The 57,671-nt window shown below is 36.6% G+C and carries 48 protein-coding genes and 1 tRNA gene (2 of these 49 cut by a window edge); 20 read left to right on the forward strand and 29 right to left on the reverse strand.

Annotated features, from left to right (window positions below):
* The 7 genes from JKA74_RS03940 to JKA74_RS03965 all read right to left on the reverse strand — a co-directional run.
* Positions 1-1,303: the 5' portion of a CHAT domain-containing protein gene (locus JKA74_RS03940; RefSeq protein WP_201429850.1), read on the reverse strand. The gene continues 1,244 nt to the left of window position 1, outside the view; the window shows 1,303 of its 2,547 coding nt (coding positions 1-1,303); it begins with the start codon at positions 1,301-1,303; its stop codon lies beyond the left edge, outside the window.
* A gap of 2 nt (positions 1,304-1,305) precedes the next feature.
* Entirely contained in the window at positions 1,306-2,262 is a 957-nt protein-coding gene (locus JKA74_RS03945; RefSeq protein WP_201429851.1) for a hypothetical protein, read from the reverse strand.
* A 183-nt stretch (positions 2,263-2,445) separates the two neighbouring features.
* Positions 2,446-4,017, reverse strand: coding sequence for an NFACT RNA binding domain-containing protein (locus tag JKA74_RS03950; protein WP_201429852.1), 1,572 nt, complete (start codon positions 4,015-4,017; stop codon positions 2,446-2,448).
* Between the two features lie 2 nt (positions 4,018-4,019).
* The gene (locus JKA74_RS03955) at positions 4,020-4,781 is read right to left on the reverse strand and encodes an MBL fold metallo-hydrolase (protein WP_201429853.1); all 762 of its coding nucleotides are present in this window, start codon (positions 4,779-4,781) and stop codon (positions 4,020-4,022) included.
* Positions 4,778-5,053 (reverse strand): hypothetical protein, encoded by a 276-nt coding sequence (locus JKA74_RS20700; RefSeq protein ID WP_236587489.1) that lies wholly within the window; start codon positions 5,051-5,053, stop codon positions 4,778-4,780. The genes JKA74_RS03955 and JKA74_RS20700 overlap by 4 nt, the downstream gene beginning before the upstream one ends.
* A 2-nt stretch (positions 5,054-5,055) precedes the next feature.
* Positions 5,056-5,433, reverse strand: coding sequence for a response regulator (locus JKA74_RS03960; RefSeq protein ID WP_201429854.1), 378 nt, complete (start codon positions 5,431-5,433; stop codon positions 5,056-5,058).
* Positions 5,434-5,439: 6 nt separating this feature from the next.
* A complete protein-coding gene (locus JKA74_RS03965) occupies positions 5,440-8,715 on the reverse strand; it encodes a PAS domain S-box protein (RefSeq protein ID WP_201429855.1) in 3,276 nt (1,091 codons plus the stop codon).
* A gap of 87 nt (positions 8,716-8,802) precedes the next feature.
* Between JKA74_RS03965 and miaA the strand changes: the two genes are divergently transcribed.
* Positions 8,803-9,702 (forward strand): tRNA (adenosine(37)-N6)-dimethylallyltransferase MiaA, encoded by a 900-nt coding sequence (miaA, locus tag JKA74_RS03970; RefSeq protein WP_317193562.1) that lies wholly within the window; start codon positions 8,803-8,805, stop codon positions 9,700-9,702.
* 26 nt (positions 9,703-9,728) lie between these two features.
* On the opposite strand, the gene JKA74_RS03975 is transcribed toward miaA, so the two are convergent.
* The 3 genes from JKA74_RS03975 to paaN form a co-directional block, all read right to left on the reverse strand.
* Positions 9,729-11,213 carry a dihydrolipoyl dehydrogenase family protein gene (locus tag JKA74_RS03975; RefSeq protein WP_201429857.1) on the reverse strand — a complete coding sequence of 495 codons (1,485 nt, stop codon included), beginning with the start codon at positions 11,211-11,213 and terminating at the stop codon, positions 9,729-9,731.
* A 174-nt stretch (positions 11,214-11,387) separates the two neighbouring features.
* Complete coding sequence (locus JKA74_RS03980; RefSeq protein ID WP_201429858.1) at positions 11,388-12,230, reverse strand: pentapeptide repeat-containing protein; 843 nt, start codon at positions 12,228-12,230, stop codon at positions 11,388-11,390.
* Between the two features lie 237 nt (positions 12,231-12,467).
* Positions 12,468-14,135 carry a phenylacetic acid degradation protein PaaN gene (gene paaN, locus JKA74_RS03985; protein ID WP_201429859.1) on the reverse strand — a complete coding sequence of 556 codons (1,668 nt, stop codon included), beginning with the start codon at positions 14,133-14,135 and terminating at the stop codon, positions 12,468-12,470.
* Between the two features lie 123 nt (positions 14,136-14,258).
* On the opposite strand from paaN, the gene JKA74_RS03990 reads away from it, so the two are divergent.
* The 6 genes from JKA74_RS03990 to JKA74_RS04015 all read left to right on the forward strand — a co-directional run bounded on the left by JKA74_RS03990 (position 14,259) and on the right by JKA74_RS04015 (position 26,073).
* On the forward strand, positions 14,259-18,470 hold the full coding sequence (locus tag JKA74_RS03990; RefSeq protein WP_201429860.1) for a S8 family serine peptidase: 4,212 nt from the start codon (positions 14,259-14,261) through the stop codon (positions 18,468-18,470).
* A gap of 2 nt (positions 18,471-18,472) precedes the next feature.
* Positions 18,473-19,726, forward strand: a complete 1,254-nt coding sequence (locus JKA74_RS03995) for a competence/damage-inducible protein A (RefSeq protein ID WP_201429861.1) — start codon at positions 18,473-18,475, stop codon at positions 19,724-19,726.
* A gap of 140 nt (positions 19,727-19,866) precedes the next feature.
* On the forward strand, positions 19,867-21,204 hold the full coding sequence (locus tag JKA74_RS04000; protein WP_201429862.1) for a dihydrolipoamide acetyltransferase family protein: 1,338 nt from the start codon (positions 19,867-19,869) through the stop codon (positions 21,202-21,204).
* 259 nt (positions 21,205-21,463) lie between these two features.
* Positions 21,464-23,188: an FMN-binding glutamate synthase family protein gene (locus tag JKA74_RS04005; protein WP_201429863.1), complete on the forward strand. Its 1,725-nt coding sequence runs from the start codon at positions 21,464-21,466 to the stop codon at positions 23,186-23,188.
* Positions 23,189-23,530: 342 nt separating this feature from the next.
* Positions 23,531-24,571: an AI-2E family transporter gene (locus tag JKA74_RS04010; protein WP_201429864.1), complete on the forward strand. Its 1,041-nt coding sequence runs from the start codon at positions 23,531-23,533 to the stop codon at positions 24,569-24,571.
* A gap of 113 nt (positions 24,572-24,684) precedes the next feature.
* Positions 24,685-26,073, forward strand: a complete 1,389-nt coding sequence (locus JKA74_RS04015) for a sodium-dependent transporter (protein WP_201429865.1) — start codon at positions 24,685-24,687, stop codon at positions 26,071-26,073.
* Positions 26,074-26,227: 154 nt separating this feature from the next.
* On the opposite strand, the gene JKA74_RS04020 is transcribed toward JKA74_RS04015, so the two are convergent.
* The 6 genes from JKA74_RS04020 to JKA74_RS04045 all read right to left on the reverse strand — a co-directional run bounded on the left by JKA74_RS04020 (position 26,228) and on the right by JKA74_RS04045 (position 32,109).
* Positions 26,228-26,560 (reverse strand): thioredoxin family protein, encoded by a 333-nt coding sequence (locus JKA74_RS04020; protein WP_201429866.1) that lies wholly within the window; start codon positions 26,558-26,560, stop codon positions 26,228-26,230.
* Positions 26,561-26,923: 363 nt separating this feature from the next.
* The gene (locus JKA74_RS04025) at positions 26,924-27,292 is read right to left on the reverse strand and encodes a DMT family protein (RefSeq protein ID WP_201429867.1); all 369 of its coding nucleotides are present in this window, start codon (positions 27,290-27,292) and stop codon (positions 26,924-26,926) included.
* A 192-nt stretch (positions 27,293-27,484) separates the two neighbouring features.
* Positions 27,485-27,922 carry a GNAT family N-acetyltransferase gene (locus JKA74_RS04030; protein ID WP_201429868.1) on the reverse strand — a complete coding sequence of 146 codons (438 nt, stop codon included), beginning with the start codon at positions 27,920-27,922 and terminating at the stop codon, positions 27,485-27,487.
* Positions 27,923-27,999: 77 nt separating this feature from the next.
* Positions 28,000-29,886 (reverse strand): phosphoglycerate dehydrogenase, encoded by a 1,887-nt coding sequence (serA, locus tag JKA74_RS04035; RefSeq protein ID WP_201429869.1) that lies wholly within the window; start codon positions 29,884-29,886, stop codon positions 28,000-28,002.
* 74 nt (positions 29,887-29,960) lie between these two features.
* A complete protein-coding gene (locus JKA74_RS04040) occupies positions 29,961-30,866 on the reverse strand; it encodes a mechanosensitive ion channel family protein (protein ID WP_201429870.1) in 906 nt (301 codons plus the stop codon).
* Between the two features lie 16 nt (positions 30,867-30,882).
* Positions 30,883-32,109, reverse strand: coding sequence for an S-adenosylmethionine:tRNA ribosyltransferase-isomerase (locus JKA74_RS04045; RefSeq protein WP_201429871.1), 1,227 nt, complete (start codon positions 32,107-32,109; stop codon positions 30,883-30,885).
* Positions 32,110-32,177: 68 nt separating this feature from the next.
* Between JKA74_RS04045 and JKA74_RS04050 the strand changes: the two genes are divergently transcribed.
* Positions 32,178-33,284, forward strand: a complete 1,107-nt coding sequence (locus tag JKA74_RS04050; RefSeq protein WP_201429872.1) for an o-succinylbenzoate synthase — start codon at positions 32,178-32,180, stop codon at positions 33,282-33,284.
* Between the two features lie 64 nt (positions 33,285-33,348).
* Here the strand turns inward: JKA74_RS04050 and JKA74_RS04055 are convergent, their stop codons facing one another.
* Positions 33,349-33,810 (reverse strand): DinB family protein, encoded by a 462-nt coding sequence (locus tag JKA74_RS04055; RefSeq protein ID WP_201429873.1) that lies wholly within the window; start codon positions 33,808-33,810, stop codon positions 33,349-33,351.
* Between the two features lie 108 nt (positions 33,811-33,918).
* Here JKA74_RS04055 and JKA74_RS04060 point away from each other — a divergent pair, with 108 nt between their 5' ends.
* A complete protein-coding gene (locus tag JKA74_RS04060) occupies positions 33,919-35,946 on the forward strand; it encodes an NADPH-dependent 2,4-dienoyl-CoA reductase (protein WP_201429874.1) in 2,028 nt (675 codons plus the stop codon).
* A 91-nt stretch (positions 35,947-36,037) separates the two neighbouring features.
* Here JKA74_RS04060 and JKA74_RS04065 read toward each other — a convergent pair whose 3' ends face one another.
* From JKA74_RS04065 to JKA74_RS04100, 8 genes are all read right to left on the reverse strand, one after another.
* The gene (locus JKA74_RS04065; protein ID WP_201429875.1) at positions 36,038-36,493 is read right to left on the reverse strand and encodes a thioredoxin family protein; all 456 of its coding nucleotides are present in this window, start codon (positions 36,491-36,493) and stop codon (positions 36,038-36,040) included.
* Between the two features lie 63 nt (positions 36,494-36,556).
* Entirely contained in the window at positions 36,557-37,438 is an 882-nt protein-coding gene (locus JKA74_RS04070; protein WP_201429876.1) for a metal ABC transporter permease, read from the reverse strand.
* 63 nt (positions 37,439-37,501) lie between these two features.
* Positions 37,502-38,047, reverse strand: a complete 546-nt coding sequence (gene azu / locus JKA74_RS04075) for an azurin (RefSeq protein ID WP_201429877.1) — start codon at positions 38,045-38,047, stop codon at positions 37,502-37,504.
* Positions 38,048-38,129: 82 nt separating this feature from the next.
* On the reverse strand, positions 38,130-39,422 hold the full coding sequence (locus JKA74_RS04080; protein WP_201429878.1) for a metal ABC transporter permease: 1,293 nt from the start codon (positions 39,420-39,422) through the stop codon (positions 38,130-38,132).
* A 2-nt stretch (positions 39,423-39,424) separates the two neighbouring features.
* Positions 39,425-40,210 (reverse strand): metal ABC transporter ATP-binding protein, encoded by a 786-nt coding sequence (locus tag JKA74_RS04085; protein ID WP_201429879.1) that lies wholly within the window; start codon positions 40,208-40,210, stop codon positions 39,425-39,427.
* A 36-nt stretch (positions 40,211-40,246) separates the two neighbouring features.
* Positions 40,247-41,182, reverse strand: a complete 936-nt coding sequence (locus JKA74_RS04090; protein ID WP_236587491.1) for a metal ABC transporter solute-binding protein, Zn/Mn family — start codon at positions 41,180-41,182, stop codon at positions 40,247-40,249.
* Complete coding sequence (locus JKA74_RS04095) at positions 41,163-41,825, reverse strand: metal-dependent transcriptional regulator (protein ID WP_201429880.1); 663 nt, start codon at positions 41,823-41,825, stop codon at positions 41,163-41,165. The genes JKA74_RS04090 and JKA74_RS04095 overlap by 20 nt, the downstream gene beginning before the upstream one ends.
* Before the next feature lie 127 nt (positions 41,826-41,952).
* Positions 41,953-43,086 carry a glycosyltransferase family protein gene (locus JKA74_RS04100; protein WP_201429881.1) on the reverse strand — a complete coding sequence of 378 codons (1,134 nt, stop codon included), beginning with the start codon at positions 43,084-43,086 and terminating at the stop codon, positions 41,953-41,955.
* A 23-nt stretch (positions 43,087-43,109) separates the two neighbouring features.
* On the opposite strand from JKA74_RS04100, the gene JKA74_RS04105 reads away from it, so the two are divergent.
* From JKA74_RS04105 to JKA74_RS04115, 3 genes are all read left to right on the forward strand, one after another.
* On the forward strand, positions 43,110-43,925 hold the full coding sequence (locus JKA74_RS04105) for a 2,3,4,5-tetrahydropyridine-2,6-dicarboxylate N-succinyltransferase (RefSeq protein ID WP_201429882.1): 816 nt from the start codon (positions 43,110-43,112) through the stop codon (positions 43,923-43,925).
* Positions 43,926-43,970: 45 nt separating this feature from the next.
* Positions 43,971-44,816: a DUF3108 domain-containing protein gene (locus tag JKA74_RS04110; RefSeq protein WP_201429883.1), complete on the forward strand. Its 846-nt coding sequence runs from the start codon at positions 43,971-43,973 to the stop codon at positions 44,814-44,816.
* 208 nt (positions 44,817-45,024) lie between these two features.
* A complete protein-coding gene (locus tag JKA74_RS04115) occupies positions 45,025-45,627 on the forward strand; it encodes a tetratricopeptide repeat protein (protein ID WP_201429884.1) in 603 nt (200 codons plus the stop codon).
* A 273-nt stretch (positions 45,628-45,900) separates the two neighbouring features.
* Here JKA74_RS04115 and JKA74_RS04120 read toward each other — a convergent pair whose 3' ends face one another.
* Together JKA74_RS04120 and JKA74_RS04125 are read right to left on the reverse strand one after the other, a co-directional pair.
* The gene (locus tag JKA74_RS04120; RefSeq protein ID WP_201429885.1) at positions 45,901-46,587 is read right to left on the reverse strand and encodes an outer membrane protein assembly factor BamD; all 687 of its coding nucleotides are present in this window, start codon (positions 46,585-46,587) and stop codon (positions 45,901-45,903) included.
* 266 nt (positions 46,588-46,853) lie between these two features.
* Entirely contained in the window at positions 46,854-47,237 is a 384-nt protein-coding gene (locus tag JKA74_RS04125; protein WP_201429886.1) for an START-like domain-containing protein, read from the reverse strand.
* A gap of 172 nt (positions 47,238-47,409) precedes the next feature.
* On the opposite strand from JKA74_RS04125, the gene JKA74_RS04130 reads away from it, so the two are divergent.
* The 7 genes from JKA74_RS04130 (at position 47,410) to bshB1 (ending at position 55,127) form a co-directional block, all read left to right on the forward strand.
* Positions 47,410-47,483, forward strand: a tRNA-Met gene (locus tag JKA74_RS04130).
* Positions 47,484-47,720: 237 nt separating this feature from the next.
* Positions 47,721-49,433 carry an LptF/LptG family permease gene (locus JKA74_RS04135; protein ID WP_201429887.1) on the forward strand — a complete coding sequence of 571 codons (1,713 nt, stop codon included), beginning with the start codon at positions 47,721-47,723 and terminating at the stop codon, positions 49,431-49,433.
* Positions 49,434-49,588: 155 nt separating this feature from the next.
* Complete coding sequence (rpsO, locus tag JKA74_RS04140) at positions 49,589-49,864, forward strand: 30S ribosomal protein S15 (protein ID WP_201429888.1); 276 nt, start codon at positions 49,589-49,591, stop codon at positions 49,862-49,864.
* Between the two features lie 150 nt (positions 49,865-50,014).
* Positions 50,015-52,159 (forward strand): polyribonucleotide nucleotidyltransferase, encoded by a 2,145-nt coding sequence (locus JKA74_RS04145; protein ID WP_201429889.1) that lies wholly within the window; start codon positions 50,015-50,017, stop codon positions 52,157-52,159.
* A gap of 101 nt (positions 52,160-52,260) precedes the next feature.
* Positions 52,261-53,124 (forward strand): sigma-70 family RNA polymerase sigma factor, encoded by an 864-nt coding sequence (locus tag JKA74_RS04150; protein ID WP_188462198.1) that lies wholly within the window; start codon positions 52,261-52,263, stop codon positions 53,122-53,124.
* A 120-nt stretch (positions 53,125-53,244) separates the two neighbouring features.
* Entirely contained in the window at positions 53,245-54,219 is a 975-nt protein-coding gene (gene trxB, locus JKA74_RS04155) for a thioredoxin-disulfide reductase (RefSeq protein WP_201429890.1), read from the forward strand.
* Positions 54,220-54,407: 188 nt separating this feature from the next.
* Complete coding sequence (bshB1, locus tag JKA74_RS04160) at positions 54,408-55,127, forward strand: bacillithiol biosynthesis deacetylase BshB1 (RefSeq protein ID WP_201429891.1); 720 nt, start codon at positions 54,408-54,410, stop codon at positions 55,125-55,127.
* Between the two features lie 37 nt (positions 55,128-55,164).
* On the opposite strand, the gene JKA74_RS04165 is transcribed toward bshB1, so the two are convergent.
* A complete protein-coding gene (locus tag JKA74_RS04165) occupies positions 55,165-56,394 on the reverse strand; it encodes a glycosyltransferase (RefSeq protein ID WP_201429892.1) in 1,230 nt (409 codons plus the stop codon).
* A complete protein-coding gene (gene pdxH / locus JKA74_RS04170) occupies positions 56,391-57,032 on the reverse strand; it encodes a pyridoxamine 5'-phosphate oxidase (protein ID WP_201429893.1) in 642 nt (213 codons plus the stop codon). The genes JKA74_RS04165 and pdxH overlap by 4 nt, the downstream gene beginning before the upstream one ends.
* Before the next feature lie 238 nt (positions 57,033-57,270).
* Here pdxH and miaE point away from each other — a divergent pair, with 238 nt between their 5' ends.
* Positions 57,271-57,671, forward strand: partial view of a tRNA-(ms[2]io[6]A)-hydroxylase gene (gene miaE / locus JKA74_RS04175; RefSeq protein ID WP_201429894.1) — the 5' portion only. It continues 184 nt past the right edge of the window; 401 of the gene's 585 nt are visible here — the first part of the coding sequence; its start codon is at positions 57,271-57,273; its stop codon lies beyond the right edge, outside the window.

Consider the following 57,671-nt stretch of genomic DNA (forward strand, 5'->3'; position numbering starts at 1 on the left):
AATCAGCAGGTACCTTCGCAAAATTTTTGGCTTCTGATTCCACCAGTGCACTTAACAAACTGGATCCTTTCGCTTTTTCGGCATAGAAAAATGCTTGTTGCGCATACTCTTTGCCAAAAAGTGAAACTTCCTGTAATCGCAGGGAAATACCTTGTGCATTTTCGTATACTTCAGAAGCTAAATCGCTTAAGGCCAGCAAATCTTTTTTACTTGACATATTTGTTCTCAGCTCTTTTATTAAATCATCTGAAAGAGCTAAAGCTTCCATCGCTAATTCCAGGTGTTGTTTCTTTATCGAATAGCCGTAATAGTAGTTTTCATAAATTTTTGCCTTTCTAAGTAAAATGACCAACTGGTTATAAGGCTTTATTGCATCAGTAAGCTTCGGGTTGTTTTCTGGTTCAGGCGAATTAAATTCAAAACTATTAGCAATTAATGCTTTTTGATTATAAAGGAGGGCATTTTTGAATTCAGATTGAGCATTGTACAAGTCGCCAAGCAACATATAGGCATTTGCCAGTTCCGAATTTCTTTCACCATAGTTTTTTAAATAAATATCTATTGCCTCCAGGTAGTTCTCCTCAGCCAGTTTCAGGTCTCCTTTTTTATAATCGATATTGGCAAGGTTGACTAAAATAAAAGCTTCTGTCGGCAATAAGGAAGAGTGGTTCTTTTTCCATTCATCCAAAGCCTGATAAAGAAGTTTGCTTGCTTCTTTGTAGTTTTCCTTAGAGCTTTCCTGTAAACTAATATTGATGGTAGTTTGGATAATTTTATTCAGGTTTTCTTTAGGTTGTTGTTTATACAGTGCCAATGATTTGAGGTAATAGGCTTTTGACTCTTCATAACTCACACCACTATACACCAAACCCAGATTGTTATAATTATCTGCCAGTACACTGGATTGTGGGTTCTTCCTTGTATTTCTTAACCTCAAAGCTTCATGAAGGTATTCCAATGCATTGTCTTCTTTTCCTTCATTCCAAAGGACTATGGCTTTATTGCTCAACGCCCTGCAATATAACTCAGATTGGTTGCTTGCAGTAGACTCCATGTTCTTTATAGCACGATCGAGATATTGAGTGGACAAATCATTTCTTCCTTTCAATAAGAACAATTCTCCAAGCAATGCCGAATTTTCATTATTAGTCTCAAGCTGGTCTATTTCATGAATGATACTATCAAGACTTTCCGTTTTGGCACGATTCAAATAGTCCTGATACGATAATGGTAAAGCCTGCCCATCAACCAAACTACTGCTGAATAATAGGAGAGAACTTACAATAAATAGAATACGCAACATATTTAAAAATTATAATGATAAGTGACATTCAAAACATGTTTTCTGGTAAGCCCATCAGGGTTGTATTCTCTGTCAGCCAACTGCATACCATAAATCAATTTGATGCTGGAAAAAACATTGAAGCGATAACCTACTCCTCCCAAAGCTGAAAGTGCCAGGCCTGTAGTACCTTCCAATTTCTGGTACTCCCCATTTTCATCTTTTCCCTGATCTTTGGTGACCCGGTAAATGGGCAACAATCCCAGGTTGAAATTTAATCGTGATAGTCTGAAATTCCTTTCTACCCGCATCATTACATCTGCACCCCGTTTGAGGTCCAATGCTTCATCATGCTTCCATACATAGTCCATCCCCCCTTCATACCAGGCCCAGTTTTGTACACTGCCACGGAAAGAATTCTCATTTTGGTGAATAATAGGTTGTTGATAACCAACTGAAAACAACCAGTCTTTGTTGATGAAGGAAGCACCCATTATAAAGTCATAGGTACCTAAAGAGACTTGGTAGTACATGGGAAGCACCACATCATGCTCCTTATGTCTAAGGTTGGATCTGCCTGAAGGGATTTTTGCTCCAATTGTAGCTAATATATCATATTTTTGATGATCAACAATTTTTTTTGTAGCACTTAAAGATAAATCCCCAAGTCCTGAAGTACTCCCGAAATTACCATTTACCCACATGTAGGGGACTTTGAATTGCAATGCTATATCATTCCTGGTAATTAATCCGAAATCAAGGATTCCACTTTTTATATTTGCTGAAACATTTGACTGTCCTTCATAAAAAGTGACATCAATTGATCTAAGTTTTACAGGGAGTTTTTCATTGTAAGCCTGATCTGGTTTCATGGCACCCATTGTACAAAAACCCGCATCGCTACATCCCTGGGCATACGTTTCTTGCCCGTGTATTAATATAGCTATAAAGAAAGTGCTTAAATATTTGGCTGTTTTCATTTGCTTGAAAATCTAAATTTAGCACCAATTTATGGGTATACTTGGAATTATGCAATATTTTATAGTAATATGAAATTACAGATTTAGAAATGGCAAATGATAATAAAGGATAGTTGAAATATTATTAGAAAAAGAGATAGCATATTCAATGCTAATGAATGTGGAATGATGGGTAAATCACTATTATGGAATTTTGGACCACCAATCGTTGGGGCTAACCAAAATAGTATTTTCTTTGTCCACATGTACAAGTCCGGGGGGAAGGCCTTTAGGCTTGCGCACAAATTTCTTGGGAGTTACTATCACGGGTGTAAGGCTATCCGTTTTTCGTTTGGAGTAAAAAGCTGCGAGTTGTGCCGCTTTTTCAATTACTTCCTGGGGAAATGGCTTATTACTTTGATGTTTTAATATTACATGGGAACCACTTACATCCTTGGCATGAAGCCATAAGTCGTCTTTTTTTGCATATTTTAGGGTGAGTTCGTCATTCTCCCGTGCTCCTTTTCCAACCAGAATTGTAAAGCCGGCTGTTTCAAATTTTTTGTAAGGTACTCTTTCCTCTACCTGGGCATGTTCAGCTTTTGGATTGTTCCTGATAAGCGATTTTATACTTTTTATATCTTCTGCAGCATTTACTGCATCTATTTCCCTTTCAATTCTTTCAAGGATGCTTTCTTTGGCTGTAATTGCCTCTTGTATTTGTTGTAACTCTATTTTCTGGTTTTTTGATTTCCTATAGAGATTTTCTGCATTTTTCTGTGGGCTCAAATTAGACTTGAGGGGAATAGTGACCATCTCATTAGTGTAAAAATTGAGAAGCTCTACCTCTTTTGCACGATGGGGAATTTGGTGCATATTAGCCATAATGATGTCGGCCAATTCATTATAACCAGGCTTGTCCTTGATTTCCTGGAGTTTATTCTTCGATTTATTGATGTAATTAATATTTTGATTGCGCTTCTTTTCCAATACTTTCAGAAGTTGTTTTTTCTCCTTTCGGATGAAATTCTCTTTTGAATAGATATAATAAAATTGTGTGATTCCCTCAATGATGGAATCTTCTTCTTTCAACACTTCTCCAATAGGGAGTAAGGAGAAATAGATTTCGTCATCCCATAAAATGGTGTAATATGTGGTGGGATTTAGCAAATCGTGTAATAGCAATGAAATTATTTCCCATTGTTCATCCAGTGGTTTTTGGGATAAATGAAGGGAATCGAAATATTTACTGATCAGCTTTCCAAAAGTGGGGAAAAGCTTTTTATAGTTGCCTTCTACATCAAAAAAATGGTTTTTGTCTTGTTGGAGAGAGCGGTGCAATTCCTCTGGTTTTAAGCTGAGATCTTGAGGAAAATTGCTTCTGAATAACTTATAAGGCTGGTTTCCCTCAAATGCTATGATATTGGATCTGTTACCATGCATTTTGAATAAGAGTGACAATCCATTCTCAAAATGTAAGCTGAAGGATCTTTCATTCTCGTATTGTATGATCTCTTTTAAGGGTTGTTCAATAAATTCATGAAACAAATCCACGCTGTTTTTTTTGGTACGGGCAAAATCCCGGGGGAAGCAGAGACAAGAAAACTCAGGTGTCAAAGAAGCTTTGATATGAAAGCCTTTATCCGCGATATTATTTCGGAAAACTAAAATTAATTCATCCTTACTTTGACTAAAGCATGCATTAAGTTTTTTTCCAATCAATTCGCTTCTGAGCTCACGAACCAGAATACGAAAAGCGTAGTAATTATTATGCATGGCTAAAGTTCGATTTTAAGGCCATCATAAGCTAGCTGCATGCCTTCAGGTAGTTCTTCGTCTACAACACGTTGCAAGCCCATCCTATGTCCCATATGGATGAAGTAGGCATTGGGAATTTGCAGCTCTTTTACAGTGGCTATTGCTTGTTCCAGATTAAAGTGGGAGAGGTGTTCCTGTCTTTGAAGTGCACTTAATACTACCACCTTACTACCTTTTATTTTTTCTTTTTCTTTATCGGAGATATAATTTACATCTGTAATGTAGCTAAAGTCTCCAATACGGTAGCCAAATACCGGTAGTTTGTAATGCAATACATCAATAGGCTGAATTTTAATACCTTCTACTTCGAAAGGCTCATTCTTTATTTCGTGAAGGATTACTCTTGGGATGCCCGGGTATTTATTATCGGCAAAAATGTAGGCGAATTCTCTTTTTATTTGCTCCAGAACGGGTTTTCTGCCAAATATAGGCATATCCAAATTTTGGCTGAAATTAAATGGTCTTACATCATCCAGACCTGCAGTATGGTCTTTATGTTCGTGCGTATAAATTACTGCATCCAGATGATTTATTCTTTCCCTGAGCATTTGTTCCCGAAAATCAGGACCTGTGTCAATTACAAGGCTTTTGCCATCCATTTCGATATGGATGCTGGTGCGAAGTCTTTTGTCTCTAAAGTCCAATGAGGTACATACTTCACAGTCGCAACCAATTACCGGTACTCCCTGGGAAGTTCCTGTTCCTAGAAATGTGATTTTCAAAGCGCTAATACAGTTTGTTTCAGTTCTAAATAAAAAATTTTGTTTTTATCAGTAAAGGATTTAGAATTCAAATCAAGATTTTTGATTAAATCTACCAAGCAGTTGATTTTCCCTTCTGTATCAAAAAACTTATTGATGATCACAATTTTTTGTTCTTTTAACACACAGTAACCCGATTTAAAATTTCCTTTTTCATATCTCAGGATGTAGTCGGATTCTGAGAAAAGATCTTCTAGTTTATTTAAAAAAGATTTTGTGTATTTTATCTGCATTTTTAGCTTGACAGTCTTTTGACAGTTTCCACCAATTGGTCAAAATTCAAAGGTTTTGGTAAATATTCGGTAATTCCAGCCTCTTCAAATTCCTGAATACTATAGTTCTTGGCATTTCCTGTAATAGCTACAATGGGGATATTAGCTTTCTGCTTATCTTTTAACTGACGAATTGCCTTGGTACATTCCATACCATCCATAACAGGCATATTGATATCCATTAAGATGATGTCAAAATTCTCTTTCTCCAGTATCTCTAAAACCTGCTTGCCATTTTTGGCGGAGTGGATACTATAGTTTTGCATCATCAAAATTTTCTTTGTCAGGTTTTGGATGACTGAACTATCTTCAGCAATGAGTACTTTTTTGTTTTCTGCCATTTTGATTTATATGATTGACTGATATTCTTCAGTAAATTTATTAAAATAATTTAGTAAGTAATTCAAATTTACTTGCAGATCCTCTATTTTCTTGTTTTTAAGGTCACTTTCTATTCTTCTTGCCTGATTTTCAAGACTTCTAATTCCCAAGGTACCAGCATTTCCTTTTAAAGTATGCAAATTACTCAAAATTTTCGGTATGTCCGAAGTCTTTTCAGCATTGATACTATCTAAAATTAAACCTTTGGCCTCTATTTCAAATTCCTCAAAAAAGGAATAGATAGTATCTGAATCTGCATACTTTCTTAGTTGTTCTAAAATGTTTTTATCTATTAATTCATTTTCCTGAGAAAATGTTTCTTTATTATGAATATTTTCTGATTTATCTTCTTCTTTTACGGAAAAACTAGGGAGATGGCTGGAAATTTTGGCTAATAGTAGATCAGTTACTATAGGCTTGGCCAGATAGTCGTCCAAACCTTGCGCAATAAATTTCTCCTCATCCTCTTTCATTGAATAGGCAGTCATGGCTATGATAGGAGGAATTCTTTTGTCCAATTTTTTTATTTCCCGTGTAGCAGTAATTCCATCCATAGTGGGCATTTGAATATCCATCAAAATCAAATCGTAATCATTCTGTTTTACTTTATCAATTGCGGCCTGCCCACCTGTGGCCAGGTCTGTTTTGATGCCTGATTTCATTAAGATCTGACTGGCCACTTGTCGGTTAATGGTGTTATCATCAACAATTAGAATGTAGGGTGCATTTTTAGGATCAAAATGCATTTTCTTGGCGGTCCCCAATTTATTTTTGTTTTGTTGATAGATAGCTATTTGTTCTTTTGTGGCTTCTTCAGCAACCAGGGAAAACCAAAAGACACTTCCTTCATCAGGTTCAGAGCTAACACCAATTTTGCCTCCCATCAGTTGGCTTAGTTGTTTGGAAATGGCCAGTCCCAGTCCCGTGCCACTGAATGTTTTGGTACTGGAATTGTCCACCTGGGAAAAAAGATGGAAAAGTTTTTGCTGATCGTTTTGGGAAATGCCTATTCCTGTATCTTCCACTGCTATCCGGTAAACATCGTCCTGAAGTTCTTTGGAGGCGTGCAGTATTACGCTGCCATCCTTCTCAGTGAATTTAATTGCGTTTGAGGTCAGGTTGGATAGAATTTGTATTGTCCTTGTTTCATCAAGCAATAAAAAATGTGGAACTTCCTTGTCTATTTTGTAGCTCAAATGAATATTCTTACTTGATGCCTGCTGATGAAAAAGTGATAATACTTTTTCGAAAATGGATTGCATCTCAGTTACATTTTTCTGCAAGGTCATTTTACCGGCTTCAATTTTTGAAAGATCCAAAATATCATTCAAAATGGTAAGCAAGGTTTCTGATGAACGTTTGATTGTTTGCACAAAACCCTTTTGTTCAGGATTTAAAGGTGTTTGGGACAATAAATCTACCATGCCTATTACACCATTCATAGGAGTCCTGATTTCATGGCTCATATTGGCTAAAAATTGCTCCTTTACCTTTAATGAGTTTTCCGCCAGGTTTTTGGCATGTACTAATTCCCTGTTGGATTGCTTCAGCTTAGTAATGTCTCTTGCCACGCCTTCAATTGTTACCTCACGACTGTCTTTGTCGCGTACCAGCCTTACGTTACAAATACAATTGACCAGTCGGCCATCACTGGTTATAAGAGTGGCTTCAAAATTTTGCACCATCCTCTGTGCCGCCAATTGTTTTAAAAGGTCTTTTGTTTTTTTTGTATAAAGGTAGTAGTTGGTAATATTATTACCGGTTACATCTTCTTGTGAATAACCAATTCTATCTTTAACTGATGGACTGATCAGTATGATTTCACCATTAAAACGACAATTGAAATAAATATCCTGAAAAGACTCAAATATTCTTCTAAACCTTGTTTCGTTTTTCTGGATTTTTAAATCAGTGATTTTCTTTTCAGTAATGTCATGTGCAATCCCTGAAATTCCTTTTATACCACCATTTTCCGTGAAAATAGGATTAAGGTATATCTCCTTCCAAATCAGCTTTTGATTGGAGTTATCTTTATATTTTATTTCAAAGTTGAGAGATTTCCCTTCCAAAACTTCATCAAATTTTTCTTTCCAATAAGCATATTGCGCATTTGATAATTGATTGAATATTTTCTTTCCCGGTAAATCTGATTCCTCTCTGGGTTTTATACCGAAATTTTTTAATAGCTCATAGGCAAAATTATGGTTGAATGAAGTCAGTTCGTATTCTCTATTTAGGGACCAAATGATATGGTTACTACTATCAAAAATAGATTGTAATCGTGCCGCCTGATTCATGATTTTTTCGGCATTGATTTTTCTTTCTACTGAAAGCACCACCTGGGCTGAAACAAAGTTTAATAACTCCAGATCACGTGTGGTGAAGCTGTTTTCATCCTGGTAATTTTGAATTCCTATGACACCAGGTATCCCTTTATCTGTTCGGAAAGGCACTCCCAGAAAAGTTTTTGGAATTGGCCCGTATTGAATTACATGCCCTTCCAGTATCAAATCCATTATCTGGCCTTCTTTTAGAATTTGAGGCTTTTTGTTGTGATAAATATATTCACATAATCCTTTTTTGTGGTCAAGTGTCAAGGATTTGGGACTATCAGGCATGTGCTCATCAAAAATGTAGGGGAAGATCAGTTTGTTTTTGTTAAAGTCAAACTGGGCTATAAAAAAATTGCGGGCATCAATGGCCTCATTTAGTGCTTTGTGAATGGAGTTGAATAAATCATCCAAATCATTACTTTCCAGCGTTAAGTTTGTAATATTGTAATAAAGGCTTTGCGCTCTTTCAGCATTTACCTGATGTGTAATGTCATGAAAGGAGGCAATTAAGTTGTTTCTTTTGTTAAGATAAACAATTCCATTCACGTACAGGATTTCCCCAGCCTTTGTGCTAAGCCTTCCTTCCACAAACGATTGATGGCTATTTTCGAGTACTTCTTCAACGGCAGTGTTGAAAAGTGCAAGATCTTCATGATAGATGATATCTCTGAAGCTGACATGCTCTAGTTCACTGTTATCATAACCTAATGATTTTCTCCAATTTTTATTGGTTTTGACAAGCTTGCCTTCGGCCGTAAACTCCATGCTCAGATCAATACTTTCCTCAAAGGAATAAGAGGATATTTGTGACCTTGCATTTTTTCTCAGATACTTATTTTGATGTAACCTAAGCTTGAGCTTTTCAATTTCTTTTATTAACTGTTCTTTATCGTACTTTTGTAAGTCCAAGGTCCGGTGATTTAGGGAAAATTAGGCTCAATTTAATTCTTTCACAACAAATAATTCAGGAAAGTGTATAAAAGTTCAAAAAGGATTGTGGTTTTGGCAGGACCCACAGCGGTAGGGAAAACAGCCCTGTCCGTACGCTTAGCTAAATATTTTAAGTCCGTTATTTTATCTGCAGATTCCCGACAATTCTATAAGGAGACTAATGTAGGTACGGCCAAACCTACTTTGGAAGAAATGCAGAATATTCCGCATTACTTTATCAATTCTTTGAGTATTCACGAAGATTATAATGTAGGTAAGTTTGAGAAAGATTCTCTGAATTTATTGCAGGAGCTATTTGATAAATTGGACACAGTTATAGTAGCAGGAGGTTCAGGTTTATACATTAAGGCTTTATGTGAGGGAATTGATGATATGCCATCCATTCCGACTGAAATCCGCGAAAGCTTAAATCAAACCTTCAAAGAAAAGGGAATTGGTTTTTTGCAGGAACAACTACAATTGACAGATCCTGCCTATTTTAAGATAGTAGATCAAAATAACCCTCAGCGCCTGATCCGGGCACTGGAGCTCTATGAGGCAACAGGTAAAAAGATGAGCTTTTACAGAGCACAAAGTAGTGAAATCGTCCGTCCTTTTGATATTATTAAAATCGGGCTTGAAAGACCCAGAGAAGAACTTTATGAAAGGATCAATGCAAGAATGGACCAAATGATTGATGAAGGTTTGTTTGAGGAAGCTGAAAAATTGTTGCCATTCAAGCACCTCAATGCTTTGCAAACAGTAGGCTACTCTGAGATATTCGGCTATTTACAGGGTGAATACGATAGGGAAGAGGCAGTAAGACTCTTAAAGCGTAATAGCAGAAGATATGCTAAGAGACAACTCACGTGGTTCAAAAAAGACCAGGATTTTAAATGGTTTAATCCGGGAAGTGAAGCGGAGATTATAGAGACAATTGAAAGTATAGTGAATTGTCATAATTAATACTGAATACCCAAAAAATCCCTCCATTAAAATGCCCTCAGCTCTTCTTTTTCACAATTGTAACAATAGCAATTTACTTTATTTTTTAATAAGCCTGATTTTAAAATTGATTTTCCCAATAATGCCCGAACGCTTTCCTGTATTCCTTCGGTAATGCTTGGGTGAGGGTGAACGCATTCAGCCAATTCTTCAATGCCTTTGTCCATACTAATTAATAGGGCAACTGCCTGTATGGCGGAAGAAGCTTGTTCACCTACCACACGCATGCCCAATACTTTCATTTCATCATCATCCGTAACCAGGAGTTTAATAAATCCCTGGGTATCTCTTTTGGCAATGGCCCTGGGAATCGTAGTGTAGTCTACTGTTACCGCTTTATAGTTTAAGCCCTGCTCTTTGGCCATTTTCTCATTCAATCCCACACCTGCCACTTCAGGGTTAAGAAACATAATGGTACTAATGTTTTCATACACCAGTTGGCGGCAGGGCTTACCAAATATCTTCTCAATGGCATACCTACCTTCCAATTCGCCCACATTCACTAAATTAATATCTGCCGTGATATCACCTATAGCATAAATATTCTTGACAGAGGTATTGGTGTCTGTATCTTCTATCCCTCTTCTATTCATTTTTATAGGTACAGCATCAGACCAGATGTTTTCATAGTTGGGTACCCTGCCTACTGAAATCAATGCTTTTTCTACTTCAAAAGTTTCAGTATGCCCATCAGAGAATTCCAATTGATATACCACCTGACCATCTTTTATTTCCATATTAACAAGAGTGGAATTTCTATGAATATGTACCCCTTGTTCTTCCAGTGTTTTTTCTATTACAGCCACAACATCCTGGTCTTCAAATGGAAGAATAGTGTCACCTTTATCTATCAGGTAAACTTTAGTTTGACCAAATCCGGCAAAAATGGTGGCATATTCGCAGCCGATAACCCCGGCACCTACAATCACCATGCTTTTGGGAAAGTCATCCATGTTCTCAATGGTATCGCTGGTGAGAATATGTTTTTCGTCAATTGGTATATTGGGTAAAATACGTGGGCGGCTACCTGAAGCAATAATAATGTAATCTGCTTCAACATCTGTATTTATGTTTTCTGTTGAGATTCTTATTGTATGTTCATCAATTATTTCAGCCGTTCCTGTTTGATAGTCAAGGTAAGTGTTATACTGCGAACTGTGTTTTAGCTGATTTAAATGGTCTTGCAATAAATCTATTCTTTCTTTTACTGCCTGGTTTACCTCAAGTTGAATTTCTTTCCAAATGGTGGCTGGGGCAGTCATATTATAGCGGGCAAGGTTTTTTCTAAATGCCAGCATATCGCGAGACAATTCCCACCAGGTTTTGGATGATAATGCACCATTGGTAATGCCCGCACCCCCTAAAGTGTTTTTCTCTATTAGAAGTGTTTTCTTTTTGAAATCCACTGCTCTCATGGCAGCGGCATAACCGGAAGGACCTGCACCAATTATCACCACATCATATTTTTCCATTGGATTTTTTTTTTGTTAAAAAGAATAGCTTGTAATTTAATAAAATAAATAATAATGAGGATTATTTAAATAAAAAAAAGCTACCTCATTGAGGCAGCTCCATTATTGGTGGCAAATTAAGAAAGAAATTCAATCATTCTTACCTCCAATATTAAACACGCATGTTAATGTTTCTTATTTTTTATTATTGACAAGATAGGTACTGAAGCTTTTACCATTTATTTCAGTGTACTTAGTGTCAATATCTCCATTTACTCTAAAATTCTTAAGATTTACGTCTCCATTTAATTTAGTGTATTTGAAATTCAGAAAATCTTCAAAAGTGGTATTACTAAAGTTAACACCATTTCTTATTTCCGTATATTTGAAATTGGCTTCTCTGTTAAACCTGGAGTTTGAAAAATTTATAATTTCATCAAACTCAGAATATTTAAAGTTGGCTTCTTCATTGAAAGTAGTACCTGAAAAGGTACTCATATTGTCAAATTCAGCATATTTAAAATTGGCACTTTCTTGAAAGTTCATTTGGGAAAAATTAGCTTCTTTATTGAATTCAGCATATTTAAAATTAGCTTCCCTTTTTATATTGGAGCCGGAAAAATCAATAGAGCCATCAAATTCAGAATATTTAAAGGCTGCACCTTCTTTAAATGTACAGTTCTGAAATATGACATTTTCATCAAAATTGGAAACGAAAGTGTATTCTGACTCATCATCATGAAAATAAGCCAATACATCATTGTTAAATGTACAGTTGATAAAAGTGATCCTGCCGGAAATATCATTTTCAATTTTATTGTCATCATAGCTCAACCATGATTTCCCGGGTAAATCTCCTTTCTTCTCTTCAAAGGGAGTGAAATCCAATACACCTTGAATAGTGGCATTTTCGTAAGTTACATCTTTGCCGGATTTGGCTAGTTGAACAATTTCAGTAGCACTGATTGACTGTGCTGATGCGGAATACATGCCTATTGATATAAACAGTATACTCAGTAGTAGGCTAATTTTTTTCATAATTTCTTAGTTTTAGTGAATATTGATATTTTGCTATTCAATAGATGTGCCTAAATGTTTAATGGTTGCATTAAACCTTAGTAATAATTGATTAAATCCCGTTTTGAGCTAAATAGGCTACATTACTCTCTTACAGGAGCTATAACGAAATCTTCAATTGTGTTCATAAATGAACATTGATTGTTCGGTTATGAGTTAAATAGAAAATGATGGCTTTTATTCAAGGATTAGAAAAGTTTACTCTTCCACAGGCTCTCTAAATCCTACCCAGGTAAATCTTTTGATTACATATTCAGGATTGGTCAGAGAAGCATTCCCTGATGGATTGCCTCCCGTTACGTGGAAATCCGAGAAGCCGGCATTCTGATTTACATAGATTCCTCCAGTCAGGTTAAAGCTTACAGGAGTTGCAGCCAATGACATGGCATCCATAATGGCATGTTTAGTGGTTTCATCCGTAGTATAAGCCCCGCAAGAAATAGCTCCATGATTTTCAGCTAACTCAGAAGCCAAAGCAATTGATTCCTCAGTGTTGCTGGTTTTTATCAGTAATACTACCGGTCCGAAAAGTTCTTTCTTAAAATTATCTTTATCCTTAGTACTCATCTCCACTACAACAGGTGTGGCTGTACGTGCATCCTTAAACATAGGATTTTCTATAGACCTGCTCTGAAGCCATACTTTACCTCCCAATCGTTTGGCATCCTCTGTATGGGCCACTGTGTTAGGGTTCTGAATAGCTCCTAATACAAAAGGCCCTGCTTTAGGGTTGTCCACCAGACCATTGATATTATCCACCAGTTTCTGTGCAAATTCTTCAAAGCTGATAGTCCCATTTGGGGTTTTAATACCACCTTCAGGAATAAAAAAGTTCTGAGGACAAGTACACATCTGCCCGGAATACAAACAAATTGAGAAAGCCAGATTTTGCGCTACTTTATCAATATCAATGGCAGAATCTAGAATGATGGAGTTGACTCCTGTTTTCTCAGTAAAAACTTCTTTGCCTTTTAGTTCTTCCAGGTATGATCCAAACGCAGATCCTCCTGTATAGTCGATTATTTTTACGGCAGGATCTTCTGCTAATTCCTTGGTGATCATTTTGTCATAAGTATCCGGGGCCAATTGGCACACATTAGGGTCAATGCCATTTTCTTTTAGTACTTTCTGAATTTCAGCTACTACTATTGCCATAGGTAATATCGCTCCGGGATGAGGCTTGACGATACAAGGGTTTCCAGTCACAAGAGATGCATATAGTCCTGGTACAGAATTCCAGGTTGGGAAGGTGCTACATCCCACCACCAGACTTATTCCTTTGGGAACTGCTCTCCAGCTTTTGTTAAGTTGAATATTGAATTTACCCATGGGCTTGTCCCACAGTTTGTTTTCAGGAAATCTTTTCAACTCTTTATAACCCATTGCCAATGCTTCAAGGGCTCTGTCAGCAGCATGAGGCCCTGATGCCTGGAAAGCCATCATATAACCCTGTCCTGTGGTATGCATAGTAGCATAGGCATTTTCAAAAAAGCGAGTTTTAAAACCTTCCAGACTTTCAACTAAAATTGCAGCCCTGTCATCAATACTTACATTTCTCCACTGGCTCCAGGCTGTTTTACTTCTACTGATTAAAGTAGAGGCACTGAAAGATGGATAAAGTATTCCCAGTGGTTTTTGTAAATAGGGTGACTCTTCCTGGCCCACCCATGCTTCAGGATCTGACTGTAATAAATCTTCAAATTTTTTATTTAAGCCGGCCTGAAATTTCTCTCTTCCATCCTTATCGGCTTCTTCACCGTATATTTTAGGAGAGGGATGTTCCGGATATTGTGCGTAAAATGCCCGGTCATGAATGGCATCTATTGCTTTATTTAAAGTTTCTTTGTGTTTTTTAAATAAACTCATCGATATTAATTTTTAAATTTGTGTTATTGTCAATGCCTAAATATACAGTTAAGATTTGAAGCAGGAAAATGCTTTTTGATAGATTGATGATTTTTTCAATCACATTTGATTTAATAAACCTATATGAAAAACATTTTACTAATATTTTTTTTACTTCTTTCAATCTTCCAAATACAGGCGCAACAAGAACCTTATGTGCCTGGTTTAATAGTTGTAAAATTTAAAGCTCAATCCCAAAAGGGCAGTTCTTCTTTTTTATTAAACGAGGAGTTGCTTAAAGGTGATAAGAGAATCAAGAAAATTAATAAAGTCATATCAGCCAAAGCCTTGCAAAAAAGGGGAGAAGATGAAAGTATTTTATCAGGTATCTATAAAGTGGATTTACTGGAAAGTGTAGATGAGGAGAGCTATATTAACTATCTGAAGTCTTTTTCCAATGTACAATATGCCGAACCTTATCCCAATGTTTACCCTTTGTACGTACCAAATGATCCGGAGTCAAAAATAGGAATGGCACAAGCATATTTAGAACAAATAAAGGCTTATTTATCATGGGATATTACCCAGGGGGATGCTACAAAAATTATCGGAATAATTGATACAGGTGTAGACCTGGAGCATGAGGATTTAAAAGGGAATCTGTACCTTAATACGGCAGATCCTATTGATGGAGTTGATAATGACGGGGATGGATATACAGATAACTACTATGGATGGGATTTTGCTGATGATAATAACAATCCGCAAGCTGATGGAAGCCCGCATGGAACCGGTGTTGCGGGAATTGCAGCGGCAGCTACAGACAATGGCACAGGTATGGCAGGAGTAGGGTTTGATACTAAATTTATGCCCATTAAAATTTTTAAATCGGAAACTAACTTTTCCCGAAATAGCTTTGAGGCTATTGTTTATGCCGCTGACATGGGTTGTGATGTGGTTAATTTATCATGGGGAAACACTGGAAGGTATTCCCAATATGCACAGGATATAATCAACTATGCTGTACTGGAAAATGATGTGGTGGTAATAGCTGCTGCAGGAAACACAAATGCCGAACTTAATTATTTTCCTGCTTCCTATGACAATGTTACTTCTGTAGGATTTGTAAACCAAAATGATGAGAAGGATCCAAATGCCACTTACAGCGATTTTATTGACATAGTGGCACCTGGAGTAAGCATCTATACTACTCAAAATAATGACACCTATGCTCGTGATGGTGGATCTTCCTATGCTGCCCCTATGGTGGCCGGGGCTGCTGCACTGGTAAGGGCAGTTCATCCGGAATGGAATGCTTTGCAGGTAATGGAACAACTGCGGGTCAATTCAGATGATATTTATGAAGTAGGAAATAATAGCGACTACCAATATAAGTTTGGAAAAGGAAGGTTAAATATTTTCAAATCACTGGCCGACTTTGATGACCCTGCCATTCGAATTTCGGATGTCCAATTTACCAATGGACTGGAGCAGGCTGCTTATTTCGGAGATACACTTGACATCACACTGCAATTTACCAACTATCTGGCAGCTACGGAAAATGTGGAAATAACTCTTACTTCGGAAAGTGAATTTGTCACTATCCTCAATAGTCATTTTACAATTTCCTCATTGGGAAATTTTGAAGAAATCAGTAATTCTACTACACCTTTCAAAGTGATCCTATCTGAAGATCTTCCTGAAAATGAAGCTATTAATTTCAGAGTGCTGATGGAAGGAGAGTTTTATTCCGACTATCAATCTTTCCAGATCCAATCAAGTCCGAAGATCAGGATTTTTGATTTTAATGGATGGCATTTTGGATTTACAGCAACAGGGAATTTAGGTAGAAGCTATGAAACCCCATTTGATAATTATGTGCTTCAATATAATGGAGTTGAATTACTTGAGCATTTTGGTGTAGCCATTGTTAATGCAGCGGATAGTATCAGCCAAAATACAGCCATTCAACCTAATTTCTTCAATTATCTTGAAGACTTCGAGTCAGTGGAAAGGTTAAAACGATATAATGACAATACTGCTGATCTGGATATAAGGAGTGTATTTAAAGAACAGGATACGCTATCCTCCCAAACAGGTTTATATGTTAGGCAAAGGCTTTTAGGATGGGATAGTGATGGGGAAGAACCTATCCTTTTATTGAAATACGATATAATGAACAGAGGCGATCAGCATTTGGACAGTTTGTATTTCCAATTGTTAGCCGATTGGGCAGTTGAAGGCCAATCCAGTAATAGAATCAGGTACGATTCTGCCACACAAATGTCCTATGCATATGATGAGGCAGAGAATAATTTTGTAGGCCTTGCTATTTTGGACAACCACGACTCTACTTTCTATGCACTGGATTTTGCTTCAGACAATGGACATACTTCCGATTTGATGAACGACTCGCTGACCAACGAACTTTTATGGAGCTATACCCATAACGCCTTTGGTAAAATATCTGCAGGTGATTTGTCCACTGGAAATAATATAGCAGGTTTACAAGGAATACGTTTAGCTGATTTTCCAAGTGGAGCTTCTGCAGAACTTTCCATTGCTTTATTGGCAGGAAATAACTTGCAGGATTTGAAAAATCTTGTGGAGCAGGCAAAGGTTCGTAATCATAGCATAAAACTCAATCCACCTTTAGGAAAACAGGTTTTCTTATGTTTGAATGATGCACCACAAGTTACAGCTCCGGATAAAAGTATTTATAAAATTTACGACTCGGTATTTTCGGACACACCTATATTTGAGGGACAATTGTTTGAACCGGGAGTTCTCCAAAATGATACTACTTTTTATTATGAAGAGGTAGATTCACTCGGTTTTTCCAGTTACAGAAAAAGTATGCCATTTACCATAGTCAAACCAAAAGCTAATTTTGAATTAATTGATCAACCTTTTTTACTCACTCCGAACAAAACAAATTCTTATTATTTTCAGGACCTTAGTGAAAATGCAGTGGCATGGAATTGGAGTTTTGGCAACGGATATGAATCTACAAAGAAAAACCCAAAAATATCATTTAATGAAGAAGGCAGCTTTGAAGTACAGTTGATAGTGGAAAACTATATAGGTTGTAAAGATACTATCACTCATACATTCGAAACTGCATGGAGAGCAATAACTCCGCAGATATCCTCAGTGGAAATATGCAAAAATGATCAACTGAGTATTGAAGATGCTTCCTTATCTGAAATCGTGATTTATTCTGATAGTCTAGCTACAGATCAAATATTCAAGGGGGCATCATTCCTGACAGAACCATTGAAGCAGGATACAATATTTTATGTACGAAATGAAGTGGGTGATTATCCCTCGGAAATATTGAAAGTAAATGTTACCATCGTTCCTATTAAGGCAAGTATGCAGCTGCGAACTGATATTAATTCTTCCATCGATAGTATGGTGGTGGTTGCGAAAAGCATTAGCTCCTATGCTGAACAAATCATTTGGTTAATAGGTGAAGAGGAAATAGGGAATGAAAATGAAGTGTACTTTAACCCTATGAGGTTAGATGAAAATCAACTAAAGCTGGTGGCGGTAAGCCAGTCAGGATGTAGTGATACCACTGTTTTTAATCCTTCTCCAAGTCCGGAACCTGAATTTCCTAATTATAGTTTATGCAAAAATTCGGATTTGTTGATAGAGGCCGCCAATTCTTCTTCTGTTTACTTTTTTGCTGATTCTACACTGGATGAATACCTTGGAAAAGGAAAGAGCATTACTATTGTGGACGTGACAGTTAATAGCATGGTATATGCCGTGAATGTGGAGGCAATTTATCCATCTGAAATTATAGAGGTGCCTATGTATGTGAGTGAATTATCAGCAGAATTTAGCATGTCTAAAGATACATTGAACCTGGCTTTTGATAGCGAAATTACCCTGATAGCTCAATCGGATGCAGCTAATAGTTGGGGATGGGAATTTGGGAATGGTTTAAAAAGTACTCATCAGGAAGTAATTGCACAATATGATTCTCCCGGCATATATACGATTCAATTGACAACGGAAGATTCTTTGGGATGCTCTGAAAGCACTTCTAAAACTTTAGTGGTGTTTGATGATCCTTTATTGGGAAACAGGAATGAGTTAAGGAAGTTTTTTTCCATTTTCCCCAATCCCGCCAATCAGTTTATCCATCTAAAAGGAGAGGGGGATTTCTCCTATGAATCATTAAAAATAATGGATATGCAAGGGCAGGAATTATTTTCTAAGAAAAATAATAAACCAACTCAACAAGCAGAGGTTATATCCACAAGTGCACTTCAAAACGGCTCCTACTATTTAGTGGTGAAGAAGGGGAAAAATGAGGCTGCTTTCATTTTTATTATTAATCGTTAATTATGCAAAAAAACATTTATGCAGAGCTTATCTCTATTGGAGATGAGATTTTATATGGTCAGACACTTGATACTAATTCTCATTGGATTAGTGGTGAACTTGATAAATTGGGCATAAGGGTAAAGCGCAAAGTTACAGTGGCGGATACTGAATCAGTTATCCTTGAGGCTATTGCTGAAGCAGAAGTGAATGCTGATATCATCCTCATTACAGGAGGTTTGGGGCCTACTAAAGATGATCTTACCAAACCCTGCCTTGCAAAATATTTCAATTCCGAAATGTACGTAGACCAACAGGTTTTGGCTGAGTTAAAAGAGCGTTTTGCCAGGAGGGGAAGAGAGTTGAATGCATTGAATAGCGGTCAGGCTGAATTACCTAAAAAGTGTAAAGTGGTACACAATAAATATGGTACAGCCCCGGGGATGTGGTTTGAAAAAGATGAAAAAATCCTTGTTTCTATGCCGGGAGTGCCCAGCGAAATGAAATATATGATGGAAGATACTGTGCTTCCTGAGTTAAAAAAGCGTTTTTCCACTCCTGTTTTAATCCACCAGATGGTAAAAACCGTAGGAATACCTGAGAGTATATTGGCAGAAAAGTTGGAAGATTGGGAAAATAGCCTGCCGGGGGAAATCAAGCTGGCTTATTTACCCGGACTGAACCAGGTGAAGCTACGGCTAACGGCTTCGGGTGAAGATAAAGTACATTTACAGCAATTGCTTGAAGCGGAGGTCAATAAACTCTACAAGCAGGTTGGGAAATATATTTATGGTACCGATGAAGGAAATCTTGCGCAGAAAGTAGGGGCATTACTGAAGAAACATGGTTTAACTATTGCGTGTGCAGAAAGCTGTACAGGTGGTCATTTATCCCAGTTGCTTACAGCCAACTCAGGAAGTTCTGAATATTACAGAGGGAGTATTGTTCCGTACCACAATGAATTGAAAATTAATTTATTGGGAGTTAAGAGTGAAACAATTGAGCAAAATGGTGCTGTAAGCGAAGCTACTGTGATTGAAATGGCAGAAAAAGTAAGAAAGTTGTTTGGGGCTGATATAGGTGTGGCAACCAGTGGAATTGCCGGGCCGACAGGAGGAACGGAAGAAAAACCTGTAGGAACAGTCTGGGTAGCTTTGGCTGATGAGCACGAAACCCAAACGAAATTGTTTAATTTCTCTTTTGACAGGGAGAGTAATATTGATATTGCGGCAAATTCAGTTTTAAATTTGGTCAGGAAAAAATTGAGCTCAAAATAATTGAGAAAAAGCCGATTAATCGTAATTTTGTACAAATATAATTTGCTATTTCAAATGCATTGTTTGAAGAAAATATGTAGTAGATTGGCAAATAATTAGAAGCATCGAATTTTTATTTTTAATAAAAGAAAGGTTATTTCATGGCAACTGTAGAAATGGTAATGCCCAAGATGGGCGAAAGTATAATGGAAGCAACAGTACTCACCTGGTTGAAAAAGGAAGGTGATACTATTGAACAAGATGAATCCGTATTGGAAGTGGCTACTGATAAAGTGGATACTGAAGTGCCGGCCTTAGAGGGAGGGATTCTTAAAAAAATACTGGCCAAAGAAGGTGATATCATCGGAGTTGGTAAGCCAATTGCCATTATAGAAACTGAAGCCGAAGGTGGCGGGGACAGTGCCCCCCAAACTTCAGAAGTAAATGAAGATAAAAAAGCTGAGGTAGTTTCTACTGCTCACACTCAAACGAAAGTAAGTACTCAGGGTGAAAACGGACAGGAAATTGCTGCTCATTCCGAATCAGGTAAGTTTTATTCTCCTTTGGTGCGTAATATAGCCAAGGAGGAAAACATTAGCATGTCACAACTGGAATCTATTCATGGGACCGGCAAAGATGGGAGAGTGACCAAAAAGGATATTCTTGGTTTTGTTGAAAACAGAGGAGAAATTTCCCAAACTACCGAAACACAACAGCAAGCAGCTCCATCTGCCACACAGGTAGCAGCACCTCAGGCTGCCCCTAAAGGAATGCCTGTTAGTATTTCAGGTGATGATGAAATCATTGAAATGGACAGAATGCGCAAAATGATTGCCGGGAGAATGGTAGACTCCAAGCGTATTTCTCCGCATGTTACTTCTTTTGTGGAAGCTGATATGACTGCTGTTGTTCAGTGGAGAAACAAATATAAAAATCAGTTCAAAGAACAAGAAGGTGGCAATTTAACCTTTACACCAATATTTGTAGAAGCTGTAGTAAAAGCTATAAAAGACTATCCTATGATTAACATCCAGGTAGATGGTGATAGGATAATCAAGAAAAAACGTATCAACATTGGTATTGCAGTAGCTTTGCCTAGTGGTAATCTAATTGTCCCGGTAATTAAGGATGCAGATCAGTTAAATATTCGTGGTTTGGCTAATAAAGTAAATGATTTGGCTAAACGTGCCAGGGAGAACAAACTGAAAGCGGAGGAATTGGAAGGAGGAACATTTACACTTTCTAATGTGGGTTCTTTTGGAAATGTAATGGGCACACCTATTATTATGCAGCCACAAGTAGGTATTCTGGCATTGGGTGCTATTGTTAAGAAGCCAGCTGTTCTGGAAACTCCTCAAGGAGATGTAATTGCTATCCGGCATAAAATGTTTTTGTCTCATTCTTACGATCACAGAGTAGTTGATGGTTCCTTAGGAGGAATGGTAGTTCGCAGAGTAGCCGATTACCTTGAGAAATGGGATTCTAAGAGAGAATTATGATTGAAGAAATTTCTCTCACCAGAGAATCAATAGAATATATAAGCAAATCCACTATAGTTGAAGCGAGTCTGAAAAGACTCGCTTTTTTTGTGTTCATGAATGTTGAGATAATAACTGTTTTTTAAAGTAAACATACTACCGATAAACATCCCTGGGAAAATTGGTAGGTAGAAACAAATCCATTCATCGAAAATACCAGAGTGAAAATAGATAATTCAAAGATTTATTTTAAATTTCTTGTAATCAAAGCATCCTGATTATGAGCACAAATGACAAAAAATTCCAATCAACCTCACTTGCTTCACCACCTAGTTTCCAGCTAATATTAAAAACGTTCAATAAATGGACACTGGTTTGGTTTGTATTGACTGCTTTAACCACTGTTATCTATGGTTATTATTTCCAATATGAGCTTTTGCAGGAGGGAAATTCCATAAGCTGGATTATAAGCTTAGCCGGATACTTTTTTTTATTTGGTTTAGGTCTCGCGATTCTGGTTTTATTTATTCATGATAAATTCCAGAGCAATGACCCCATCCAAAGGGTTTTTCCAGTAGTAATATGGGGGCGTAAGCTTCTCATTTTACTAGGTCCACTGTTCAGGCAATATCTTTTTGCCAACGATCAGGAAGAGCTTCCATATAATAGAATTACAAGAAATTGGATTTATGAGTCATCCAGAGGTGCGCGAAATACAATAGGATTTGGTACTCAACTTGATATGGACAAAGTGGGATCATACATTATTATGCCGGCTACATTTACGAATAAAAAAACTAAAACCGGAGAAGAAGTTGGGCATAAATATAAAAAAGTGATTGGCTTGCATACCGGTGTCATGTCTGTTACGCTTACTCACTTTGTCCATATTAGTGCTATGTCATTTGGTGCTTTATCGGGCAGGGCACATGAAGCCTTAAACCTGGGAGCTAAGATGGCGGGAATCCTTCAGAATTGTGGAGAAGGTGGATTGGCTCCCTGTCATGAAAAAGGAGGAGACATTATTTTCCAATTGGGCACCGCCAAGTATGGAGTGCGTGATGAAAATGGTTTATTGGATGATGATTTGTTACGGGAAACTGCCCAACATCCGCAAATTAAGATGTTTGAAATAAAATTGGCGCAAGGTGCAAAACCAGGAAAAGGAGGGATGCTTTTAAAAGAAAAAATCACTCCTGAAATAGCGAAGATCAGAAAAATACCAACGGGTAAAGATGCTTATGCTCCTGCACGGCATACCGAATTTAGTGATGTGGATGGGTTGTTTGATTTTATTGACAGGGTACGAAAGATTACCCAAAAGCCTGTTGGTATTAAAATGGTAATTGGCCATACTTCCGAAATAGAGGAAGTAGCTGCTAAAATGAGTGAGCAGCCGGGAAGAGGACCTGATTATATAGCCATAGACGGAGGGGATGGAGGTACAGGGGCTTCTCCATTGGTTCTGAGTTCCTACGCAGGATTGCCCATGAAACAAGGTGTTGCTGTAGCTGATTGGGCATTAAAAAAACACAAAGTTAGGGGTAGAGTAATAATCTTTGCCGCAGGAAAAATATCCACACCTATTGAGGTAGCCGTTGCCATGGCCTTAGGTGCAGATGCTGTTTATATCGCCAGAGGATTTATGTTTTCATTGGGATGTATCCAGGCACTTGAATGCCACACCAATAATTGTCCTTCAGGAATTGCCACTCAAAACAAAAGATTGGAAAGAGCTTTGAATGTAGAAGCTGCCGCCAGGAGAGTAGCCACTTATGCACAAACGCTTTATAATGAAACACAAATGTTGGCAGAAGCCTGCGGTTATGACAGCCCGGATCAGATTAATTCTGATGATATCATGGTAGTGACTTCTCCCGGCCATCTGGATTATTTATCGGAGCTTCATGGTATCTCGGCTTATGAAGCCAGTCTTGAAAGACAACGTGCAAGGGGAATGGGACTTAGTGTGGGCGAAATGAAAATGGCTGAAAATAAACAATAAATTTAAAGTGGCAGTAAAATTTCTTAGCAGGGTTTATATGTTTTTGGAGGAATACTGTATATTAACTCATGCTAAATATTAAATGAGATCACGGATACCGCTGTGGCGGCACAAGATAATTTTCTTTTTTTGAAAAAAATTAATCCCAATCAGAGACCGAGATGTAGTTTTACGTTAATTTTTAAAATTGACTTCAGGTTTATACAATATTCTCGTATCCCTGATTGTTGAGTGAAAAATAATTATTCAATAAGTTTGTCAGTGCAAAATTAATTTTCTGAACTTGCACCTTTATTTAATTAACAGCGTTACAACAATTCAAGTTATTCTACTAAATATTCTATGAAAATAAATGATCTGGCTACTACTAATCGACTATTGTTAATTTTGGTTATACCTGTAGCTTTCTATATATTACAAGTCTTGTCCTTTATTTTTATTCCGCTTATGTTTGCTATTTTTATAGCATTGCTATTCACTCCTATGATGCGATGGATGAAAAAGCGCAAGTGGCCCCATTTTGTTTCTTTAATAGCTGTGATCTGTATTTTGGTGCTTACTTTTTTTAGTGTGATTAAAGTGGTTCAGTTATCCGGGAAAGAAATACAGGCAGGTAAAAATGAAATATTTGAGAAACTTGATGACAAGGTTGAGAATTTAGTAACGCCTTTTTCAGACGTATTGGGTCTGGAGCAAGCCAATAATCAAAGTACTATTAAAAACATATTAGAAAGTGAGAAAGTAAGCGAAGCTTTTTTTCAGAATTTTCAGATTACTTTTACTTTGGTTAGGCATACGGTAGTGAATATTCTTATGACCTTGTTCTTTTTAATTCTACTATTGGCAGGATCGATGAATTTTAATGATATTTTGCGATCCACCATGTCAAGGGGGAAAACCCAATCTGTTAAAACCTTTGTGAAAGTAGAAAGGAGTATTTCGGAGTTTTTAAAAGTAAAAATATTTGTCAGCCTCCTTACAGGCCTTGCTTTTGGGATAATTGCATGGTCTTTAGGCATCAGTTTTCCTATATTTTGGGGACTATTTGCATTTGTTGTCAACTTTATACAAATGGTAGGCTCTATAATTGCCACTATAGTGGCCACTTTGTTTGCCTTTATTGAGTTGGAAGCTCCGGGAGCTATTCTGGCCGCTCTTTTATTATTCACAGGGGCTCAGGTTTTATTTGGTTCAATAATGGAGCCTATTTGGATGGGCAAATCTTTTTCCATCAATATAATAGTTGTGTTGGTGATGCTAATGTTCTGGGGCTTCCTGTGGGGGGTACCGGGTTTGATATTGGCTATTCCACTTACTGTATTAATGAAAACTATTATGGGAGAATTTGAAGGCACTAAAAAACTGGCTCAATTGATGTCCTGAAAAGCTGTTTGACAACCATATATTACCTCATATAATAATTTCGTAATATCCATTGCTAAATTTTATTGTCAGAATAGAAATATCTGATATCTTTACGACCTAAAATTTAATACATGGCAGCAAGAGGAGGATTCTCAAATAGATTAGGATTTATAGCGGCAGCAGCCGGATCGGCAGTAGGCTTAGGAAACATCTGGAAATTTCCATACGAAGTAGGTGAAAATGGGGGGGCAGCATTTTTAGTCATTTATTTGGCTTGCGCATTTCTTATTTGTTTACCTATTATGTTGGCTGAAACCGCCATTGGAAGAAATACCAGGCTCAACCCATATGGAGCCTTTAAGAAATTAGGAGGCAGAAAATGGGGTATGGTCGGATTAATGGGCGTGCTTTCCGGTGTAATGATCCTCAGTTTCTATAATGTTGTAGCAGGTTGGGCTTTTGGCTATTTTCTTCAAATAGGTTTTGGAGGAATGTTGAGTGAAGGCCTTAACTATGATGCCCACTTTGGTTCTTTTGTATCTGATATCTGGGACAACTTGTTTTATTCTATAGGCTTTATGGTACTAACTGCGCTTATTGTGGCGGGTGGTGTTCAAAAAGGAATTGAGAGATGGACTAAAATTTTGATGCCTCTTTTGGTAATTATGATTGTAGGCCTTATCTGCTATGGGTTAACTTTAGAAGGGGCCTCAGATGGATTGGCCTTTTATTTAGTACCGGATTTTAATGAAATAAATGCCAATACATTTTATACAGCATTAGCTCAGGCCTTCTTTTCCCTTTCATTGGGTATGGGAGCTTTGATTACTTATGGTTCTTATGTAGGTAAAAATGACAGTATTGTTGGGGCAGCAGCTCTAATTACTATAGCGGATATTTCAATTGCTTTTTTAGCAGGTTTAATGATTTTCCCATTAGTATTCAGCCAACCGGGTATTGAAACCAATGCCGGCCCTGGCTTGGTATTCGTTGCTTTGCCAGGAATATTTGAATCTATGGGGAGTGTGGGTCCTTTTATAGGTGCTATCTTCTTTTTGTTATTGTGCTTTGCCGCATTAACATCAACTGTTTCTTTATTGGAGGTTCCGGTTGCTTATGTAACAGACCAGTTTAAATTTCATAGAAAGAAAACAGTTTATGGTGTAGCTACAGTGATTTTCTTAATTGGTTTGCCTACAATGCTTTCTCAGGGGGCGAGTGATTTCTTTACAAATTTCACTTTCTATGGAGGAAAAAACATAGATTTCTTTACTTTAATAGAAAATGTGTTCTCTGATTTGTCTTTGCCTTTGGGTGGTTTCTTTATTGCTGTTTTTGCAGCATGGAAATGGCGAGGTAAAGGGTTCCAAAAGGAGTTGTATTTTGGCAATCCTCAACTGGAAGGCTCCATTACTGAAAAAATAATTCTTTTCATGGTGAGGTATATTTCACCTCTAGTGGTAGGGACTATTTTTGTTATTAGTGTACTAAAAATATTCTTTAATATAAATTTATTTTAGTCAGTTGAATAGCTGGCTCTGACTAAAATTGAACTAAGGGTAATACCAGAGTTCAATTATAATTTCGTTAAAGTCCCCATCAGAATGTCTTTGTAATGAGACTGGTATGATGGGGATTTTTATGTATTGAACTATGACTATAAAACTAAGTTGGCTATTCTGAAATAGAAGATTCTTTTTCCAATTCTTTGATCATACGGAGGATTTCATTTGGATTGGATGAAGCAACTTTATGTTTTAATTCTCCTTTCTCAAAGCTTGCAAAATAAGGGAGACTGTACACCCCCGCCATTATTCTGGCCTTAGGATTTTCCGGGGCATTGATTTCATAATACAAAATCTGAGCTGAATTTTCTTCGGCTAGTTTTTTGAACTGAGGAGCGAAAGCTTTGCAAACCCCGCACCAATCAGCATGAAATTTAATAAGTACCTTATCATTTTTTTCTAAAATATCACCTAATATCTGATCATCTGCTTTTTGTATCATATGTATGTCTTTTAATAATTCAATGTAGATACATTTAAAAGTGAATGTTTGTTTCCTTTTCTGAAAAGAAAGTATCAGTATATAATGTAGGTTTTAAAACTTATAAATAAGAATTAAAGCTGAGAGGTTAAGATTGATTTGAAATGTTTTGCTTTTTATCGAGTTATTCGGTTGGTTCATCTATTTATCCCAATAGCACCCACTAATTTGTAGGGTTTAAATAATTGGTCAAGCTGATAATGAGCTATTTTAGTTTGTATGTTTTAGCTTTATTTAGAAGTTCTCTACTCCAATAATCTCACAAATAATTGTGAGTGCCGGTTTTGATGTTTCAATAGGATGCTTAATGGAAGGTAAATTTGGTCACTTTCTAAAAATGAAATATACTGCTAAAACAAGAAAGCAAAAACCAACTAAATGATTCCATTTAAAAGTCTCATTTCTAAAGAAAATAAAAGTGAAAACCATAAAAATAACCAAAGTGATTACTTCTTGTAAAACCTTTAACTGAACTAAGGAGAATGGCCCTCCATTTTCCTTGAAACCTATTCTGTTAGCAGGTACTTGAAAGAAATATTCGAAAAGTGCGAGTCCCCAACTGATAAAAATGATGGAAATGAGCCCTAATTTATTAAACCATTTCCATTCATGGAATTTTAAATGCCCGTACCATGCCAACGTCATAAAAGCATTGGATAATATCAACAGGCCAATTGTGAACAGTGCTTTCATGTGTATATAATTGTTTTTAAGTTGTCACCCCGATAAGTCGGGGCAGGCTATGGAATTCAATAAATTTTATTCATCCTCGGTTGGTATGTTAAGGATTCTAAAATTTATGCTCATTTCATGTATGTTTAAAAGTAGAGAAGGTATAATGAATAGTATTTATGGCTACTTTTTAGCAAATCATTTAAAGAGAAATTACCTAAGCATGATAAATGAATATTTGTCTTCATCTACTACTTTGAATCCCATATTATGATACAGCTTTATAGCTTGGTTTTTCTTCAGTACACTTAATCTTATTTTTAATCCTAAACCTCTGGCCTCATCAATAATTGTTTGAATAATGCTTCTTCCATATCCTTTCCCCTGGTATTCAGGGGAAATTTGAAGTTGAATTATTTCTATAAAATGATAATCTGTGTCCTTCTTGATCATTCCTATTTCCACGTCATTTAAAAGGATGATTTTTGCAAGGTCAAATTGATATCTCAAAGCTTGCATATGCTTATTAAGATCAACTGAAATGCCGGAATCAATCAATGTGGCTTCCATAGTTGTTTTCCTAAGCCAAAGCAGATAGGGAATGTCAGTATCCAGTGCTTTCCTAAAGGTGATTATGTTTTTTTCAGTCATATTTACCCAATATTAATTGATAGAGGAATAGACTTTTAGATACTTCACACTTTTAACCCCTCTAAATTACCTGCTTTTCAATACAACACTCTAAACTTGATGGTATGATCAATTGCACGTAAAGCCTTTATTAAATCTTTGGAATAAGCCTTGTCAATATCTGTAATTACATAACCTATTTTCTCATTTGTTTTAAGATACTGTCCTACAATATTAATCTCATGTTCAGCAAATAGCTGGTTAATCTTGGCAATGATTCCCGGTACATTTTTATGTATATGGATTAATCTATGAGCGTTTTGCAACCTGGGTAACTGTAAATTGGGAAAATTAACACTATTGGTGGTAGTGCCTGTATTAATGTAATCCATGATACGGGCAGGCACAAATTGTCCAATATTTACCTGTGCTTCTTCAGTGCTTCCTCCAATATGCGGAGTTAGAATTATATTGGGTAAACCTCTCAATTCATTTTCAAAAGGGTCATTATTGCTTTTTGGCTCTACCGGGAAAACATCTACTGCAGAACCAGCTACTTTTTTAGAAGTGATAGCTTCCTTAAGTGCAGTAATGTCTACTACATGCCCACGACTTAAATTCAAAAAGATCACCCCTTCCTTCATTAGGTCAAACTCTCTCTTTCCTATAATGTTAGTATTTTCTATCCTGCCATCTACATGTAAACTTACCACATCAGCCTCTGCCAGTAATTCCTCTAAAGAGTCTAACTTGGTGGCATTTCCCAATGCCAGCTTTTCTTCAGTATCATAATAGTATACATCCATACCAATACTTTCAGCTAAAACTGAAAGTTGAGCACCTATATTTCCGTAACCTATAAGACCTAGCTTTTTCCCTCTTATTTCCTTACTGCCTGATGCAGATTTGTCCCATTTGCCATGGTGCATTAGAACTGATTTGTCAAAGATGTTTCGGATGAGCATGATAATACTTCCTATAGCCAGTTCTACAACGGATCTTGTATTGCTAAAAGGGGCATTAAATACTGCCACACCTCTTTCCTGGCATGCATCCAAATCAATTTGGTTGGTACCTATACAAAATGCACCAACAGCCATTAGCCTGTCAGCACTCTCAATTACTTTCCTGCTTAATTGTGTTTTCGAGCGTAGTCCTAAAATAGAAATACCTTTTATTTTCTCACACAATTCATCCTCGTCCAGGCCGGCAGGGTATACCTCCACAGAGAACCCCTCTTTTTCCAACAAAGAAACCCCTATAGGATGTACATTCTCCAGTAAGAGTACCTTAATTCTGTTTTTCGGGTAAGAAATAGCTGAATTTATTTTATTCTCAAATAGAACCTCATCCAGGGAGGGGGCAATATGGTCTGCTTTTTCCATCACTTTCTCTCTACTTATATTTTCTGTAAATGCATAAAATTTATTAGCCAATCCTGCAGCTTTAATTTCATAATCATTATGACCATCTCCAATTACATAAATGTCTCCATCCAGATCTAGGGAGCGGATTATTGCGGCTTTACCACCATCTTTGGAAAGCGGATTATTTTCATCAAAACCCTTGATATTTCCCTTTTCATCAAAAATTAACTCATTGGCAAAAATATGATCAGGCAATACACCCAAACTCGTTACTATAGGTTCAATGTATTCTCTAAAGCCATTTGAAATCACATATATTTTATCCGAGTATTCATTAAAGAATGCTGTATTTCTCTTAAAAGAAATAGAAACCTGGTCTTTCAAAGCAGTAATTAGCTGAGGTAAATGAGATTTATTAGCCTCTAATAAAAGCAACCTGTCTTTAAGGGAATCACGAAAAGAGATTTCTCCATTCATTCCCAAATCTGTCAATTCTTTTATTTTACTTTCAGCTTCTTCTTTCTGAGGTTTTCCTTCCAGAGAAATAGAAGCAAGTAAATCCATAGCCTCAACCCGTGTTAAGGTACTGTCAAAATCGATGATAAAATATTTGTCCATAATAAATTTAATAGGGTGTAGCAAAGCTAGAAAGCTAGCGGTTAAAAAGGAAAAACAGGGGAGATTTTATTTGATCAATTGTTTTCCGGACTTTGAGTAGTGAATTTCTCCAACCCACTTTTAAAATGTAGGTCACGTTGAGGAAAAGGAATCTCAATGTTGTTCTCTTTAAAACTTTTGAAAATGCTGTAGTATAACTGACTTTTTAATGCACTAGGCCTTTGTATAAAATCCGAAGTCCAGATAATCAGTTTAAAATTGAGTGAACTATCCCCGTATTCCTCGAACCATAAATCAGGTGCGGGGAATTTAAGCACCCCGGGATGTTGCCTCGCTACTTCCGTTACCAGCTTCCTCACTACTTCAGGATCTTCTTTGTAAGCTACCCCAACAGGGATTTTGAATCTAACTTTGCGGTCATTATGGCTCCAGTTGATTACCTGGCTGTTGATGAATTCTGAATTAGGCACTATGACTGAAATATTGTCGTTGGTAATTACAGTTGTGGAACGCATTGAAATAGAATAAACATCACCATTTATATCTCCCACTTCAATTCTATCTCCCACTTTAATGGGTCGTTCAAAAAGTATGATAATCCCTGAAATAAAATTATTGGTGACATTCTGAAGACCAAAACCAATACCAACACCTAAAGCACCTGCCAAAAGGCCCAAAGTACTTAAATCAAATCCGGCTGATTGGAAGATTGTTATAAAACCTATTACTATTAAGGAATAGCGGATCATGGTGCCAATAGAGGCAGTAACACCGGTATCTTTAATATATCTGTTAAGAATTCTCTTTTCTAGTATTCTGCTAAGCCTTTTGGAAAGGAATACCAATAAGAAACTGGATAAGATAATAAAAATCAATGTCAGTAAAGTGAAATCGCTTCCTTTGATATCGAAGATCACTATATTCAGTATCTCGTTGATTTTTTCCAATACTTGCGTAAAACCTGTTGAAATAGACTCCATAAACCGAAGATATGTATTATGGAATTAAAAGAGAAGAATCCCCATAAGAAAGAAAACGATAATCATTATTTAAAGCTTCTGTATATACTCTTTTCCACTCATCGCCCAGCAAAGCTGCAATCAGTAACATTAAAGTGGATTCAGGCTGATGAAAATTAGTGATGAGTCCATTGATTACCTGAAATTGATAGCCGGGAAAAATAAAAATTTCTGTATCTCCATAAAGAGTATTGAGGTTTTTACGGTTCAAATAATCTAAGATAGCTTTAAATGCAGTTTGGATGTCAGGTAGATTTTCAAAACCTGTTTCATATGGGAGCAACTTATGGATATGAAATTTATCCGCTACATTGTTGATTAATTGTACACCAAACCAATAAGCGCTTTCCAAACTTCTGACAGAGGTTGTACCCACAGCAATAATTGGCTGTTTTGTTTGGGTCAGGAATTCAATTGTACTCTTCTCTATCTGAATTTGCTCGCAGTGCATAGGGTGCTCCAAAACATTTTCGGATTTGATAGGCTGGAAAGTACCAGCTCCCACATGCAATGTTAGGTATTCCATGTGGTGAGATTGTGTTTTCAATTTTTCTATTATTTTATCGGTAAAATGCAATCCTGCTGTCGGAGCAGCCACAGCTCCCTCATTTTTGGAATAGACAGTCTGGTAACGGGGTTTGTCTTCTTCCGTGGCTTTTCTGTTGAGATAAGGTGGGAGTGGAGTAGTCCCCATCATTTCCACTATTTCCACAAAAGGTACAGAAAGATTATCCCATTCAAATTGAATATGATTTTTCTCGAAATCTGCATAGGAGGCAATTACTTTGATCTTCCCGTATTTGGTGTCAAAAAAACGCACTAAAATGTCATCGGTTTTCCATCTTTTTCTGTTGCCCACCATACAATGCCAAACACATTTACCTTTTACCAGCATGGCTTCTGCAATTTCGGTGGTAGGTAAAACAGCTGAAAGCAGGAAAATCTCTATTGTAGCACCAGTTTGTTTTTGAAAATGGATTCTGGCCGGAATTACCTTGGTGTTATTAAAAAAGAGTGTGCTATTTTCAGGAAGGAACTCATTGATTTCAAAAAAACGCTGATGTTGAATTTCCCCCTTTTGATACAGCAGTAATTTGGCTTGATCGCGCTCAGCTAATGGAAATTTAGCAATACGCTCTTCCTTCAACTGGTATTTGTATTCCTGTAAATTAATTTTTGAAGCTTTTTCCAACAAATCTGGCATAAAATTGTCAATTTGTGACAAAGATAAGCGCAATTGCTTTAAGGATAAAATGAGAATTATATAAGTAAATGAAAATCACTATAGCTAAAATAAAGCACCATCAACTACAATTTAAATTTGAGGCTGGTACTTCCCGGGGTACTTTAAAAACCAAGGATACCTGGTTTATACAAGTATTTAACAATCATAATTTAATTGGAATAGGGGAAGCGGGTCCATTAAAAGGCTTAAGTATAGATGATATAGAAGAATTGCCTCATCAATTGGAAGTAGTTACTAAAAAACTGACAGGTATGAGAGTTCCTGGAAACTTGAATGAAGTACTGCAACTTGCACAGGATTTAGCCCACCATGATTTTCCTTCTATCCGATTTGCCCTTGAAACAGCATTGCTTGACGCTATGCATGGTGGGGAAAGGAAGATTTTTGAAACAGCATTCTATTCCAGTGAAAAAAGAATTCCTATTAATGGCTTGGTTTGGATGGGGTCTGAAAAGTTTATGCAGCAGCAAATTGAAGAAAAGCTTAATGCAGGTTTTGACTGTATCAAAATGAAGATTGGTGCCATTGATTTTGAAACAGAAATCCGGTTATTGAAATTGATAAGAGAGAAATATTCCGGAGAACAAATTGTTTTACGCGTGGATGCCAATGGTGCTTTTTCAGCAAAAGAAGCTTTAGCTAAATTAACTACACTGGCCAAATTGGAGATACATTCTATTGAACAACCCATCAAGCCCGGACAGTGGAAGGAAATGAAAGAACTATGTGAAAAATCACCTATCCCTATTGCTTTAGATGAGGAGTTGATTGGTATAAATTCTATTCATGAAAAAGAAATGCTTCTAAAAGAAATTCAACCCCAGTATCTGATTTTAAAGCCCAGCCTGATTGGAGGAATCAAATCTACTTTCGAATGGGTAAGCCTCTGTAAACAATATCAAATTGATTGGTGGCTTACCAGTATGCTGGAATCGAATATTGGTTTAAATGCCATTTGTCAATTGGCTGATTATCTGAATGTTTCCATGCCTCAAGGATTGGGCACAGGTCAGCTTTATCATAATAACATTGATTCTCCTTTGACTATACAGAAGGGAGAAATTTTTTATAATAAAAACCTGAAATGGAAGATGATTTATATGGATTCTAAAATTAAATTACACAAAGGCTAATCATTTGATTCTGATTTTCAAGAAAGTTCCAATGATTCTCGTGTAATTGCCTAATAGGCTCTATTTAATATCCCAAAGCTCTTTTTAATGCCATCGAGTAGCCTAAGTGCAGGCTTTCATGGATGTTGTTAAAAGCCATAGCGTCATTTACACTTGTTAGCTGTACGCCAAAACTAGTGTCATATTTCTCGTATTCCGTGAATTTATACTCTGTTAAATCCTTTCTTAAATGAGCAAGCGATTGATCAGAGAAAAGTAAGATCACTTCTAATTCAGCTTTAGGATCCTCAGTTTTAGGTGGATAAGTACCCTTTCTGTAAGTGGCAATAAAATCATCTGGTAAGGAAAAGGGCAAGCCCGACATTTGATAAATAAGCACATTTTGAGTAGCTATAGCATGTCCGAAATTCCATAAAATGTTGTTATTGAAGCCCGTAGGGATTTTTGTTAAGTCTTCAACTTTAATGCTCTCAGCTAATTTTTTGAAATTATTTCTTATAATGGCATTATTATCTAATATTTTCATCTTTTCCAGTTTTGGACTTGAAACTAGCGATAATATTTTGATATTTCCATGCTTTTAAAAAAGATTACTTAAATTGCTATTTGTTAGGCATGCATACTAAATTGACTTATGAAACATTCTAAATATCCTCACTTATTCGAACCATTGGATTTAGGTTTTACACAATTAAAAAACCGAGTACTAATGGGCTCCATGCATACGGGTCTTGAAGAAGTAAAAGGTGGTTTTGAGAAAATGGCTACTTTTTATGCTGAACGCGCCAAAGGTGGAGTGGCTTTAATGGTAACCGGTGGAGTTTCTCCTAACTGGCAAGGTTGGTTAAAACCTTTTTCCATTAGAATGACAAAAAGGAGCCATGCTAAAAAGCATCGGATTATCACAGAGGCTGTACATAAGGCAGGTGGAAAAATATGTATGCAAATTCTCCATGCCGGCAGGTATGGATATCACCCCTTTAATTTGGCACCATCAGCAATTAAATCGCCTATCACTCCCTTTAAACCTTTTAAAATGTCAGGCAGAAGAGTGAAATCTACAATTAAGGATTTTGCCACAAGTGCTTCATTAGCTAAAGAAGCAGGATACGATGGTGTTGAAATCATGGGTTCTGAAGGATACTTGCTCAACCAGTTTATTGTAAAACATACCAACAAAAGAACGGATGAGTGGGGTGGAAGTTATGAAAACAGGATTCGTTTGCCTTTGGAAATAGTGAGGGAAGTCCGTAAAACCGTTGGAAAAGATTTTATCATCATTTTCAGACTATCTATGTTGGATCTTATTCCGGATGGAAGTTCCTGGGAGGAAGTAGTACATTTGGCCAAAGAGTTGGAAAAGGCTGGCGTTACCATTATTAATACTGGTATTGGATGGCATGAAGCTCGTGTCCCTACAATTGCTACCATGGTGCCTCGTGGAGCGTACAGCTGGGTGACAGAGAAAATGAAAAAAGAAGTTTCTATTCCTTTGATCACAACCAACCGAATTAATATGCCTGAGGTTGCTGAGAGGATATTGTCTGATGGGCAGGCAGATATGGTTTCCATGGCAAGACCCTTTCTGGCGGATCCTGAAATCATTAAAAAGTCTGAAGAGAACAGAGAGGCAGAAATTAATACCTGCATAGCTTGTAATCAGGCTTGTCTGGATCATGTTTTCCAGAATAAGGTAAGTAGTTGTTTGGTGAACCCTAAAGCATGTCATGAGACTGAGCTAGTAAGTAAAAAGGCGGAAAACCCTAAAAATATAGCGGTGGTGGGAGCCGGTCCTGCGGGAATGGCTTTTGCAACAGAAGCTGCCAAAAGAGATCATAAAGTTACCTTGTTTGATGCAGAAGCTGAAATAGGTGGCCAGTTTAATATGGCTAAGAAAATCCCTGGAAAGGAAGAGTTTTATGAAACTATCCGCTATTTCAAAAATCAAATAGCACTTTCAGGGGTCAATTTACAGTTGAATAAAAGAGTAGTACCGAATGATCTTAAAGATTTTGATGAAGTAATTATTGCTTGCGGAGTTAATCCACGAAATCCTAAAATAACCGGACAGGAAAATGAAAAGGTACTTTCATATATTGATGTACTTAAGTTAAATAAAGCTGTAGGTAAGAAAGTGGCCATTATTGGTGCCGGAGGTATTGGTTTTGATGTAGCAGAATTTATAAGCCAGGAAGGGGAAAGCACCAGCTTAGATACTTTTGAATTTCTGAAAGAGTGGGGGATTGATCCTGGTATAGAGGCAAGAGGGGGTGTTAAAGATGTAAAGGCACATCCTGAAAAATCACCAAGGGAGATTACCATGTTTCAACGTTCGGAAGGTAAAATGGGGGCAAGGCTTGGTAAAACGACAGGATGGATCCATCGTGCCGCTTTAAAGAACCGTAAAGTGAAAATGGTCACCAATGTACAGTATGAAAAAATAGATGAAATAGGTTTGCATTATACAAAGGATGGTAAAAAGCATGTATTGGAAGTTGATACTATCATACTTTGCGCAGGACAGGTTTCTGAAAAGGGATTGTTCCAACCTCTATCTGATATGGGGGTTTCTGTTCACCTGATAGGAGGATCGGCTGTGGCTGCTGAATTAGACGCTAAACATGCCATTAATCAGGCCACCAGACTGGCACTTGAAATTTAACCTGAAATTTCTTTTGCATTGGCAGGGTCAAGCAAAAAAGGTGGAGCTATTTCAAATAGCCCCACCTTTTCTTATTACTGAAAAAATAATTTTATTTCCACTCAAGCACTTTCTTTAAAGTATCCAAAAATGCGTCAGCTTTCTGATAGCCGGGTACTGCCTGAATGGTTTTAAAATCTTCTTTAATATAAACTATTGTTGGATAGCCGCTTACACCCATTGACCTCGCCATCATTTGAGAGGTTGTGGTATCCTGTCCAATAATAATTTTGTCTTTGCTTTCAGCATTAAGCTTTACAGCATAATAATTTTCATTTACAAATTCAGCTACATCAGCATCAGAGAAAGTATCCCTGTCCATTTTTTTGCACCATCCACACCAATCTGTATATACATCTACAAATATTTTGCGTGGGTATTCTTTATTGAGTTTATAGGCCTCTTCAAGGCTCAGCCAGTTGATTTTACTTTTTTTATCAGGTTCAGTTATAAAAGCTGATGAGACCAGCACTACTGATAAAAGAGAGAATACGAGATATTTTTTCATAGGTAATTAATTATGATCTGAATATAGCTTAAAATTTAAGTTCAAATAAGTTATTTAACAAATTTAAGTACTTACAGCCACTCCTGATGTAAGCTTTGCGACTTTTTTACTTGTTAACTTAACATAAACAAAAGCTATACCAAATAAAATCCCTGCAACACTAGCCATTGCTCCGGCAATTGATCCATTGATAGACATAGCAAGATAATGTCCTCCCACAGCTGATAAAATACCTATTAAACAAGCAATAATAATCATTTTCTTTAAATCATGTGTCAATAAATAAGCAGTTGCTGCCGGGGCAATTAAAAATGCTACTACTAGAATGGCACCTACCGATTCAAAAGAGGCTACTGTAGTAAAAGATACAAATGACATGAGCAAGTAATTCCAAAATGTGGCTGATATGCCCAGTGAAATAGCATATTGCGGATCGAAAGAGGTAATCTTTAACTGGTTAAAGCTCAGTGACACAAACAATACTACCATCAGAAATACTGCTCCCAATAAATAAATGGCATAAGGGCCAATATCAGTTCCTGAAGCCAGAATAATGGTATCCAGAGGTACCAGGGCAATCTCTCCATACAACACGCATTCCTGATCCAAATCTACCTGGCCTGCAAATGCTGAGATTAGTATAACGCCTAAGGCAAATAACCAGGTGAAAGTCACTCCGATTGAAGCATCTGATTGTAGTTTTCCTTTATGGGTAAGAAATTCAATCAGGAAGGTGGTTAATATCCCTAATGTACCGGCTCCTATTAACATGGTGAGAGAATCACGACTTCCTGACCACAAAAAAGCCAGCACTATTCCCGGCAAAACCGCATGGGAAATGGCATCTCCTACCATGGCCATTTTCCTTAGAATCAAAAAGCAACCTAAAATTCCGCAGGACATGGCTACCAGTGATCCGGTCAAGATGATGTAAAAGTTGGACATATATTAGTTAGCGATAAAAAGAATCCATGCCTTTCAACATGGATTCCTAATGGGTTTTTAAAATTATTCTACAATAAATTTACCTTTCATTAAGGCTACATGGCCCGGGAAAGAACATATGAAATCGTAAGTTCCTTTTTCAGGAGCTGTAAATTCAATGGTGTCTTCCTCGCCACCACCCAAAAGTTCAGTATGAACAATTATTTTATCAGATTCTGCTTCGGGAATATAATCATTATCCTGAGCGGTGGCGGCTGCTTGTCCAAATTCCATGATGTCAGTGCCTTGAGTCAATAATACCCAATTGTGTCCCATTTGCTCTTTGGGCATTTCTCCAACATGTTTTAGTGTTAAACGAACTGTCTGACCCGCCTTCACTCTGATTTCTTCCTTGTTGAATTTCATCCTGTCATTACCCTCAATGGTAACTTCTTTTACTTCAGAGTTTTCACTTACATTATTCTCTTCTTTTTCCCTGGCTTGTTGCTGAATCCTTTCCTGGGAGGTGGGTTTTCTCTCTTCTGAATGCTCTTCATTGGACGTATTGCCTCCGCAAGCCATCAGTAACCCTAAAACAACTATACTTACTGTAATTTTGAAAATTTTCATATTGCCCTTGTTTTTTAAAATGTGAATAATAATTCTATCTATTCATTCGTATTTAAAATTTTAAAGTTTTCAGCTTCATCATTTACTCATAAGGAATTTTCGAATTATGAGGATCTACTGCGGGATACCCCAGTTTTTCTTCCAGCCTTTTTTCCAGTTCCGGAGTGATTAAATGTTCAATAGTATCTGCATCCTCGTGTACATGATCGGGGGCAATCCTAAGATATTCAGTAAGATAAAGCTCCCAAAGTCTGTGTAATTTCACAAGTCTGGCTGCTTTTCTCTGTCCAAAAGGAGTGAGGTAATAGCCTGCTTTGTTTTCTACGAGATAGCCATGTCTCTTCAGTCTCTTTAGTATTCTCCTAATAAGTTTATAAGAATAATATCTTTTCTCACGAATGAGAGCAATTGTTTTTGGCTCACCGAAACTTTCTTCTTCCTCAGCTATTTGGAAAAAGGTTTTGATGATGTTTTCATCCTGAATCCGATGTCTGTGGTGTATTTGCTTTAGCCATTTAGCTACAATTCCCTTTCTAGGAGCAAATAAAATGGATATAAATGCAATAGCTGATAAAACCATTACTACCCAGGGGCCTGTGGGCATATTGGGAGCAATGTAGCTGATAAAAGCACCGGAAAATCCAGAAAACCCACCTATTACGGCAGCAAGTAATAATATTCTTGGCAGGTAGCCTGACCAATATTTGGCTGCTGCTGTAGGGGTTATCAATAGGGCAGCCATTAGCACCACTCCAACGGCCTGGATACCTGTTACTACAGCTAATACAGTGAGTGAACTGAGCATGAACACTAAACCTTTTACAGGCAAGCCCATGGATTGAGCAAATGCTTCATCAAAGCTGATGAGTTGCAATTCCTTATAAAACAGAGTGACTGTAATAATTAACAATATACTAATTACTGAAAAGACAATTACATCCTGTAAAACCATGGAGGCTGCTTTTCCAAAAAGAAATGAATCCAGACCGGTTTGTGCTGCATTGCCTGATTGTTGAATATAAGTGAGTAATAAAATGCCGAAACCAAAGAAAACAGATAAAATAAGTCCGATAGCTGTATCCTCTTTTATTTTTGAATTCTTGGAAATATAATCTACCAAAATAATTGATATCCAGCCGGATATGAAAGCACCCAGGATAAGAAAAACATAATTTTTTGTACCACTTAATAAGAATGCTATACAAATACCTGGCAAGATGGCATGGGCGATGGCATCACCAATAAGTGCTCTCTTCCGTAAAAAAGTAAATGAACCTACCACCGCAGCACTGGATCCGAGGATAATAGTACCCAGGGACACGTAGAGGATATTTGTGTCTTGAAATGAAAAGAAATATTGAATATTTTCCCACATATTTATTCTCGGTTTGGAAATCGATTTTTCTGTATTAGATCACTTATCTCTGTGAGTAAGGTCAATTTACCCCCATAAGTTTCCTGTAATAGTTCAGGAGTAAAGGCTTCCTCAATTGGTCCTGAAGCTACCAGCCTCATGTTCAATAGAATGATCCAATCAAAGTACCGGGCAACAGATTGCAAATCATGGTGTACAACTATAACGGTTTTTTTCTCCTTGGACATTTGCCTTAGCAACTCCACAATGGCTTTTTCTGTAGCTGCATCTACTCCGGCAAATGGTTCATCCATGAAATAGATATCGGCTTGTTGAGCCAATGCACGAGCCAGGAATACCCTTTGTTGTTGTCCACCTGAAAGCTGGGATATTTGTCGATCCTTAAAACCCTCCATTCCAACCTTGCTCAAACTATCCATAACAATCTCTTTGTCAGATTTCTTGGGCCTTTTCAATAAGCCTAGTTGCCCGTAACGTCCCATCATTACCACATCATAAACGGAAGTTGGAAAGTCCCAGTCAACAGATTCTCTTTGAGGTACATAACTTATTTTATCTCTTACCTCTTTCAGAGGTTTATCCAGAATATTGATATATCCGCTACTTAATGGAAGTAATCCCATCACAGCCTTTAAGAGAGTAGACTTTCCGGCACCATTTGGCCCAATAATACCAATCAGTTTACCAGCAGGCAAAGTCAGATCTACATCCCACAATACTGGTTTCTTCTCATATGAAACTGATAAATCATGTATTTCTATAATGGGGTTTTCTACTTGTTGTATCATAAATTGAATGATTAACTTTAGGGTTAAAGGCTATGCTTATTTTACCAATCCTTCATAAATTTGCTTCACATTGGCATTCACCATTCCAATATAAGTACCCTCATCAGTACCGGATTGTCCCATGGCATCTGAATAAAGACTGCCGCCAATGGTTACCTTATGGCCTTTACCTCTGCAGCCTTCCACAACAGCTTCAATGGCCTTCTTGGAAACGGATGTTTCTGTATAAATAGCAGGGATATTATGTTCCACTATAAAATCCACCAAATTGCTGACATCGCGCAAACCGTATTCCGATAAAGTGGAAATACCCTGTAGCCCTTTCACTTCCATTGAATAGGCTTTGCCAAAATACTCAAATGCGTCATGGGCAGTAACCAATATGCGTCTTTCTTCAGGAATAAGCGATATCCTTTCTTTTACAGCTTTGTGCAAACTGTCCAATTGCTGTGAATAGGCCAGGTAGTTTTGTTTATATTCTTCATTATAAGTAGAGTCAAAAGCGCTAATTTTTTGAGGTAAAACAGATAAAGCTTTATTCCATAAGCTGACATCGAACCAAACATGCGGATCATAAGTACCCTGAAATGCAGTACTATTAATTAAAAGCTCAGTGGGTAAACTTTCAGCAACAGCTATTACGGTCTTTTTTCTACTCATCTGCCGCATGATATCTCCCATCTTTCCTTCCAGGAATAATCCATTATAGACAATGATGTCAGCATCCTGTAGCATCAGTAAATCACCATGGGTTGCTTTATACAAATGTGGGTCCACACCGGGCCCCATTAGTGCATCCACTTTTGCACGATCTTGCACAATATTTTTTACTCCGTCAGCAATCATTCCGGTAGTACACACAATATATAATTCACCTTCTTTTCTCTCTCTTTCTTCTCCACAAGAAGTCAGCACTAGGGTGATAATTAAAACTTTAAAAAGCGTATACATTTTAGTTGGTAACCAGGACATTTTGAGCTATTTCTTTACTGATGAATAATTTATTTTTACTGTCAACCAATATTTCCATTGAACCGTCAAATTCTACTTTGTCAATGATTTTTGTTTTGGCTCCAAGGTATATTCCAATCTTATCTAAATGCTGTAAGAAAAGGGGGTTAGTATCTTTAACTGCCACTACAATTCCGGTCCCATTCAGGTCTACTTCTGCTAAAGGAATTTGGGGCTTTTCCTTAAACTCCCCATTCTCATCCGGGATAGGATCACCATGAGGATCGAATTTCGGATGACCTAAAAAATCATCCAATCTTTCGATTAGGAGAGGGGATTTTATATGCTCTAATTGCTCTGCTATTTCATGCACCTGATCCCAATTGAATTTCAATTTTTCCACTAAAAATACTTCCCAAAGTCTGTGTTTTCTGATCACTTGCAAGGCTGATTTTTTTCCGCTTTCGGAAATTTTAACTCCTTGATATTTTTTATAGATGACTAATTCCTTTTCGGAAAGTCTACGAAGCATGTCGGAAACAGATGCCGCTTTTGTTTGCATTTCTTCGGCTATCGCATTCGTTGATACATCACTTTCTCCTGCACCGGACAGATGGTATACAGCCTTGAGGTAATTCTCTTCAGCAAAGCTTAATTTTTTCATTTTATTGAATTATTTGAGACAAAGGTAAAATAAAATTAGATGAATCTAAAAATAAAATTAATTTATTTTAAATCTCGTTAAAAGTGGTTTCAATGAGATTATGGAGTGATTAAGGTGAGTCTAAAAATTATTTTAGGATTATTGAACTAAGGAAATCAATTAATTTTATCTCCTCATTTTCCCATAAAATGCTTTTATCCGGCTGGCGATGATAGAATGACTTACTGTTGAGTAAATGAAGAAATTCCAAGGGCTTTATATGATCAAAATCTACGCTAATGGCAGCAGGATAGGGTGCTAGTAAACTTTGCCAATGAATATTTGCAGGGATGACCATAGGTATGCTCAGTGCAAGGCATTCATAAAACTTAGTAGGTATTCTGTTTTTAAGGTTTTCATTGATATGGTAAGGCATGATGGCTAAATTAGCCCTGCTCAATTCATTGATTATCTCCTGGTGGGGAATAGGTTTTTTTCCACCTTTCAATTGAATAAAGTCACATGATTCAATACTTTGTTCGATCCTTTTAAGATATTGTAAATCAGGTGAATATCCTGTTATTATTAATTGAATGTTTTTATTGAATTGATAAATGGATTGACAGAATTGGATGGCTTCAAGTGTGCCATATTCTTCACCTATTGTACCGGAATACACTACTACAAAAGGATGATCAACAGATATTTTTATTGGAGCTTTGTTCGCCTTGCTTTCTGTAATCAGGGTCTTATTAAGGATTAGTTCATGGTTTTTGTTCCTTAGAAATGGCAATTGTGCTTCATAGGCCTTTTCAGCCAGTATATAACCTGATACAAAATATCTTGACAGCCACTCAATTGCTCTTATCCCCAGAGACAAAAAGGGTTTTATTAAAGAAGAATAAGTAGTTCCATGCTTGATGTTTAACCTGTAATTTTCTTGCACATCGTAAAGGATTTTTGTGCCGAATAAAATTTTGATTAGATAGTTAACTAGCAATAATTCAGGGCTACTAACTATAACTAATTCAGGTTTTACTTTAAGATAAGTTTTATAATATTTCCAAGAAGCAGTAATTCGTAAAAAGGCATTCCTTTGAAAATTATAAATTGGATAAATGGAAATATTTTCAGCTTTATTGATCATTTTTGAATTAAAGCCTATGATATTTACATCATATTTATTTGTTTGCGCAAGTGATCGTCCAATCTTTTGATAAGCCCTGACATCATCCACAGGTTTCAAAACAGAAGCGATAAGAATTTTAATTTTAACATCCACCGGTATAAAGGTAAAAACAGAAAATGGAATTTAAAGAATTTATTGAAAGAGCTTGGGATAATAGAGAATTTCTTAAGGATAAAGAAACCCAAATTGCAGTGAAAACTGTAGTTGAGGAATTAGATGAAGGCAAGCTCAGAGTGGCTGAACCTACTGATGACGGTCAGTGGATAGTAAATGAATGGATTAAGAAAGCTGTCATCTTATATTTCCCACTTCAAAAGATGCAAACAATTGAGTTGGGCCCTTTCGAATTTCATGATAAAATTAAACTCAAAAAAGGCTTTGAAAAACTAGGTGTTCGAGTGGTTCCTCATGCCATTGCGCGCTACGGTTCGTTCGTAAATTCAGGCGTTGTACTCATGCCTTCTTACATTAATATTGGAGCCTATGTAGATAGTGGCACTATGGTTGACACCTGGGCTACGGTAGGTAGCTGTGCCCAGATAGGAAAGAATGTTCATTTAAGTGGTGGGGTTGGAATTGGCGGTGTGCTGGAGCCAGTGCAAGCCGCTCCGGTAATTGTGGAAGATAATGCATTTATTGGTTCGCGTTGTATAATTGTTGAGGGTGTAAGAATAGGAAAAGAAGCAGTGTTGGGGGCCAATGTAACTCTTACTGCCAGTTCTAAAATAATTGATGTTACAGGTGATCAGCCAAAAGAATATATGGGCTATGTGCCTGAACGATCTGTAGTAATTCCCGGTTCTTTTGTTAAAAAGTTTCCTGCGGGGGAATTTAACGTTCCTTGCGCTTTGATTATAGGCCAAAGAAAAGAGAGTACGGATAAAAAGACTTCCTTGAATCAGGCACTGAGGGAAAATAATGTAGCGGTATAATCGTTTGGTTTTCGTTTTGGCATCTAATTTGAGAAGAGGTAGTATATGAGAATAATAATATTTGCAGTTCTGTTTTTGATTTCTTTTTTTTCATTTAGTCAGGATTTTACTGACTATTTTTCTGAAAATCCAAAAGTAGATTTCCCAGTCATTGAAGATATACCTTTTGAATATGGTGAAGAGATTCAATATAAAATCTATTATGGGATTTTTACCATTGGAAGAGGGCAATTTAAAATTCATAAAAACCCCTATAGAATCAACAATAGAGGAGCCTATAAAATTGATGTACGGGCAAAAACAACAGGTATGGTTGATTGGGTCGCTAAAATTGATGATCATTGGGGTGGTTATGTGGATACCGTGGGTTTGGTGCCTCATCAGGCATATCGGAATATCAAAGAAGGTAATTATAGAAAATATGAAGTAGTGAATTATGACCATAATTCACAAATGCTTGAAGTCAAATCCAAAGGGAAAAATGACAAAGAGTTTAGGGAACCCATGTATTATGAATTCCCACAACAAATACGTGATCTGATAAGTGGGTTTGCTTATTTCAGGTCATTGGATTTGGACCAATACAATGTAAGGGATACTATTAATGTGCCGGCCTTTTTTGAAGATACATTTTATAATTTGCAGGTAATTTACCTGGGGACTGAAACTATATCTACTTCAGTGGGCGACATTAGTGCACATAAGGTAACTCCGGTAATGCCGGAAAATAAGATATTTGATGGTGAAGATTCTGTCCTTGCATGGTTTTCTAATGATAAGAATAAAATCCCACTTAAAATTAACGCCAAATTATATGTAGGTTCCGGTGGATTGGAAATTATAAGCTTTAAAAACGTCAAGTACCCCATTAATTTTGTAATGACTGAATAATTTATACAACGAAAGTTTTCTTGTTGCATACATATCTTAACATCTATTACTAAGCCTTCTTGTCAAAACCGGAATAAATGAAGGTCTTACAGTTCCGAATAATTCCAGGTTTACTTAGAATCGAGAATGAAAACTATTTTATGTGAAGAGATTGCTTTAATTTTGCCACACACAATAAAATCAAATTAAAATACAAAAGATAATTACAATGAAATTAAGAAGTATATTCTATTTAATGATACTTTCAACTATGCTCTTGGCTTGTAATGATAAAGACAATGCCGAAATAGGAAATGATTTCTATAGCCAGGGAGAATATCAAAAAGCAATTGATTCATATAATGAATATTTAAAATTGAAGCCTTCAGATGAAATTATCCTTTACAATAGGGGCAGGGCTTATGAAGAGTTAGGCCAATATGATAAAGCATTGCGAGACTTTAAAAAAGTGATTGAAATTGATCCTAAAAATGAAAGTGCTTTATTAAGCTTTGGGAAAAGTTATTTTAGAGAAAAGGATTACAAAAATGCAGCTTTTCAATTTGAAAAAGCTTTTAAACTAAATACATCAAGTTCCAAATCAGCTTTATTGCTGGCTCGTGCCCTTCATAGGGACGGACAGGTTGAAGAAGCAATGGAGTATTATAATATAGCCATTAGTAATGACAATAAAAATGGCGAAGCTTATATGTATAGAGGAGCTTTGAAAATATTCCTCAATCAAATGAGTGGGGGCTGTAGTGATATACAGAAAGCTAAAAATATGAATACTGAAGAGGCTGAATCCCTTTATAATCAGTATTGTAAATAGCAGGCAAACGGGAATCAATCCGAAAAGCTGGGGAGAATAGTTATCGGTTTAAACTGTGCCAGCTGTTACAGGGTTCTAATTTGACTCAAAGGGATGTCTTTGGGTTCTCACCTATTCACCTCACCTATCTGTAGAGTTCCTCAGGGCTCTACGGATTTTCAATAATTGAGAGTTTTTGGCTAGGGCTTTCTGAATAGCTTATCAAAAAAATACGCTTTAAATATTCCCGGAATTATTGTTTGATCAGGAAACCGGACGCACTTAGTTGTTGCGCTACTTGGATATGGGTTCATGGTTGCATATCACACTTGTGGTTATTTCACCCGTGCCCAGACAAGTAGGGCAGTAGCTATAAAATTCTTTTTCACCTTCACAAATAGGGCATTCATGAACACCTACTCCATTGCACCTGTGACAAGTTTTATAACTTTTGTTGCCCATTGCACCTAATTGAATAATTACTCCATCTCCACTACAAATCACACACCCAATTTTGCCGACTCCTTCACAATAGTTACATGTTTTCAATAATTGCTTTTCTCCATGACAGGTGGTACATGTTTTCTGACGGTAACCACTATAATCACAAAAATCACAACTAACATTTTTGTTGAGTTTGGTTTTCAGTAGTTTTTTTAATTGAACTGCGTTATCATAGTAAGCTCCCGCACTGCCCATTATTTCAAAATACTTATCTAAAAAGCTTTGGCTATTCTGATATTGTTCTACGTGGTAAAGCGTTTCCGAAAAAAGGTAGGGCATTTCAGCAGGCAATTTGGCACCACTTTTTAAAATTTCCCGAAACGACAGATTGGCTTCTTCGTAATTACCTGCCTTCATTTCAGCCTGCGCTTTTTCGTAATAGTAATTAACCCTTTCATTACTATTGCTCTGTGATACTCCTGATTGGTGAATACCTAATGATAGCAATGCAATGAATATATATTTAATATACTTCATGTTTAAAGTTTAACCCGCCCAAATTTACAACACCTTTTTCGCATTAAATAGTGCACTGCGGATACTTTTAATTTTCTCAGATAAAAAAAAGTATGGCTATAGCTTTATACTCTTAGATTATAGAGAACTGTTAAACTGAAAATTATTGGACGTCAGTTATAGACAATACTTAACTCAGCTTGCTAATTTTTTACCCCTAAAGTAAATAGGTTATGCTTTTTCAAATGAGAAACAGCTGGTTCAAGAATTTAAAAATAAACTGTTTTTCAACCTCCAACAATTTCCTTTAGGTTATTAACAAGTTCTTCCCAGATTTCATATTGTTCCTGATCATCCTCATAATCTGAGTAATCTATCACTTTTACATACATGGATTGAGTGATTTCATTTTCATCCAAATGTATTTCAATATATGATTTATCCCCTTCTTCACCATCTTCATAAAATTCAAATTTCACGAATTGATTGATTCTATGCCCTACTAGCCTTGCACGATGATCCTCATCATCGTAAATAAAATTATATTCTTTATCCTCGTTAATATTTACATCGTCAGCAAACCATTGTGAAAGCCCACTAGCCGTACTGATGTAAGGATAGAGCATTTTTTTGGATGCGTTTATTTCAAAGTCTGCGGTAAATTTTTTCATACTATTGTTACATTACTTGAAAAATGATAAGTTAGGATTTAAATTCATTTATACCAATAAAATTCTTTCCGAATTTTATTTGCAAATTGATAATAGAATTTATTAAGTTTGCACTCCCATTCAGGAACAGAGGATCAAGACATCTTCAAAAACCTGATAAAAATAATAAAATGGCGAGGTAGCTCAGTTGGTTAGAGCGCAGGATTCATAACCCTGAGGTCGGCAGTTCAAATCTGCTTCTCGCTACTTTTTTTCTTTCCGGTGTTACAATCCCATAACGTCATTGTAAAACTTAATATTTCCTATTCCAGCAAAAGTATCAAATTCATTGATATTTGTAGCAATATAAAAATATTTCTCAGTTTATTCCCCTCCCTTACCAACTTCCGATTAGTTTAGCATAATTCTTGTTTAATTTGCAAAAGGTTTCAAAATTGAAGCAAACTATTTTTTAATAATATTAATGTCAGTATAATCAGCTAAATGAAAAAATTAGATAAACTTATATTAAAATCATTTATAGGGCCATTTCTGATCACATTCTTTGTCGTGGTCTTTATCCTGCTTACACAATACATGCTTAAGTATTTTGATGACTTTGTAGGTAAAGATCTGGGCTTTAATGTTTTTGTGGAACTGATCTCATATTTCAGTATCAATATGACACCTATTGCTTTTCCTTTAGCTGTTTTGCTTTCATCATTAATGACATTTGGAAACTTAGGCGAACATTTTGAACTGACAGCTATTAAAAGTGCAGGCATATCACTTATCAGGGCAATGCGTCCTTTGTTTTTCTTTGTTATTATTCTGACGTGCTTTGTTTATTATTCCAATAATTACATTGTGCCAAAAGCCAATCTTGATGCATACAGCCTCTTATATGATATAAAACAGAAGAAACCTTCCATTGATATAAAAGAAGGCGCATTTTATGGTGGGATTCCTGGTTATAGCATTAAGGCTAATACAAAGTACGATGATGATAAGTCATTAGGAGACTTAATTATTTACAATCATTCAAAAGGTAAAGGTAATAATGAAGTGATATTGGCTGATTCCGCTTTAATGTATACCATATTAGGGGATAAATATTTGGTAATGGAGCTTTTTGATGGAAAAAGCTATACAGAAGAAGAAAATACATCGGCTGCAAGCAAAGATAAACCGGCCACTTTTGTTCGAAATAAATTTCAACATAATAAGGTGATATTTAGTCTGGCTTCTTTTGAAATGGAAAGAACAGATAAGGATTTGTTTTCCTCCAATAGATTAATGAAGAATGAAGCAGAGCTTAGGAATGATGTTGATTCTATGAGAAGGGATATTCTGGAATCTAAGCGAAATTTATATTTATATACACCAAGGTTCTTCAATTTGCACTTATCTGAAGTGGAATCGATTAAACCCGAATCAGTTGTGAAATGGGAAGAATTTAAGAAAGAACGAGATAGTGCAAAAATGGTAGATGCAGAGCCTTTAATTGTTACTGATGAAAAGGAAATTATAATAGACTCTGCTGTTATTCCCAATAAATTACAGAGAGTTGATGAAAGTATTGTGCAGGAGATTAAAAAGCCAAAGAACAATATGATGCCTGAAAAGGAAAGGTTCACCTCACCTGAAAAAAAATTAAAGCCACTACCATCTGATGAGGCTAAATTAAAAGCCGGCACGGCAACTATTCAAACATATGATTCTGCCATTATTGCCAGAGTAGATAGTGCTTTTGATGCGATTAACAGAGGGACAAATATGAATCTGTTGGACAAACCACGTTTTGCAAAAAACAGATTGAAAGGTGAAAATAGAAGAATAGAGTCCAGGGAATTTGAAAGCAACGTGTATGGGATAGAGGCAAACTCAAAATTATCTCAAGCAATAGCTTGTATTGTCATGTTTCTTATAGGTGCTCCGCTGGGAGCTATCATTAAAAAGGGAGGTTTGGGTTTTCCTGTTATACTATCCATTTTGTTTTTCATTATTTCCTACGTAATTAATACTACGGGTATTAAAATGGGAAGGCAGGGAGATATTAGTAATTTCTTGGCTGTATGGGCTTCCAATATTATTCTATTGCCTTTCGGACTGTTTTTCCTGCGTCAGGCCAGAAACGATTCAAGGTTATTTGAATTAGATAATTATCTTGTGTTTTTTGGTAAGGTTAAAGGATTCTTTACAGGTAAAAAGGCATAATTGGTTGAGGTGTTGTTGATTTTCTTACAACCGGTTTTTCAATGTTCTTATAGATGAAAGTGGTTTTCATAAATATAACAGCTTAAAAGCTTTTTTATTAACCAAATAAAATCACTATATTTGCAGCTGTTTTAAACAATTTTAAAAAGCTAACTATGTATTTAAGCACAGAGAAAAAACAAGAGCTGTTCAAGAATCATGGTCGGTCAAAAGCAGAAAACGATACAGGTTCAGCAGAATCACAAATCGCGCTTTTCACTTTCCGGATTAATCATTTAACACAGCATTTGAAAATTAACAAGAAAGATCACTCATCAAGAAAAGGTCTTTTGAAATTAGTAGGAAAGAGGAGAAGTTTATTAGATTTCCTTCACAAAAGAGAAATTGAAAGATACAGAGCAATTATTGCTGAATTGAACTTAAGAAAATAATTAAAGTTTAAGATTATAAAAAAGGGAATCTTTCGGTTCCCTTTTTCTATTATTCCCATTAAAAATACCACATCTTTTATAGGACGTGTATAGCAAATGCGGCAAAAAACAATTACACAATAGGACGAGAAAACAGTAAAAAAACTATTTATGGCTATACCACAAGCAACAACAAAAAAATTCAACCTTCCTGACGGACGCGAAGTCAGTATAGAAACAGGAAAATTAGCAAAACAAGCAGACGGATCTGTAGTAGTAAGAATGGGGGATACCATGTTACTGGCCACAGTTGTTTCTAGCAAAGAGGTAAAAGAAGGAGTTGATTTCCTTCCTATGGCAGTAGATTATCAGGAGAAATTTGCTTCAGCAGGTAAAATACCCGGAGGTTTCCTAAAAAGAGAAGGAAGACTTTCCGACCATGAGATACTAGTGAGCCGTTTGGTTGACAGGGCATTGAGACCTCTGTTTCCAAATGATTATCATGCAGAAACACAAGTTTTTATTCAATTGATTTCAGCTGATGAAGAAGCACTTCCTGATGCATTGGCAGCATTGGCCGCTTCTGCAGCTATTACTGTTTCTGATATACCATTTGCTGGCCCAATTTCAGAGGTAAGAGTAGGTAGAATTGAAGGCAAATTGGTCATTAATCCTTCCAGGAACCAAATGAAAGTTTCAGATATAGATATGATTATCGCAGCTACCCTTGATAATATCATGATGGTAGAGGGCGAAATGAAGGAAATCTCTGAAAAGGAACTGGTAGAAGTAATTAATTTTGCTCATGAAACCATTAAAATTCAATGCCAGGCGCAAATTGACTTAGCCAAAGATTTCGGGGTTAAGGAAAAAAGAACTTACTCTCATGAAGAGGAAGATGATGCTGAATTGGAAAAAGAAATTAAAGATAAATACTACGATCAGTTATATAAAATTGCTGCAGACGGTTTAGCCGATAAGCATGAAAGGTCCAGGCTTTTCAAAGAAGTATCTGAATCTTATTTTGATGCCTTGCCGGAAGAGCATGAGATCAGTATAGGATTAGCTAAGAAATATTTCAGAGCTACGCAGAAGAAAGCGGTAAGAAATGCCACTTTAGAAACAAGAAAACGATTAGACGGCAGAGGATTGGATGAAATTCGTCCTATCTGGGGTGAGGTAGATTACCTGCCATCTGCACACGGATCTGCTATATTTACAAGAGGCGAAACGCAATCATTAACTACTGTTACTTTAGGTACCAAGCTTGATGAGCAAATGATTGATGGAGCTATGCAAGCCGGGTTTAATAAATTCATATTGCATTATAACTTCCCTGGTTTTTCTACCGGTGAAGCAAAGCCGAACAGAGGTCCGGGTAGGAGAGAAGTAGGCCATGGTAATTTGGCCATGAGAGCAATTAAGCAAATTTTACCAACCCCTGAAGAATTACCTTATACTATCAGAGTTGTTTCTGATATTTTAGAATCTAACGGTTCTTCTTCAATGGCTACGGTTTGTGCGGGTATCCTTGCATTAATGGATGCCGGTATTCCAATTAAAGCTCCTGTTTCCGGTATTGCAATGGGATTAATATCTGATGCAGAAACAGGAAAATATGCTATACTTTCTGATATCTTAGGCGATGAAGATCATATCGGTGATATGGACTTTAAAGTAACGGGTACAGAAAAAGGTATTACTGCTTGCCAAATGGATATTAAAGTAGACGGTCTTTCTTCAGAGTTGTTGATGGAAGCCCTAAATCAGGCTAAAGCCGGAAGAGATCATATCAGAAATGAAATGATGAAAGTTTTAGATGCTCCACGAGAAGACTATAAACCAACTGCTCCTAGAGTTGTTAATATTGAAATCGATAGGGAAATGATCGGTGCGGTAATAGGACCTGGAGGAAAAGTTGTTCAGGAAATCCAAAAAACAACCGGTGCAACAGTAGTGATTGAAGAAACCGAACGTGGTGGTAAAATCAATGTTTTTGCAGTAAATAAAGATTCTTTGGATAAGGCTGTTGCCTGGATAAAAGGAATTGTTGCCAAACCTGAAATAGGAGAAGTGTATGATGGAAAGGTAAAAGCAATACAGCCTTACGGTGCCTTTGTGGAAATTATGCCTGGTAAAGATGGGTTGTTGCATATTTCCGAAATCAAATGGGAGAAAGTGGAAACACTTGAAGGTGTGTTGGAAGTAGGTGAGGAGATAAAAGTAAAGTTAATTGACATTGACAGCAAAACCGGTAAGCTAAGGTTGTCAAGAAAAGTTTTACTTCCTAAACCGGAAAAAACGGAACAACAATAAGAGGAAAAAAATATCCCTGAATTTTTAACTTAAGCAAAGGAACTATCTTGTTCCTTTGCTATGTTAGTAATGCATTTTAAAGTTAAACCTAATAATAATTAATGAGACAGCTCAAGATTAGCAAGCAAATTACCAATCGGGAGAGTCAATCTCTTGATAAGTACTTACAAGAAATTGGTAAAGTCGATTTGTTAACACCCGATGAAGAGGTGGATTTAGCAGTTCGAATCAAACAAGGTGATCAGCTTGCACTTGAAAAATTAACAAAAGCCAATCTTCGTTTCGTTGTTTCAGTAGCCAAGCAATACCAGAATCAAGGTTTATCCTTGGGAGACTTGATTAATGAAGGAAACTTAGGACTAATTAAAGCGGCACAACGCTTTGACGAAACAAGAGGTTTTAAATTTATTTCTTATGCAGTATGGTGGATCAGACAGTCCATATTGCAAGCATTGGCAGAGCAATCCAGAATTGTTCGCCTTCCATTGAACAGAGTGGGATCTTTAAATAAGATTTCTAAAACCTTCTCTGCATTGGAGCAAAAGTTTGAAAGAGAGCCATCTCCTGATGAGTTGGCAGAAGTATTGGAAGTAACTGCCAATGAAGTGGTGGATACTATGAAAATCTCAGGTCGTCATGTATCAATGGACGCACCATTTGTACAAGGTGAAGAAAACAGCTTGTTGGATGTGCTTGAAAATGATGGTGAAGAATCCCCTGATGATGAATTGATGAATGATTCATTGAGAAGGGAAGTTCAAAGAGCCTTATCTACATTAACTCAAAGAGAGGCTGATGTGATTACACTTTATTTTGGATTGAATGGGGAACATTCAATGACTTTGGAAGAAATTGGTGAGAAATTTAATCTGACCCGTGAAAGAGTAAGACAGATTAAAGAAAAGGCCATTCGCAGATTGCGCCATACTTCACGAAGCAAAGCATTGAAACCTTATTTAGGATAATAAAAATCTAATTTTGTAAGTAAAGAAGGTCTTCTAAAAGACCTTTTTTTATTTTTGCAGTTTATAAGACATTATTTATAAAATATTCTCGTAAGATTGAGTATCAAAACTTATTTTGAAATGACTGAAGAAAAAGTAAATGTTCTCATAGTGGGTTCCGGACCTGCAGGTTACACAGCCGCTATTTATGCTGCCAGGGCAGGACTTAACCCTGTTCTATATCAAGGTGGACAGCCTGGTGGTCAGTTAACTATTACAAATGATGTAGAAAATTACCCTGGTTATCCTGATGGAATCAATGGCCCGCAAATGATGGTCGATTTCCAGAAACAAGCTGAAAGATTTGGAACTGATGTTCGGTTTGGCTTAGCTACTAAAGTAGATTTTAGTGGTTATCCCCATAAAGTAATTATTGATGATAAACATGAAATTACAGCCAATGCAGTAATTATATCTACAGGTGCATCTGCTAAATGGCTTGGTTTGGAATCAGAACAAAGGTTAAATGGAATGGGTGTATCTGCCTGTGCGGTTTGCGATGGTTTCTTTTATAAAGGCCAGGATGTAGTGGTGGTAGGAGCCGGTGATACTGCTGCCGAAGAAGCAACTTACTTGTCAAAACTTTGTAATAAAGTGACTTTATTGGTGAGGAGAGATGAAATGCGTGCTTCTCAAATCATGCAAAATCGAGTGATGAAAGCTCCAAATATTGAAATATTATGGAATACTGAAACTGAAGAAGTTTTAGGGAAAGATGAAGTTGAAGGAGTGAGGGTAGCAAATAATGTTACAGGAGAAAAGACTGATATTAAAGCTACAGGATTCTTTGTGGCCATTGGGCACAAACCTAACACTGAAATTTTCAAAGATTTTCTTAATTTAAATGAGGCTGGATATATACAAACTATTCCAGGTACCTCCAAAACAAATATAGAAGGTGTATTTGCTTCAGGTGATGCTCAGGATTTTGTTTATAGACAAGCTGTAACGGCCGCAGGCACAGGCTGTATGGCGGCTTTGGATGCTGAAAGATTTTTGGCTCAAAAAGAAAGTGAAGAAACCGAAGAGAATGAAGTAGCACAACAGGCTAAATAATTTCTTCAAAAATGTAGTAGATAAGTATGGGTAATTCAACTCATACTTTTTTTTATTTGTAGCTACCTATAAAACACAACTTTTTTACCCAAATAAGGTTATCTCTACCTGTTGCATGGAATTTGTAAATAATAAGGAATAGCTTTTTTTGACTTGTTATTTTTGTATTGATTTAGAATATAATATTTATGAAACTTGATTTACTGGCTTTTGCTGCTCATCCTGATGATACCGAACTTTCATGTGCCGGAACGCTTGCTTTACATGCGTCTTTGGGGGATAAGGTAGGAGTGATAGATTTTACTGAAGGTGAAATGGGGACACGTGGAACCCCGGCTTTGCGCAGAAAGGAAGCAGAAAAAAGTGCGGAAATTTTGGGTTTACATGTTAGGGAAAACCTCGGATTTGCAGATAGTTTCTTTTTAAATGACAAAGAGCATCAGATGAAAGTGGTCAGGAAAATCAGGCAGTACAAACCTGATATCATATTAACTACTGCCATTAATGACCGACATCCTGATCATGCAAGGGCTTCGGAACTTTCCAAAAATGCTATTTTTCTTTCCGGATTAAAAAAGGTAGAAACTTTCGATGATGCCGGTCAACCCCAGGAGGTATGGAAACCAAGGTTGGTACTACACTACATTCAAAGTTTGCCTATTAAGCCTGACATTGTAGTAGATGTGAGTGATCATTGGGAAACCAAAATGAAAGCCGTGAAAGCATTTGAGTCACAGTTTTATAATCCTGAAAGCAATGAGCCGGAAACCTATATATCAAGCCCGGGCTTTCTGAAAATGATTGAAGCAAGGGCCATGGAGTTTGGTCATATTATTGGTGTGAAACGTGCGGAAGGTTTTACAGTAGACAAGTATTTGGGAGTGAGGAATTTAAAAGGATTACTTTAGATTTGTTTTTATCACAGTACATTGCTATTAAAATATATCATAGACTTCTTTCATACTTCCTCATTATCACCAATTGCTTTTCGGCCGATAGCTCTTTTGAATATTTCTTCAATTCCTCTATTTCTGAAAACAGATTCATTACCCCAGTCTCTAAAGCTTGGTTGGGGTAATAATGATCCCTCAAAAAATGGACACATTTTAATACCCTGAATCCATTAAACCATTGGAAAAAACGATCCCTGAGATGTGCTTTGTTTTTAGATTGCTGCCTGATTTTTGTAATTGAATCTTCAAAATTATTGGCTGTTATAAAATGTTGAATGGACTGGCTACAATTTGAAGGAAAGCAGTCATCCTCAATCTGTAGGATAAAGGATTTTAATTCTTTGAAAATCAGGAAATTGTAGGAGGATGTAAGGTCCTTTTGATCCATCTCATATTCACCCATAGCCCTGCCCGTACCAAAAGGCACTCTGTCTGAAATTCTGGGAGAAGGGATTACTTTAGTGGAGTTAATATTGGTAAAATTTCCTAAAGGAATGATTTTGTGGAGAAAGTAGAAATCTTCTCCGGCTTTTCGCTGATTCATTCCACCTTGTTTTTGATAAACTGAGGACTTTACAGCCATACTTGATCCAATGGTATGGTAAGCAAACGGATATTGGGCATATTTTAGTCCTTGAACATAATATCTCAAATGTAATTCATAAAGAATAATTGGGAGGTTTGATTCCCCTTCTTTATGAATTGGATGTTCAAAATGAATGGATGAGCCCACAGAAAGAGGATTCTTTAAGAAGTGGGATTCGATGGATTTCAGATAATTGCTTTCGCAAATGCTATCTGCATCGAAGCAAACAATGATTCCATCTCGTTGATTAGTATTAAAGCGGTAAGAAGCTTCATCCATTCCTATTTTACGGGCTAGTCCAACCCCTGCCTGCTTTTTTGGTAAGTCATAGGCTTTTATTAAATGAAAAGTAATGAAATCTGATTTCTTTCTACTCCTAAAAACATTAATTTCCTCAGAGACACTTTCACTTAATTCTTTTACCTCTTGAGTGGCATCTTCCGGGTGGTTGATGACTAGAATGACTTCCACTGGAAAGGTAGTTGGTTCGCAATTATCCAATGATTCCAAAGTGGCTATTAAATTGTCTTCTTTAAAAACCGGAATTACAACACTTAGAAAAGTATTATCAACTATAATCTCATCAATAAACCGCTTTGAATAGGCGTACCTTTCAAAATAAGTATTTGGGATCAAGGGGCTAATCTTTCTATTTTCCAACTACCTGTTTCCTCTAATGTATAACACAACCTATCATGTAATCTGCTGGGTCGGCCTTGCCAGAATTCAATTAGCGTAGGTGTGATAGCATAGCCTCCCCAATGGGCCGGCCGTTCTACTTCTTTTCCATTAAATTTCTTTTCAATTTCCACTAATCTTTGATCTAGCACGGTTCTATCCGAGATAGACTTACTTTGTGGAGATACCCAGGCACCTATTTGGCTCGCTCTTGGCCTGCTTTTGAAATAAATATCACTTGTTACGGTATCTACTTTTTTGACTAAGCCTTCAATGCGAATTTGTCTTTCAAGTTCCGGCCAAAAAAAAGTTAAAGCTACATATGGATTATCAGCAATTTGCTTTCCTTTTTCACTCTCATAATTGGTATAAAAAATAAAATTGTTATTTTCAACGCCTTTTAATAATACTATTCTTGAAGATACTTTTCCATTGCTGGAGGTGGATAAATTCATAGCATTAGGTTCATTAACCGCTGAATCTACTGCGTTTTCGAACCAATTGAGGAATTGGTCAATTGGATTTTGTGAAACTTTTTCAATTTTCAAGCTTTCTTTCGTATACTCTTCACGTAAGTCTGCAATAGATTTTTTCATATATTTATGGAATTAAATCGCTAATTGTTGGTGGCTTTCTGAATTTAAATTTATTATTGTTTTATAATGATTCAAAGCTTTATAATTAAATTAAGAGGCAAATATCGTTTAATAAAATAAGGGAATAGAGATATTAAATGGTTTATTGCTGCTGAAAATACTTCTGAAGCTTAATAAAAGGCGATTGGTGATCAAATTGAAAACTTCTCCATTGCCTTTGGAATGAAAATATAGCAAGATGAAATTAAGAATTGATTTAAAGTCCAATAGCAGAAAAGAATGGATTGATACTGTGATGGCGGATTTTGATGCTTTTTTGCAGGACCATGCCAACTGTGAAAGAAAAGCTTCGAGCATGGCAATGAGTTTTGTGGCCAAATTTCCTGATAGACTTGAAATAATACCACAACTGATAGAAACGGCTGTTGAGGAATTGGAGCATTTCCGGGATGTTTATCAGCTAATGGAATCGAGAAATATTCAATTACCTCACGAAATAGAGAAAGATCATTATATGGCTGAATTAATAAAATTTTGCCGGTCTGGAAAAGAAGATCGCTTTATGGATCGACTTTTATTGGCTTCCATCGTAGAAACTAGAGGGGCCGAACGTTTCAAGATGGTCTACGAAGCACTTCC

Source organism: Marivirga aurantiaca (assembly GCF_016679925.1).
In the GTDB taxonomy this organism is placed as follows: Bacteria; Bacteroidota; Bacteroidia; order Cytophagales; family Cyclobacteriaceae; genus Marivirga; species Marivirga aurantiaca.

Bases quoted from the DNA above. Each gene is read 5' to 3' on its own strand.
- JKA74_RS04010 (WP_201429864.1), top strand. From the start codon at position 23,531: ATGAAAATAAATGATCTGGCTACTACTAATCGACTATTGTTAATTTTG.
- rpsO (WP_201429888.1), top strand. From the start codon at position 49,589: ATGTATTTAAGCACAGAGAAAAAACAAGAGCTGTTCAAGAATCATGGT.
- JKA74_RS04025 (WP_201429867.1), bottom strand. From the start codon at position 27,292: ATGAAAGCACTGTTCACAATTGGCCTGTTGATATTATCCAATGCTTTT.
- JKA74_RS04150 (WP_188462198.1), top strand. From the start codon at position 52,261: ATGAGACAGCTCAAGATTAGCAAGCAAATTACCAATCGGGAGAGTCAA.
- JKA74_RS04070 (WP_201429876.1), bottom strand. From the start codon at position 37,438: ATGTCCAACTTTTACATCATCTTGACCGGATCACTGGTAGCCATGTCC.
- azu (WP_201429877.1), bottom strand. From the start codon at position 38,047: ATGAAAATTTTCAAAATTACAGTAAGTATAGTTGTTTTAGGGTTACTG.
- JKA74_RS20700 (WP_236587489.1), bottom strand. From the start codon at position 5,053: ATGCAGATAAAATACACAAAATCTTTTTTAAATAAACTAGAAGATCTT.
- bshB1 (WP_201429891.1), top strand. From the start codon at position 54,408: ATGAAACTTGATTTACTGGCTTTTGCTGCTCATCCTGATGATACCGAA.
- JKA74_RS03975 (WP_201429857.1), bottom strand. From the start codon at position 11,213: ATGGAAAAATATGATGTGGTGATAATTGGTGCAGGTCCTTCCGGTTAT.
- JKA74_RS04060 (WP_201429874.1), top strand. From the start codon at position 33,919: ATGAAACATTCTAAATATCCTCACTTATTCGAACCATTGGATTTAGGT.
- JKA74_RS04090 (WP_236587491.1), bottom strand. From the start codon at position 41,182: ATGTCCTGGTTACCAACTAAAATGTATACGCTTTTTAAAGTTTTAATT.
- JKA74_RS04145 (WP_201429889.1), top strand. From the start codon at position 50,015: ATGGCTATACCACAAGCAACAACAAAAAAATTCAACCTTCCTGACGGA.
- JKA74_RS04000 (WP_201429862.1), top strand. From the start codon at position 19,867: ATGGCAACTGTAGAAATGGTAATGCCCAAGATGGGCGAAAGTATAATG.
- paaN (WP_201429859.1), bottom strand. From the start codon at position 14,135: ATGAGTTTATTTAAAAAACACAAAGAAACTTTAAATAAAGCAATAGAT.
- JKA74_RS04050 (WP_201429872.1), top strand. From the start codon at position 32,178: ATGAAAATCACTATAGCTAAAATAAAGCACCATCAACTACAATTTAAA.
- trxB (WP_201429890.1), top strand. From the start codon at position 53,245: ATGACTGAAGAAAAAGTAAATGTTCTCATAGTGGGTTCCGGACCTGCA.
- JKA74_RS04085 (WP_201429879.1), bottom strand. From the start codon at position 40,210: ATGATACAACAAGTAGAAAACCCCATTATAGAAATACATGATTTATCA.
- JKA74_RS04005 (WP_201429863.1), top strand. From the start codon at position 21,464: ATGAGCACAAATGACAAAAAATTCCAATCAACCTCACTTGCTTCACCA.
- JKA74_RS03990 (WP_201429860.1), top strand. From the start codon at position 14,259: ATGAAAAACATTTTACTAATATTTTTTTTACTTCTTTCAATCTTCCAA.
- JKA74_RS04030 (WP_201429868.1), bottom strand. From the start codon at position 27,922: ATGACTGAAAAAAACATAATCACCTTTAGGAAAGCACTGGATACTGAC.
- JKA74_RS04065 (WP_201429875.1), bottom strand. From the start codon at position 36,493: ATGAAAAAATATCTCGTATTCTCTCTTTTATCAGTAGTGCTGGTCTCA.
- JKA74_RS03995 (WP_201429861.1), top strand. From the start codon at position 18,473: ATGCAAAAAAACATTTATGCAGAGCTTATCTCTATTGGAGATGAGATT.
- JKA74_RS04125 (WP_201429886.1), bottom strand. From the start codon at position 47,237: ATGAAAAAATTTACCGCAGACTTTGAAATAAACGCATCCAAAAAAATG.
- JKA74_RS04120 (WP_201429885.1), bottom strand. From the start codon at position 46,587: ATGAAGTATATTAAATATATATTCATTGCATTGCTATCATTAGGTATT.
- JKA74_RS03950 (WP_201429852.1), bottom strand. From the start codon at position 4,017: ATGCATAATAATTACTACGCTTTTCGTATTCTGGTTCGTGAGCTCAGA.
- JKA74_RS03960 (WP_201429854.1), bottom strand. From the start codon at position 5,433: ATGGCAGAAAACAAAAAAGTACTCATTGCTGAAGATAGTTCAGTCATC.
- JKA74_RS03945 (WP_201429851.1), bottom strand. From the start codon at position 2,262: ATGAAAACAGCCAAATATTTAAGCACTTTCTTTATAGCTATATTAATA.
- JKA74_RS04020 (WP_201429866.1), bottom strand. From the start codon at position 26,560: ATGATACAAAAAGCAGATGATCAGATATTAGGTGATATTTTAGAAAAA.
- JKA74_RS04135 (WP_201429887.1), top strand. From the start codon at position 47,721: ATGAAAAAATTAGATAAACTTATATTAAAATCATTTATAGGGCCATTT.
- JKA74_RS04040 (WP_201429870.1), bottom strand. From the start codon at position 30,866: ATGGAGTCTATTTCAACAGGTTTTACGCAAGTATTGGAAAAAATCAAC.
- JKA74_RS04105 (WP_201429882.1), top strand. From the start codon at position 43,110: ATGGAATTTAAAGAATTTATTGAAAGAGCTTGGGATAATAGAGAATTT.
- JKA74_RS03980 (WP_201429858.1), bottom strand. From the start codon at position 12,230: ATGAAAAAAATTAGCCTACTACTGAGTATACTGTTTATATCAATAGGC.
- JKA74_RS04055 (WP_201429873.1), bottom strand. From the start codon at position 33,810: ATGAAAATATTAGATAATAATGCCATTATAAGAAATAATTTCAAAAAA.
- JKA74_RS04045 (WP_201429871.1), bottom strand. From the start codon at position 32,109: ATGCCAGATTTGTTGGAAAAAGCTTCAAAAATTAATTTACAGGAATAC.
- JKA74_RS04080 (WP_201429878.1), bottom strand. From the start codon at position 39,422: ATGTGGGAAAATATTCAATATTTCTTTTCATTTCAAGACACAAATATC.
- JKA74_RS04095 (WP_201429880.1), bottom strand. From the start codon at position 41,825: ATGAAAAAATTAAGCTTTGCTGAAGAGAATTACCTCAAGGCTGTATAC.
- JKA74_RS04015 (WP_201429865.1), top strand. From the start codon at position 24,685: ATGGCAGCAAGAGGAGGATTCTCAAATAGATTAGGATTTATAGCGGCA.
- JKA74_RS04115 (WP_201429884.1), top strand. From the start codon at position 45,025: ATGAAATTAAGAAGTATATTCTATTTAATGATACTTTCAACTATGCTC.
- pdxH (WP_201429893.1), bottom strand. From the start codon at position 57,032: ATGAAAAAATCTATTGCAGACTTACGTGAAGAGTATACGAAAGAAAGC.
- JKA74_RS04110 (WP_201429883.1), top strand. From the start codon at position 43,971: ATGAGAATAATAATATTTGCAGTTCTGTTTTTGATTTCTTTTTTTTCA.
- serA (WP_201429869.1), bottom strand. From the start codon at position 29,886: ATGGACAAATATTTTATCATCGATTTTGACAGTACCTTAACACGGGTT.